The 57,671-nt window shown below is 35.5% G+C and carries 56 protein-coding genes; 50 read left to right on the forward strand and 6 right to left on the reverse strand.

Features of this window, described 5'->3' with window-relative positions:
* The first annotated feature begins 421 nt into the window (after positions 1–421).
* From RDN22_RS02465 to mreD, 14 genes are all read left to right on the forward strand, one after another.
* On the forward strand, positions 422–1,477 hold the full coding sequence (locus RDN22_RS02465; RefSeq protein ID WP_308555573.1) for a hypothetical protein: 1,056 nt from the start codon (positions 422–424) through the stop codon (positions 1,475–1,477).
* 66 nt (positions 1,478–1,543) lie between these two features.
* Complete coding sequence (locus RDN22_RS02470; RefSeq protein ID WP_308555575.1) at positions 1,544–1,954, forward strand: GtrA family protein; 411 nt, start codon at positions 1,544–1,546, stop codon at positions 1,952–1,954.
* Positions 1,955–2,075: 121 nt separating this feature from the next.
* A complete protein-coding gene (locus RDN22_RS02475) occupies positions 2,076–2,897 on the forward strand; it encodes a helix-turn-helix transcriptional regulator (protein WP_308555577.1) in 822 nt (273 codons plus the stop codon).
* Positions 2,898–2,983: 86 nt separating this feature from the next.
* On the forward strand, positions 2,984–3,730 hold the full coding sequence (locus tag RDN22_RS02480) for a helix-turn-helix transcriptional regulator (protein ID WP_308555579.1): 747 nt from the start codon (positions 2,984–2,986) through the stop codon (positions 3,728–3,730).
* A gap of 12 nt (positions 3,731–3,742) precedes the next feature.
* Positions 3,743–4,144, forward strand: coding sequence for a helix-turn-helix transcriptional regulator (locus tag RDN22_RS02485; RefSeq protein ID WP_308555581.1), 402 nt, complete (start codon positions 3,743–3,745; stop codon positions 4,142–4,144).
* Positions 4,141–6,825 (forward strand): SEC10/PgrA surface exclusion domain-containing protein, encoded by a 2,685-nt coding sequence (locus RDN22_RS02490; protein ID WP_308555582.1) that lies wholly within the window; start codon positions 4,141–4,143, stop codon positions 6,823–6,825. Before RDN22_RS02485 ends, RDN22_RS02490 begins: the two co-directional genes overlap by 4 nt.
* A 33-nt stretch (positions 6,826–6,858) precedes the next feature.
* A complete protein-coding gene (locus RDN22_RS02495; protein WP_308555584.1) occupies positions 6,859–8,388 on the forward strand; it encodes an SLAP domain-containing protein in 1,530 nt (509 codons plus the stop codon).
* Between the two features lie 300 nt (positions 8,389–8,688).
* The gene (locus RDN22_RS02500; protein WP_308555586.1) at positions 8,689–11,328 is read left to right on the forward strand and encodes a valine--tRNA ligase; all 2,640 of its coding nucleotides are present in this window, start codon (positions 8,689–8,691) and stop codon (positions 11,326–11,328) included.
* Positions 11,329–12,600 (forward strand): folylpolyglutamate synthase/dihydrofolate synthase family protein, encoded by a 1,272-nt coding sequence (locus tag RDN22_RS02505; RefSeq protein ID WP_308555588.1) that lies wholly within the window; start codon positions 11,329–11,331, stop codon positions 12,598–12,600.
* Positions 12,590–13,267, forward strand: coding sequence for an HAD family phosphatase (locus RDN22_RS02510; RefSeq protein WP_308555589.1), 678 nt, complete (start codon positions 12,590–12,592; stop codon positions 13,265–13,267). The genes RDN22_RS02505 and RDN22_RS02510 overlap by 11 nt, the downstream gene beginning before the upstream one ends.
* 37 nt (positions 13,268–13,304) lie before the next feature.
* Positions 13,305–13,928 carry a JAB domain-containing protein gene (locus tag RDN22_RS02515; protein WP_308555591.1) on the forward strand — a complete coding sequence of 208 codons (624 nt, stop codon included), beginning with the start codon at positions 13,305–13,307 and terminating at the stop codon, positions 13,926–13,928.
* Between the two features lie 95 nt (positions 13,929–14,023).
* Complete coding sequence (locus RDN22_RS02520; RefSeq protein WP_308555593.1) at positions 14,024–15,028, forward strand: rod shape-determining protein; 1,005 nt, start codon at positions 14,024–14,026, stop codon at positions 15,026–15,028.
* A gap of 45 nt (positions 15,029–15,073) precedes the next feature.
* Positions 15,074–15,925, forward strand: a complete 852-nt coding sequence (gene mreC / locus RDN22_RS02525) for a rod shape-determining protein MreC (protein ID WP_308555594.1) — start codon at positions 15,074–15,076, stop codon at positions 15,923–15,925.
* A complete protein-coding gene (gene mreD / locus RDN22_RS02530; RefSeq protein WP_308555596.1) occupies positions 15,925–16,464 on the forward strand; it encodes a rod shape-determining protein MreD in 540 nt (179 codons plus the stop codon). The genes mreC and mreD overlap by 1 nt, the downstream gene beginning before the upstream one ends.
* A 35-nt stretch (positions 16,465–16,499) precedes the next feature.
* Here the strand turns inward: mreD and RDN22_RS02535 are convergent, their stop codons facing one another.
* On the reverse strand, positions 16,500–16,631 hold the full coding sequence (locus tag RDN22_RS02535) for a DUF4044 domain-containing protein (RefSeq protein ID WP_308555598.1): 132 nt from the start codon (positions 16,629–16,631) through the stop codon (positions 16,500–16,502).
* Between the two features lie 92 nt (positions 16,632–16,723).
* Between RDN22_RS02535 and RDN22_RS02540 the strand changes: the two genes are divergently transcribed.
* From RDN22_RS02540 to RDN22_RS02670, 27 genes are all read left to right on the forward strand, one after another.
* Positions 16,724–17,053 carry a DUF3397 domain-containing protein gene (locus RDN22_RS02540; protein ID WP_308555600.1) on the forward strand — a complete coding sequence of 110 codons (330 nt, stop codon included), beginning with the start codon at positions 16,724–16,726 and terminating at the stop codon, positions 17,051–17,053.
* Between the two features lie 169 nt (positions 17,054–17,222).
* Positions 17,223–17,654: a division/cell wall cluster transcriptional repressor MraZ gene (gene mraZ / locus RDN22_RS02545; protein ID WP_308555602.1), complete on the forward strand. Its 432-nt coding sequence runs from the start codon at positions 17,223–17,225 to the stop codon at positions 17,652–17,654.
* Between the two features lie 4 nt (positions 17,655–17,658).
* Entirely contained in the window at positions 17,659–18,606 is a 948-nt protein-coding gene (gene rsmH / locus RDN22_RS02550; protein WP_308555680.1) for a 16S rRNA (cytosine(1402)-N(4))-methyltransferase RsmH, read from the forward strand.
* A 13-nt stretch (positions 18,607–18,619) separates the two neighbouring features.
* Positions 18,620–18,982, forward strand: a complete 363-nt coding sequence (ftsL, locus tag RDN22_RS02555) for a cell division protein FtsL (protein WP_308555604.1) — start codon at positions 18,620–18,622, stop codon at positions 18,980–18,982.
* Positions 18,982–21,147 (forward strand): penicillin-binding protein, encoded by a 2,166-nt coding sequence (locus RDN22_RS02560; protein ID WP_308555606.1) that lies wholly within the window; start codon positions 18,982–18,984, stop codon positions 21,145–21,147. The genes ftsL and RDN22_RS02560 overlap by 1 nt, the downstream gene beginning before the upstream one ends.
* A 7-nt stretch (positions 21,148–21,154) precedes the next feature.
* A complete protein-coding gene (mraY, locus tag RDN22_RS02565; RefSeq protein ID WP_308555608.1) occupies positions 21,155–22,123 on the forward strand; it encodes a phospho-N-acetylmuramoyl-pentapeptide-transferase in 969 nt (322 codons plus the stop codon).
* A gap of 3 nt (positions 22,124–22,126) precedes the next feature.
* The gene (gene murD, locus RDN22_RS02570) at positions 22,127–23,506 is read left to right on the forward strand and encodes a UDP-N-acetylmuramoyl-L-alanine--D-glutamate ligase (RefSeq protein ID WP_308555610.1); all 1,380 of its coding nucleotides are present in this window, start codon (positions 22,127–22,129) and stop codon (positions 23,504–23,506) included.
* Positions 23,507–23,508: 2 nt separating this feature from the next.
* On the forward strand, positions 23,509–24,615 hold the full coding sequence (gene murG, locus RDN22_RS02575; RefSeq protein WP_308555611.1) for an undecaprenyldiphospho-muramoylpentapeptide beta-N-acetylglucosaminyltransferase: 1,107 nt from the start codon (positions 23,509–23,511) through the stop codon (positions 24,613–24,615).
* A 16-nt stretch (positions 24,616–24,631) separates the two neighbouring features.
* Positions 24,632–25,489, forward strand: coding sequence for an FtsQ-type POTRA domain-containing protein (locus tag RDN22_RS02580; RefSeq protein ID WP_308555613.1), 858 nt, complete (start codon positions 24,632–24,634; stop codon positions 25,487–25,489).
* Positions 25,490–25,551: 62 nt separating this feature from the next.
* Positions 25,552–26,907, forward strand: coding sequence for a cell division protein FtsA (ftsA, locus tag RDN22_RS02585; RefSeq protein ID WP_308555614.1), 1,356 nt, complete (start codon positions 25,552–25,554; stop codon positions 26,905–26,907).
* 14 nt (positions 26,908–26,921) lie between these two features.
* Complete coding sequence (ftsZ, locus tag RDN22_RS02590; RefSeq protein ID WP_308555616.1) at positions 26,922–28,271, forward strand: cell division protein FtsZ; 1,350 nt, start codon at positions 26,922–26,924, stop codon at positions 28,269–28,271.
* A gap of 18 nt (positions 28,272–28,289) precedes the next feature.
* On the forward strand, positions 28,290–28,730 hold the full coding sequence (locus RDN22_RS02595) for a cell division protein SepF (protein WP_308555618.1): 441 nt from the start codon (positions 28,290–28,292) through the stop codon (positions 28,728–28,730).
* Positions 28,730–29,032 carry a YggT family protein gene (locus RDN22_RS02600; protein WP_308555620.1) on the forward strand — a complete coding sequence of 101 codons (303 nt, stop codon included), beginning with the start codon at positions 28,730–28,732 and terminating at the stop codon, positions 29,030–29,032. The genes RDN22_RS02595 and RDN22_RS02600 overlap by 1 nt, the downstream gene beginning before the upstream one ends.
* Positions 29,032–29,832, forward strand: a complete 801-nt coding sequence (locus tag RDN22_RS02605) for a YlmH/Sll1252 family protein (protein ID WP_308555622.1) — start codon at positions 29,032–29,034, stop codon at positions 29,830–29,832. Before RDN22_RS02600 ends, RDN22_RS02605 begins: the two co-directional genes overlap by 1 nt.
* Positions 29,833–29,837: 5 nt before the next feature.
* Positions 29,838–30,641, forward strand: a complete 804-nt coding sequence (locus RDN22_RS02610; protein WP_374043086.1) for a DivIVA domain-containing protein — start codon at positions 29,838–29,840, stop codon at positions 30,639–30,641.
* Positions 30,642–30,866: 225 nt separating this feature from the next.
* Positions 30,867–33,653: an isoleucine--tRNA ligase gene (gene ileS / locus RDN22_RS02615; protein WP_308555626.1), complete on the forward strand. Its 2,787-nt coding sequence runs from the start codon at positions 30,867–30,869 to the stop codon at positions 33,651–33,653.
* Positions 33,653–33,856 carry a cold-shock protein gene (locus tag RDN22_RS02620; protein ID WP_013437635.1) on the forward strand — a complete coding sequence of 68 codons (204 nt, stop codon included), beginning with the start codon at positions 33,653–33,655 and terminating at the stop codon, positions 33,854–33,856. Before ileS ends, RDN22_RS02620 begins: the two co-directional genes overlap by 1 nt.
* A gap of 18 nt (positions 33,857–33,874) precedes the next feature.
* Positions 33,875–34,444 (forward strand): NUDIX hydrolase, encoded by a 570-nt coding sequence (locus RDN22_RS02625; protein ID WP_308555629.1) that lies wholly within the window; start codon positions 33,875–33,877, stop codon positions 34,442–34,444.
* 2 nt (positions 34,445–34,446) lie between these two features.
* Complete coding sequence (locus RDN22_RS02630; RefSeq protein WP_308555631.1) at positions 34,447–34,758, forward strand: hypothetical protein; 312 nt, start codon at positions 34,447–34,449, stop codon at positions 34,756–34,758.
* Between the two features lie 19 nt (positions 34,759–34,777).
* Positions 34,778–35,473 (forward strand): 5'-methylthioadenosine/adenosylhomocysteine nucleosidase, encoded by a 696-nt coding sequence (locus RDN22_RS02635; protein ID WP_308555633.1) that lies wholly within the window; start codon positions 34,778–34,780, stop codon positions 35,471–35,473.
* 3 nt (positions 35,474–35,476) lie between these two features.
* A complete protein-coding gene (locus RDN22_RS02640) occupies positions 35,477–36,634 on the forward strand; it encodes a cysteine desulfurase family protein (RefSeq protein WP_308555634.1) in 1,158 nt (385 codons plus the stop codon).
* A gap of 47 nt (positions 36,635–36,681) precedes the next feature.
* On the forward strand, positions 36,682–37,023 hold the full coding sequence (locus RDN22_RS02645) for a DUF1831 domain-containing protein (protein ID WP_308555636.1): 342 nt from the start codon (positions 36,682–36,684) through the stop codon (positions 37,021–37,023).
* A 7-nt stretch (positions 37,024–37,030) separates the two neighbouring features.
* Positions 37,031–38,158 (forward strand): tRNA 2-thiouridine(34) synthase MnmA, encoded by a 1,128-nt coding sequence (gene mnmA, locus RDN22_RS02650; RefSeq protein ID WP_308555638.1) that lies wholly within the window; start codon positions 37,031–37,033, stop codon positions 38,156–38,158.
* A 95-nt stretch (positions 38,159–38,253) separates the two neighbouring features.
* Complete coding sequence (locus tag RDN22_RS02655) at positions 38,254–38,913, forward strand: histidine phosphatase family protein (RefSeq protein ID WP_308555640.1); 660 nt, start codon at positions 38,254–38,256, stop codon at positions 38,911–38,913.
* A complete protein-coding gene (locus tag RDN22_RS02660; protein ID WP_308555642.1) occupies positions 38,913–39,557 on the forward strand; it encodes a tetratricopeptide repeat protein in 645 nt (214 codons plus the stop codon). Before RDN22_RS02655 ends, RDN22_RS02660 begins: the two co-directional genes overlap by 1 nt.
* Entirely contained in the window at positions 39,557–41,902 is a 2,346-nt protein-coding gene (locus tag RDN22_RS02665; RefSeq protein WP_308555644.1) for an ATP-dependent RecD-like DNA helicase, read from the forward strand. The genes RDN22_RS02660 and RDN22_RS02665 overlap by 1 nt, the downstream gene beginning before the upstream one ends.
* 102 nt (positions 41,903–42,004) lie before the next feature.
* Positions 42,005–43,648: a nuclease-related domain-containing protein gene (locus RDN22_RS02670; RefSeq protein ID WP_308555646.1), complete on the forward strand. Its 1,644-nt coding sequence runs from the start codon at positions 42,005–42,007 to the stop codon at positions 43,646–43,648.
* Between the two features lie 28 nt (positions 43,649–43,676).
* Here RDN22_RS02670 and RDN22_RS02675 read toward each other — a convergent pair whose 3' ends face one another.
* The 4 genes from RDN22_RS02675 to def form a co-directional block, all read right to left on the reverse strand.
* A complete protein-coding gene (locus RDN22_RS02675) occupies positions 43,677–44,624 on the reverse strand; it encodes a diacylglycerol kinase family lipid kinase (RefSeq protein ID WP_308555648.1) in 948 nt (315 codons plus the stop codon).
* Positions 44,625–44,677: 53 nt separating this feature from the next.
* Complete coding sequence (rnjA, locus tag RDN22_RS02680) at positions 44,678–46,357, reverse strand: ribonuclease J1 (RefSeq protein WP_308555650.1); 1,680 nt, start codon at positions 46,355–46,357, stop codon at positions 44,678–44,680.
* 6 nt (positions 46,358–46,363) lie between these two features.
* Positions 46,364–46,585 (reverse strand): DNA-dependent RNA polymerase subunit epsilon, encoded by a 222-nt coding sequence (locus RDN22_RS02685; RefSeq protein WP_025005032.1) that lies wholly within the window; start codon positions 46,583–46,585, stop codon positions 46,364–46,366.
* A 343-nt stretch (positions 46,586–46,928) separates the two neighbouring features.
* Positions 46,929–47,483 carry a peptide deformylase gene (gene def, locus RDN22_RS02690; RefSeq protein ID WP_308555654.1) on the reverse strand — a complete coding sequence of 185 codons (555 nt, stop codon included), beginning with the start codon at positions 47,481–47,483 and terminating at the stop codon, positions 46,929–46,931.
* Positions 47,484–47,734: 251 nt separating this feature from the next.
* Between def and typA the strand changes: the two genes are divergently transcribed.
* The 9 genes from typA (at position 47,735) to holA (ending at position 57,249) form a co-directional block, all read left to right on the forward strand.
* A complete protein-coding gene (gene typA, locus RDN22_RS02695; protein ID WP_308555656.1) occupies positions 47,735–49,579 on the forward strand; it encodes a translational GTPase TypA in 1,845 nt (614 codons plus the stop codon).
* A 100-nt stretch (positions 49,580–49,679) separates the two neighbouring features.
* Entirely contained in the window at positions 49,680–50,864 is a 1,185-nt protein-coding gene (locus tag RDN22_RS02700; protein WP_308555658.1) for a putative peptidoglycan glycosyltransferase FtsW, read from the forward strand.
* Positions 50,861–51,205: a YlbG family protein gene (locus tag RDN22_RS02705; protein ID WP_308555660.1), complete on the forward strand. Its 345-nt coding sequence runs from the start codon at positions 50,861–50,863 to the stop codon at positions 51,203–51,205. Before RDN22_RS02700 ends, RDN22_RS02705 begins: the two co-directional genes overlap by 4 nt.
* On the forward strand, positions 51,202–51,753 hold the full coding sequence (rsmD, locus tag RDN22_RS02710; RefSeq protein ID WP_308555662.1) for a 16S rRNA (guanine(966)-N(2))-methyltransferase RsmD: 552 nt from the start codon (positions 51,202–51,204) through the stop codon (positions 51,751–51,753). The genes RDN22_RS02705 and rsmD overlap by 4 nt, the downstream gene beginning before the upstream one ends.
* The gene (gene coaD / locus RDN22_RS02715) at positions 51,753–52,247 is read left to right on the forward strand and encodes a pantetheine-phosphate adenylyltransferase (RefSeq protein ID WP_308555664.1); all 495 of its coding nucleotides are present in this window, start codon (positions 51,753–51,755) and stop codon (positions 52,245–52,247) included. The genes rsmD and coaD overlap by 1 nt, the downstream gene beginning before the upstream one ends.
* Complete coding sequence (locus tag RDN22_RS02720; RefSeq protein ID WP_308555666.1) at positions 52,231–53,268, forward strand: SepM family pheromone-processing serine protease; 1,038 nt, start codon at positions 52,231–52,233, stop codon at positions 53,266–53,268. Before coaD ends, RDN22_RS02720 begins: the two co-directional genes overlap by 17 nt.
* A 63-nt stretch (positions 53,269–53,331) precedes the next feature.
* Positions 53,332–54,012 carry a helix-hairpin-helix domain-containing protein gene (locus tag RDN22_RS02725; protein WP_308555668.1) on the forward strand — a complete coding sequence of 227 codons (681 nt, stop codon included), beginning with the start codon at positions 53,332–53,334 and terminating at the stop codon, positions 54,010–54,012.
* Positions 53,981–56,266 carry a DNA internalization-related competence protein ComEC/Rec2 gene (locus RDN22_RS02730; RefSeq protein WP_308555670.1) on the forward strand — a complete coding sequence of 762 codons (2,286 nt, stop codon included), beginning with the start codon at positions 53,981–53,983 and terminating at the stop codon, positions 56,264–56,266. The genes RDN22_RS02725 and RDN22_RS02730 overlap by 32 nt, the downstream gene beginning before the upstream one ends.
* Positions 56,263–57,249, forward strand: coding sequence for a DNA polymerase III subunit delta (gene holA / locus RDN22_RS02735; protein ID WP_308555672.1), 987 nt, complete (start codon positions 56,263–56,265; stop codon positions 57,247–57,249). Before RDN22_RS02730 ends, holA begins: the two co-directional genes overlap by 4 nt.
* Before the next feature lie 62 nt (positions 57,250–57,311).
* On the opposite strand, the gene rpsT is transcribed toward holA, so the two are convergent.
* Positions 57,312–57,569: a 30S ribosomal protein S20 gene (rpsT, locus tag RDN22_RS02740; protein ID WP_308555674.1), complete on the reverse strand. Its 258-nt coding sequence runs from the start codon at positions 57,567–57,569 to the stop codon at positions 57,312–57,314.
* Positions 57,570–57,671 lie beyond the last annotated feature (102 nt).

Consider the following 57,671-nt stretch of genomic DNA (forward strand, 5'->3'; position numbering starts at 1 on the left):
TCAATCCTTAATAGCTTAATATCAATAAAGTGTCCAATTTTCTTGGGTCACTACAATCAAACGTATTTTTTATGCTTTCAAATTACTATATCTTTTCACTTGTATAAGCTTCGTATGAAAGATCAAATTCACCTTAGTTTAAATGAATCCAAAAGTACATAATATTGAGGTATTTGCACAAAATATTTTTGATTAATGATTCACAGTTTGAAGAACCTTAGATAGAAATGTGCAATTAGGAAAATTTCCTTTTCTTAAATCGACTAATACAGTAGCTTAATAATGTAATTTCTTAAGTGAACAAATTTTAATCAGGATATCGCTAAAAAATATGGTATTGATTTATCTTTAAGAACTGTTAAAATTCATAGGGATTAAATAATTAAAATAGTTGACTTAATTAATAGAAAGAAAAATAGATATGAAATTAGTTACTAAACAATCATTAGCACTTCTTTTTGCAGCAACTGCGTTAGGATTAAGTGCTTGTAGTAATTCCAATCAAAATAGCGGTAAGCCAAGCAATAATAAAAATGCTAATTCAAAAATAATCAAGCATAAATCAAGTTCAAGCTCAAATACTAAGCCTGGAACCTTATCAGCAGATCAAATAGGACCTAAAGAAAATGTAAGTATTATTACTATTTATGCAGCTAGAAAATATGGTAATGGCTGGCAAAAAGTTTTAGATAATGCCAAAGATTCATCATTGAATGCAAGCTTGGAAAGTAGATCTTCTGCTTCAGGCGACTATCGCGGTCAAGGTTATATTTATCAAGTTAGCGCTGGAAAGAGTAGTTCTGACACCTGCTACACCATTAGCGGCGATGGCTCTAGTCAAATCATTTATTTATATCAAGGTGATAAATATTTAGGTTCATCTACAGTCGGCGAAATTGTTGATTATTTGAATAAGTTGAATTGCGATGACGAAGTAAAGTCATTAATGAACAATGTTCAAATCGGTACGCAATCTAATGATGATCAAGATTCAGATGGTGATGATTCTGGTTCTGGACGCAAAAAGTCTAATGTTCCAGGGGATGAAGGAGTGTTTACTACTCCAACTGATATTCGCGGTACTTGGTATGGTACTGAAATAAAGGAGCTTACTATTGGTGCACACACTATTAGTGGCAATGGTAGTGGAACTACTCAATTGCATAAACAAGATCCAAACTTTAGCGATAAAGATAAGCTAAGTAGTGCAAGTGCCAGACATGCTAAGGACTTTGGAGCTGCAAATATGCGTAATTTAGATGGTTTTAATTTTATGGTGGTAGCTGGTTGGACACAAATCGATGGCTCTCGTGGTATGTATGCTGCTCACACTGAAAATGGTCAACCAGTTCTTCTAATCGTTTCATCAGGTGGCGGTTTACAAGAAATTTTATGGAAGACACCTCAATTAGCACACAAATATGCTCACACCAAATTTAGCGATTTAAAGAAATTAGGCGGAATTATGAGCGAATAAAATTGCTGTTTAAATGATTAATGGCTGATTTATTTCAGCCATTTTTTATGCGAAAATAATCTAAGTATGAAAAAGATAAATGAATTAATACATAGTCCTGGTTTCATTCAATTAGTAAAGTACGTTTTAATTGGTATTTTAGGGTTAGTTGTAGATTTTGGAATTTATATGATTTTGACGCATTTTAATATGAACGTTGAAGTGGCAAATATGATTTCTTCAACTTGTGGGATTATCAATAATTTCTTGTGGAATTCTTACACTAACTTTAAAGTTCATGATCGAATGCTTTTGCGTTTTATTTCTTACTTTTTAGTTGGACAAATTACGACAGTATTCACTACAGTTTCACTGTTTATTTTTACGACTAAATTAGGGATGCCACATTTGATAGTAAAGGCAGTAGCTACCTTTGTTGCAACGCTGATTCAATTTGTAATTAATAAGGTGATTACTTTTAGGAAAGCAAGCCACTAAGAATTGATATATTTGAGCATTCTAGATGAATTATCTGGAGTGCTTTTTTTCGTATGCTTATAAAATTTCTGCAAATATCAATTATAATAGTCTTAATCATTAAATATAGATAGGACAAATTATGACAATAGGACAAGCATTAAAATCACTTCGTTTACATGCAGGACTAACTCAAGAAGAAATGGCCGCAGGAATTATGTCAGTATCTTTTTATTCAAAGGTGGAACGTGACATTCATGAAATTGATACGAATACATTAATTAAACTTCTTGCTGTTCATCGTTTTGATGCAATATCGTTTTTCACACAAGTAGTTAATCAAGATAAAAATATAGGTAATCCATATTATTCAATTGAATCTGAAATCACTTTTGCAAGAAATACTAAGGACTTAAAGAAGCTGGATGAAATTAACAAAAGAATAAAAGAAGAGGATTCAATTCCAAATTGGTTACGATTCAGGGTGGAATTAGCTTATGCTTGGGTCACACATTCAAATAAATACATCTCACCAGAATTAAAGAAAAAAGTTAGAAATGGTGAAATTCTTCCAACAGATAATTGGGACCGAAGATCATACTATTTCTTGAGCCAAGCTGTCATTTTTATGGATATTAAAGAAGCATACGAGCAAGTAAATTTGGCTTATGCTGCTTTTAAAAAGCATCCAGCAACTGATCCATTTTCTTTACAATTTGTTTCCTGGATTGCAGTTAATTTTCTTAACTGTTGCTATCACCAAAAGGCTGATGTTAAATATACAAAAAGTTCGATTGAATTTTTACGTTCACTGCCAATCACTCCAGAAATTGGATTTAGTGCTGTTTTAGGCACGTATTATGAAGCTTTGTTTAATCATGATCAAAAAGTTGTTGATGCTGTCATTCTGGTCCTGAAAAAGAGCAAATTTTATGGTTTGATTGAAGATACTGTAGGAAAATAATAATTTAACTTTCGATATGGAAAGTTTCAAGCATTAATTGTTCGTTAATCTTATCATTGCTATATAAGATGAATGATGAGGTAAATATGACGATTGGTGAACAATTAAAAGCAACAAGAAAAATGCTAGGATTGACCCAAATGCAAATGTGCCAAAATGTAATATCTGAATCTTTTTATTCAAAAGTAGAACGAGATAAAAGTAGAATTGATACAGATGATTTAATACAGATTTTAAATAATCATAAGGTATCACTGTATGACTTTTTTGCACCATTTGATAAACATAGCATTAATAGAAAAATGGTTAATGCTGAAATTATTTATGCATTTAATAGACGAGATATAAAAGAACTAAAAAGTATTCAAGCTAAAATTCTTAATGATGAAAAATTAACTTTAAGAATTAAATTGATGATTGCGTTACTTCAAAATAAAATTGCACAATTACCTGATCAATTACGGCAGGAAATACGATTTAATACTTTACAGATAGGTAATTGGAATAAAGAAGCTTTATGGGAATTATCAATAATCATAGACTTATATGATTTTGATGAATTGACTATTTTATTGGATTCAATTTTTACTCAATATTCTGAAATTGATACTAATGATCAAGAAGTGGTTGCTTTATTAGCAACTATATTTGTTAATTATTTAGTTAAGTGTCAAAAAGTTATTAATTATATAGAAAATTTAAAATCTAATCCAGATATAGCATTAGTCAAAATTGTGGGGAAATATTATCAGGCATTAATTGATCAAGATAAAATTAATGCAAATAAAATTCGTGGTTTATTAGTAAACAGTGGTTATATAAGGTACTTATAATAATGTGAGATTATGGAAATTGGAAAAAAGTTGAAAGAAATAAGACTTTTTCAAGGAAAAAGTCAAAAAGAAATGATTGCTGGCAATTTTGATCGCTCTTTTTATTCTAGAATTGAAAATGGTCAAAATGACATTGCTGCAGAGTATTTGATTAAAATTTTGCAAAAAAACAATATTTCTGTTGTCGATTTTTTTAGTGATTTTGGAGATGCTGAACCTAAAAATAGAATTTATCAAGCTAAAATTGAAGAAGCATATGTAGCTAAGAATATTAATGAACTAAAAGAAATAAAGAATGATCCTAATTTTACTAATCAAGTAGTTAAAAAAATGATCGAATTATTGATTGCAAAATTAGAATGTAAATCATATAAATATGCAAAATTAAGGGATTATTTTAAAAAATACATTTGACAAGTGTTTTAAAAGATAAACAAGATGCTAATGAAGCTGCAAAGCAAAATGTAGATAATGCTTTAAACGCTTTGAAGGGTGTAGGTGTTAAAGAAGCTCAAAGTGCACTTGAGAATGCAACACAAAAGCAAAGTAATGTTGAAACTGAGATAAATAATACAAACAAGAGTATTCAAAATCTACAAGAAAATATTAATCAAATTCAAACTAAAATATCTCAAGCTCAAACTTTAAAATCCAATGCTGAGGCTGCTCAAAGTAAAGCACAGCAAAATGCACAGTCTGCAGCTTCTACATTGAAAAAAGCTAATTCTGATTTTGAAGCACAGAAATCTGAAATTGATAAATTAAATAATCAATTAAATGATTTAAAAGATCAAACTAAGAATACTATTGATTTAGTAGATGCTAATAAATTTAAAAAAGCTTTTTCTGATTATGAATTATTCCACTGGGAAAATATAACTGTCGGAAAAAATGGTGGTTTTACTGATGATGATATTGAATATCTTAAAGCTGCAAGATCCAAGAATAAATATCAAAGTATTGAAGCTGATAAGAATAAAAAAGTAGATATTAATAATTTAACTGATGAACAATTAAATGACTTGTCATTATTTACTGCTAATATCTTAAATAAAGTAAGAATGCAGTTAGGCTTAAGTTCCGATAATACGCAAGTTACTGCAGGCAGCGTTGACATGGCTAAACTAGTTGCTAAAGAATATACAACCGATTATAAAGCAGATAAGTGGCATCCAAGTGACAATTGGCATGATGATGCAGCACTTCAAAGAGTAGTAAGTAAAACACATACAGCTTTAACTGAAGAAATGGAAGCTAGCAACTTGCCTGAACCTGTAACTATGGATGATCTGAAGTGTGGAATCTATAATAATTTAATTGATATGATTCTAACTAATGGAAATGGTATTGATAGTGCAGGAGCAAAAGCAACTTATGAATTGGCACATGCTCAAGGACTGTTAGGCTTAGGATTTCCAAGTCTAGAAGAGATGAAATCCGAAATAAAAGAAATTAAGGCTGATATGGCTGCAGGCCATACTTCCGGTAGTAGCATTGATGGAAAAATGTATTATAATCAAGATTATATAGATAAAGCTAACAGCTTAATCAATGAAATTGAAAAGAATCATCAATATATTATAAATACAGATGATATGGATCCAATGCATTATGTAGGTGTTTCTTTCACAGTTCATGGTACAAAATACGGTAAGGTGAATACAATGATTCACTTTATAAATTCAGTATCATTTGATACTAGGGAAAATTCTCATTTTGTCAAAAGTAAGGCTATTCAGTCATATGACTCTCAACTTCATACAGTTAATGAAAATATTAAAACTGAAAATAGTAAATTAACGCCATTAACAGAAAAAGTTGAAGCTGCAACTAAAGAAAACAAATCTAAAATTTTGAATTTAAATGCTGCAAATGCTGCATTAGGCTCAGCCAACGTTACATTGAATAATTTGAATTCAAACTTAAAAGATGAAAACTTAAAGTTATCAGCGGCTAAACAAAAAGTTGCTAATTTGAGTAGGGCTTTAAAGGAAGCAACAAACGAATTAAATGCGGCAAAGGAAACGTATAATAATTTAACTGCTTCTCAAAGCCAAAAAGTTAAAAACTACAATAACGCAGTTGAAATTCAAAAAGCTACTAAAGCTGATTTGGCTCAAGCTCAATCAAATCTTAATAATGCCAATGCAGTATTAGCTGCAGCCCAAACCCAACTTAAAAACTTGCAAAATATTGCTAATGAAAAAGCAGTAGCTGTAGCAACTGCCCAAACTGCTTATGAGACAGCTAAGAAACGTGTTGAAGCTTTGAAGAATGCACCACAAGTTTTAGCCGATGCAACTGCTACGGTAGCTAAAGCTCAAGCAGCCTACGATGCAGTAAAGAAAGCTGCCGATGAAGCTGCAACACAACTTAAAGCTTTAGCTCCAGCTAAAACAACTGCTGATGCTAAAGTTGCTGCAGCCCAATCTGAATATGATAGTGCACTTGCTAACTTGAAGGCTGCCCAAGATAAACTTGCTAATGCCAAGGCTGCTCTTGAACAAATTAAGCAATCTGAAGATATGATGAACCAATTTGTTCCAAATATTATTTCAGATAATACTTCAAGTTCTGAGAATTCTTCAGTAGGTTCAAATAGCACATCAGGTTCCGAGAATTCTTCAGTAGTTTCAAATATTACGTCAGATAACAATTCAGGTTCTGAAAATACTTCAGTAAGTGCTTCAGAATATAAGTCAGTTAAGTTAACTCATAATGCTTATATTTACACTAAGGCTCTTAAGACTGTAAAGAACAGTAATAAGAAGAATATTGTTCTTAAGAAAGGTAGCTACCTTAAGGCTTTGAATAATGGCAAGGTTTATGTCATTAAAGGCAAGAAGTATTATCAAATTGGTAAGAACAAGTTCGTTAAAGTTGCTAATACTTTAGCTAAGAAGTCTAAGAGTTATGTAGCAGTTGTTAAAGGCCGTAAGAACCATAAGGTAAGAGTATATTTAGGTAATGGTAAATTTGCCAAGAAATATGTTTACGGACAAAGATATATAAGTTTGCCGAAAAGAAGATTATTAAAGGCAAGACTTATTACAGAATTTCTGGTAAGAAACTTTGGATTCCTGCAAGTAAATTAGACTTAAAGAAATAATAGTAGGAGTATAAAAAAGATGAAGAGAACGAAGGTCGTAAGTTTAGCTGCAGCTGCATTATTGGCTGTTGTACCAGCAACTGTTGTTGCAGTAAAAAATGCACCAACTAAGATTGTCTTAGCTGCTGAAAACGAAGATGTGAAAGATGGCAGTACTGCAGAAAAGGCTAAGGTTATTATTTATAAAAATGATGATTTACATACTAAGATTAGTATTCATCCAGATAATATAGATTCAAAGGATCCTGATAGTGATCAAATCACAGATGAGGACGTTGTTAATTATTATGAAAAGAGTAGTCAGCTTTATATAAATGGAACGAACTATGATCCCAAAAAGGATCAATTTCGGGGAAATCTAGAAGATGATTTATATACTCCAAAGGATCCTGATTATCAACATAATAATGCAATATTAAAATATAATGGTGACTATCAAGGTGTAGGCGAGGGCTATGGTACTATAACAACTGCAAACATAAAGGATCCTGATGTAGATATCCCCACAAAATTAAAAGTTGGAGATGAAATATCAGTATCTATTGATTTACCATATTTGGAACGCAACACTTGGTATACTTGGACTACTACTAAAGATGTAGATAAGTTGATAAGGGATGCTAATGAAAAGCTTAAATCTGAGGGCGGCTTGCCACAAGAATATCTAGATAATATAAAATATACGAAAAATGGTGATACTTGGACTGTTGCTGAAAAAACAAATGATTATGGGGACTTCCCATCTGTCTTTAGTTCTGGTTCAACTTCTAATGATTACGAAGGAGTAATTAAGTTACCAAGTGATTATATCTTGCCTGATGGTAATTTCATAATTTCTGATGATAAGGATGCATTTAGAATTGATCATGATGGAATTAAAGGCGAACGTGTAGAAGTACCAGATACTGATGATAATTTAAATGTTGATGATAAGGGAAATGTTAACGATCCAACGATTAATAATAATACCTCATCATCAGATAATTCTGTTGTTGACAATGATGTCTCAAAAACAGATAACACTGTAAATACAACCACTACTGTTCCTGCTCAACCTAATGTTGATGTGAAGAAAGATGTAGATCATAAAGATATTAATGATAATAATACAAATACTAATAAAAAAATTATTTCAAAAGCACCAGAAGCAATGTATTACTCACACAATGCTTACTTCTATGATAAAAATGGTAAAGTTTTGAAAAAATTTGGAAACTATTGGTATGCATCTAAGTATCATAAGTTAGCTCCTTTGGATAATGGAAAGATTTATACAATTAAAGGTAAACCATTCTACCGTGTTGGAAAGAATAAATATGTTAAAGTCGCTAATGCGGCAAAGTTACCTCGTAAGATAAATCTTAAAGGTTCTAGAAAAGGAACAACTCTTTACTTCTATACAAGTAAAGGTAAATTTGCTCATAAATTTACTACTAGTAAGAAGAATATTAAATTCAATAGTAGTAAATTTATTGAAGGATTCTTGTATTACAAAGTTGCAGGTAAGAAACTTTGGGTTCGTGCAAAGGATATCAATTTAGCTAAATAATTTTTGAAATCGAATACTTACTTCAATAATTACAAGACTCATGCTATAATCATAACCAAAGCAATGATCAAGAGTAATCAACTTTATTTACAGAGAAAAGCCGTTATAGCTGAGAGGCCAGAAGTTGATTTGTAGCTTGATTAGCTGACTAACTGAACCTAAGTAGGCTAGTCCGGACACTTCAGCGCCGTTATCGCTTATTGAGAGAAGCATATTTATATGCTTAAATCATAGGTGGTACCGCGGTTAGTAAATCGTCCTAGACAATATTGTCTAGGACTTTTTTATTGGAGGAATTTTATGACAGATTTAGCACCTAAATACAACCCTAATGAGGTTGAAAAAGGCAGATATCAAGAATGGCTTGATGAAGATTTATTCAAGCCATCAGGTGACAAGAAAGCTCACCCATATTCAATTGTTATCCCACCACCAAATGTAACTGGTAAGCTTCACTTGGGTCACGCATGGGACACTGCAATTCAAGATACTTTGATTCGTTTTAAGCGAATGGAAGGTTACGACACTTTGTACTTGCCTGGTATGGACCACGCTGGTATTGCTACCCAAGCTAAGGTTGAAGCTAAGCTTCGTAAGCAAGGCAAAGACCGTCACCAAATGGGTCGTGAAGCATTTGTTAAGCAAGTATGGGACTGGAAAGATGAATACGCTAATATCATCAAGAGTCAATGGTCAAAATTAGGCCTTTCACTTGATTACTCACGTGAAAGATTCACTCTTGATAAGGGTCTTTCAAAAGCCGTTAAGAAAGTTTTCGTTCAACTTTACAACGAAGGTCTTATTTACCGCGGTGAATACATCATCAACTGGGATCCAAAGCTAGAAACTGCTCTTAGTGATATTGAAGTTATTCACAAAGATGACAAGGGTGCTTTTTACCACATTAACTATCCATTTGCAGATGGCTCAGGCTCTGTAGAAATTGCAACTACTCGTCCTGAAACTATGTTTGGTGATACTGCTGTTGCCGTTGCACCAGGAGATCCAAGATACAAGGATATCGTTGGTAAGGAATTGATCTTGCCACTTGTTGGTCGTCATATTCCAATTATCGAAGACCAACACGTTGATCCAGAATTTGGTACTGGTCTTGTAAAGATCACTCCAGCTCACGACCCTAACGACTTCCAAGTAGGTAACCGTCACAACTTAAAGCGTATCAACGTAATGAACGATGACGGTACTATGAACGAAGAAGCTGGTAAGTACGCTGGCATGGATCGTTTCGAATGTCGTGAAGCTTTAGTTAAGGATCTTAAAGAAGAAGGTTACTTAATTAAGGTTGAACCAATCGTTCACTCAGTTGGTCACTCAGAACGTTCAGGTGTTCAAGTTGAACCAAGATTATCTAAGCAATGGTTCGTTAAGATGAAGCCACTTGCTGAAAAGGTTTTGGAAAACCAAAAGACTGAAGGCAAAGTTAACTTCGTACCAGAAAGATTTGAACAAACCTTAAACCACTGGATGGAAAACGTTCACGACTGGGTAATTTCTCGTCAATTATGGTGGGGCCACAGAATTCCAGCTTGGTACAACAAGAAGACTGGTGAAACTTATGTAGGTGAGGAAGCACCTAAGGATATTGAAAACTGGACCCAAGATCCAGATGTACTTGATACTTGGTTCTCAAGTGCTCTTTGGCCATTCTCAACTATGGGTTGGCCAGATACTGATAGTCCTGACTTTAAGCGTTACTTCCCAACTAATGCATTAGTTACCGGTTACGACATTATCTTCTTCTGGGTATCAAGAATGATCTTCCAAAGTCTTCACTTTACCCATGAACGTCCATTTAAGGATGTTGTTTTACACGGTCTTATTCGTGACGAACAAGGTAGAAAGATGTCTAAGTCATTGGGTAACGGTATTGACCCAATGGACGTAATTGATAAATACGGTGCCGATGCTCTTAGATGGTTCCTTTTGAATGGTACTGCTCCTGGTCAAGATACTCGTTTCAGCTACACTAAGATGGACGCAGCTTGGAACTTCATTAACAAGATTTGGAACGCTAGTCGTTTCGTAATTATGAACTTGCCAGAAGATGCAAAGCCTGCTCATATGCCAGATACTTCAAAGTTTGACTTGTCAGACAAGTGGATCTTTGATCGTTTGAACCACACTGTTGATGAAGTAACTCGTTTATTTGACGAATACCAATTTGGTGAAGCCGGAAGAGAAGCTTACAACTTTATCTGGAACGACTTCTGTGACTGGTACATCGAAATTTCTAAGGTTGCTTTAAATGGTGACGACGAAGAATTAAAGGCAAGAAAGCAAGAAAACTTAATTTGGATCCTTGATCAAATCTTGCGTTTGATGCACCCAATTATGCCATTTGTAACTGAAAAGTTATGGCTTTCAATGCCTCATGAAGGTAAGTCAATCATGACTGCTTCATACCCAGTAACTCACAAGGAATTTGAAAACAAGTCTGCTGATCAAGACATGGACTTCTTGATTGAAGTAATCAAGGCTGTTCGTAACATCCGTATGGAAGTTAACGCACCAATGTCTTCAGAAATCGACATCATGATTAAACTTGATGATCTTAACAACAAGCACATCCTGGATGAAAACGTAGATTACGTTGAAAACTTCTTACATCCAAAGAAGCTTGAAGTATCTGCAGATATTGAAGCTCCAAAGCTTGCTAAGACTGCCGTTATTCCAGGAGCACAAATCTTTGTTCCATTAACTGAACTTGTTAATATCGATGACGAATTAGCTAAGATGGAAAAGGAAGAAAAGCGTCTTGAAGATGAAGTAGCACGTTCTGAAAAGAAACTTGCTAACAAGGGCTTTGTTGATCACGCTCCAGAAGCAGTTGTTAACAAAGAAAAAGAAAAGAAGGCTGACTACGAAAGTCAATTAAGTGGCGTTCGTGAAAGAATTCAAGATTTGAAAGAGAGCAAATAATTGAAGTTTACTGATGCACAAGAAGTAATTTCCTTTTTGTATTCTTTGCCACATCTGCACCCTAAGAATAATTTGTCTTTTATTAAAAGAATTTTGGTCAAACTCGGAAATCCGCAAGATCAAGTAAAAACTGTTCATATTACGGGTACAAATGGTAAAGGCTCAACTTCATATTATTTAGCAACTCTACTTAAAAAGGCTGGTCAGAAGACTGGCCTTTTTGTATCACCTTATGTTTATCGCTTTAATGAACGAATTCAGCTGAATAACAAAGATATCAGCGATCAAGATTTGGTGAAGGCAGCTAATAAGGTGCAAGCAGCCTATGAAAAAATTCAAAAAGAAGATAATGAATTTTCACTAGTTACATTTGAATATGAAGTAGCCATTGCGTTTGTTTATTTTGCAGACCAAAAATGTGATTATGCCGTAATTGAAGTTGGCATTGGTGGTGAACATGATAAAACCAATGTGATTACGCCAGAAGCTAGCATAATTACTACTGTTGGATTAGACCATGAACAGATTATTAGCCCTACAATTCAGGATATTACTCGCGAAAAAAGTGGTGTAATTAAGCATAATAGACCGGTAGTTTTAGGTAATGTGCCTCAAGAAGTTGTGCCTATTTTGAAGCGAAAAGCTCAAAAGGAGCAGGCGCCCCTTTATCAATTGGGACAAGATTTTAAAGTAGATGTGCAAGAGCAAATTCTTTATACAGATACAAAGCACAAGTTAACTTTTAAATTGCGTCCTCAAGTTGAAGTTTTTGATATTGCAATTGCTGTTAAAACTTTTTATTTGCTTAAATTATCTCTAACAGATCGAAAAATTGAGCAGACAATTGATCAAATTGTAATTCCTGGTCGTTACCAAGTTTTACAAGATAAGCCATTAATTGTTTTAGATGGTGCTCATAATATTCAGGCGATGACTAATTTGCTTAAAACAATTCATCAATTAGCCGAGAAAAAGCATGGCCGTGTTCATGCTCTAGTAACGATGATGAAAGACAAAGATTTAGAGCAAGTATTTGCATTATTTAAGCCTGAAGATGAAGTTTTGCTTACAACTTTAGATTATCCGCGTGTAGCTAAACAAAATGATTTTCCAATTGATGTGCAAAGAAGATATAATTATGAACGGGACTATCAAGTAGGCTTTACCAATTTAGAGAATAAAATAGCAGATAACGATATTTTATTAGTTACTGGTTCATTTTATTTGGTAAGTGCAATTTTAAATTGGAAAGGAAAACAAAATGCACGTTAAAGAAATAGATGATGACATTCAAGGCATTGTTTTTGACATGGATGGTCTCTTAGTTAATTCCGAAAAATTGTATTGGGATGCAAATATCCAAGCGGCAGAAGAAGAAAATCTTGGCACGCCACGTGATGCATATTTGAAATTAACTGGAGCCACAGTCAAAGAAATGCAAGATTTTTATCATAAGTATTTCAAGACTGAAGCTGACCGTGATCGATTTATTAAACGGACTGACGATTTAGTCTGGCAATGGACCGATGAAGGAAAATTAAAATTGCAGCCTGGCGTGCAAGAGGCTTTAGATGAATTTCAAAAGCGCGGATTGCATATGGCAATTGCTTCAAGCAATTATGAAGACGTGTTGCAACATGTGCTCTGGGCAACTGGGATTAGAAATTATTTTGATTTCCATATAAGTTATCTAGATGTGCAAAAAGGTCATATCAGGCCTAAGCCAGCACCAGATATTTATTTAGCAGTAGCTAAAAAGATGCAGCTGCCTAAAGAAAATATTTTGGTATTTGAAGATTCATCCACTGGTGTTCAATCAGCAGCTAGTGCAGGCTTAAAATGCGTGATGGTGCCCGATTTAATTCCACCAACGGAAAAGGATCGAACTAACGCTACAATGATTTGCAAAAACTTTTTTGAATTTCTCAAGAAAATTTAGCTCTTTTTTGCGTAATAAGTAATGAGGAGGAATTTTCATGAAAAGAAGAAATTCAAGTCATTGCTTTGTAAAAACAGACCTAGAGTTATTAATGCAGCTATTTGAACAGCTTGAGGATAAGGAAATAACCGATTTTAAAGAATTAGGAAACTTTTTTGCTAAAAATCAGCTGACTAATTTTGATGATTTGATACGGTTTATTACTGGTCCTGACTGCATAGATGAAATTGCAATTACTGCTGAAGAAGTTTTGGACCGTTTGCGTCTAGCTTCGCCTAAACGCAAAGCAGTCTTAACTTCAAGCGTAGAAGTGGGTAATTATTTAGCTGATAAATTAGTGGGTCATAAACAAGAAGAGCTTTGGGTATTATATATTGATAATGCAAGTCATATCATTGCCGAGAAAAAATTATTTCAAGGTACATTGAACAAATCAGTAGCACATCCGCGAGAAATTTTTCGTTGGGCTGTAATCTATGGCTGTTCAGGGATTTTTATTGCTCATAATCATCCTAGTGGCAAATTAATGCCATCTTCTAGTGATTTTGAATTGACAGAAAACTTATGCCAAGTAGCTAAGATGATGAAAATTGACTTTTTAGATCATTTTATTGTGGGTCAAGGTCATTATTTGAGCATGCGTGAAGAAAAATTAGTTTAAACTTCTTTAAAATTCGCGCGAAAATCACCTTTAAAGTGATAGTATGCTATAATTATTCAAGATTTAGAGACCGCAATAATTAAGGAGAGATTTTTGTGTTTGGATTAGGTACAAAAAATATTGGTATTGATTTAGGTACAGCCAATACACTCGTTTACATGGAAGGTAAAGGAATCGTATTAAGAGAACCTTCTGTAGTAGCAAAGAATACGCAAACAGGTGAAGTTATCGCTGTAGGTTCAGAGGCTAAAGAAATGATCGGTAGGACTCCAGGTACTATTGTAGCAATTCGTCCTATGAGAGATGGTGTTATTGCTGATTATGATACTACAGCGGCTATGCTTAAGTACTTTATGGAGAAGACAGTTGGCAATTCTAAGCCTTCAGTAATGATTTGTGTACCATCGGGCGTTACTGAGGTTGAAAAACGTGCTGTAATTGACGCTGCTAGAGTAGCTGGTGCACGTGAAGCTTTCGTAATTGAAGAACCATTTGCAGCAGCTATTGGTGCAGGTCTTCCAGTTATGGATCCTACAGGTTCGATGGTTGTTGATATCGGTGGTGGTACTACTGATGTAGCTACTATTTCACTTGGTGGTATCGTTTCTTCAACTTCAATTCGCCAGGCTGGCGATAAATTTAATAATGCAATTATTAATTACATTCATTCAAACTTTAACTTATTAATTGGTGAAAGAACTGCTGAAGATATTAAGATTCAAGTTGGCTCAGCTTCAGTTGAAAAGGCTAAGGAAATTGAATCAATGAACATTCGTGGTCGTGATTTGGTAACCGGTTTGCCAAAATCTATCGATGTTGAAGCAGTTGATATTGCTAAGGCTATTCAAGATGTTGTACAAGACATCATCGTAGCAATTAAAGAAACTTTGGAACAAACTTCACCAGAAATCGCTGCTGACGTTATCGATCATGGTATCGTTTTAACTGGTGGTGGCGCACTTCTTAAGAATTTACCAGAAGTTATTTCTGAAGCAACTAAGGTACCTGTATTTATTGCTCAAGATCCACTTGATTGTGTAGCAATCGGTACTGGTGAATCACTTAAGAATATTGAAGTAATGCGTAGAAGTCGCAAATAATAAAAAAGCCGGCTGTTGCCGGTTTTTCTTTGGGATCAATTCTTAATGAAAAAATTTCTGCAAAACAAAAAATTATTATCAGCATTTATTATAGTTATCGTTGTTTTAGTCGTTTTAGGCGGAAGCGTGAGTTTGCGCAAGAAACGCAATACTCCGTTATTAATCCAGAGCTTAGGCAATAATATCGTTGCCTTAGGTACAAGAATAGTTGATGTTCCTGTAGGCTGGGTTTCAGGTGGCTTAAACAGCGTACATGATATTTTAAATACTCAAGATGAGAATAATCATTTAAAGCGTGAAGTTACTAACCTTGGTCAAACCAAAGCACGGAATTCAGCTCTTGAAAAAGAAAACCGTCAATTAAAGGCTGCATTAAAATTAAAAGATACGTTAAGTGGTTATACTTTAGTTAATGCATCAGTAATTTCCAGATCACCAGATACTTGGTCAGATTTATTGACTATTGATAAAGGTAGTTCTGCAGGCATTAAAAAGAATATGGCCGTTATGTGTGGCGGTGGTGTTATTGGACGAATCGTCGAAGCAAATGCTGCTTCATCTAAAGTGGAATTAATTACTACAACAGATGAATCAGCTAACCGCTTCTCCGTACAAGCAGATGCAGTTAATGGTAAGACAGTTCACGGAATTATTACTGTTACTTCCAATAATAATTTAGCCTTTACTCAAGTAGTTGATGGTCGTAAATTAAAGGCTGGTACTAGAGTTTACACTAGTGGTATGGGTGGTAATTCACCTAAAGGCTTATTAATTGGTACGGTAACTACGACAACACGTGATTCATTTGGTTTATCTGATCAAATTAGAATTAAGCCAGCAGGCGATATTAGTGATCCTTCTGTTATCACAGTCATTGAAAGACAGGTGGCTAACTAATGTCTGTTTTTCGTAAATGGGTCTTAGCTATTGCGATGTTCGTTGCATTAATTGTTGACGGTATATGTTCTTTTTACTTTCATCAATTTATGACTTATGGCAGTTTTGGCGCAGCTAGTGTAATTTTGCCAGTTAGTATGATGCTGATTGGACTGTTTGATGATACAAACGAAAATGAAATTTGGTTGGCAATTGGTACAGGGATTGTCGCTGACATTTATTTTTACGGTATTATTGGTATTTACACAGTATTTTTACCGGTTAGCTGCTGGATTTGCCAAAAAGTAGCACGTTTTTTACCCGAAATTTTTTGGACAAGATTAATTGTAGTATTACTTGGCACCACAGTTTTTGTTGCTTATGCTTGGCTTGTATTTCAAATGGCAGGTTTAGCTGACATTTCAATGCATGCATTGTTAATGTCATTAGCGGTTAACTTAGGCTGGTCAACTTTGGTCTTTGTCTTGTTATATTGGATTTTTGGTAATTTAGCACAAGATTATCCATTCCTAATTGATTTAAATGCTTATCGAGTATAAACAAAAAGACACGGAAAATTTTTCCGTGTCTTTTTTTAAAACATTCCTGCACTTGCCATTGCGCCAACAGCTCCAGCAATAACTGCTGCTAAGGTAATGAAAGCCATTAGCCATGCCATGACAATAGTCAGCTTTTGAAATCCTGATTTTTTCTTTTTTCGTGCCATAAAAAGTCCTCCTGTTTGAACAATATTTTATGCTTATTAATAGTTTTTTTCAAATCAATTGTAGTTTAGAATAAAAGAATGGAGGAACTTTTATGCTTTATATTTTCCTAATGCCTATTATTGGTTTAGCAGTTGCTTTTTTAATTAACTTAGTGTTTCCACGTGCAAAGTTTAGAGGCTATGATGTATTGCCATTCTTTTTTATTGCGGGATGCAATTTGATTACGGCGCATATGAATCAGCCTTCTTTTTTGCCATACGGCTTTTTGATCTATTTTATTTTGGTTATTGTAGTTTCATTGAATGAAGCAATCAAGAATAAAAATATTTCTTTAGGTAAAACATTGCGTAAGTTATGGGACTATTTAGCTGCATGTACCAGTCTATGGTATGTAGGATTATTAGTTATGATGGTAATATAAAACTAAACTTATTTGTATATGCGAAGGGTGCAAAATTATAATATTTTGCACCTTTTTTATTGGGAAAAATAAAAATTATAAATAAATCTAAAAATATGTATTTTTTGCTTGAGCAGGTGGTAGAGAGTGGTGAATTGTGGTAAATTATTTAGTGGAAGGGGGCTAGACCATGTTCATGGGTGAATACCACCACAATCTGGATAGCAAAGGTCGTTTAATTATACCGGCTAAGCTGCGTGAACAGATTGGCGAAAAGATGGTGTTCACGCGAGGAATGGAAGGTTGCATTTTTGGCTATTCGATGGACGAATGGCAAAAAATTGAAGCTAAATTAGCAAAACTTCCGTTGACTAAGAGGAATGCGCGTAAATTTATGCGTTTATTCTACTCTGGTGCGATGGAATGTGAGTTTGATAAGCAGGGTCGCGTTAATCTGACAGCAACGCTTAAAGATCATGCTAAACTCATTAAAGAATGTGTCATTATAGGTGTTTCTAACCGAATTGAAATTTGGTCTAAGGAGTGTTGGGATAGCTTCGAAGAAGAAGCTAACGAAGACTATGATGACATTGCTGAAAATTTGGACGACATTGAACTATAAAAATATGAAATTCAAACACACCAGTGTACTCTTACATGAAACTATCGACAATTTAAAACCAAAGAACGGTGGTCTTTATGTAGATGCAACTTTTGGCGGTGGTGGGCATGCAAGATATTTGCTCAGCAAAATTGACACCGGTACGTTGATAGGTTTTGACCAAGATGAATACGCAATAAAATCGGCAAAGTTGAACTTTGCTAATTTATTGGAACCGGATAGTGAGCCTAGATTGAAACTTGTACATGACAATTTTACCAATCTGCAGCGGGATCTGGTTAAGCTAGGTTATTCAGATGGAATAGATGGCATATACTATGATCTAGGTGTCTCATCCCCTCAGTTCGATCAAGCTGATCGCGGTTTTTCATACCGCTATAATGCTCGACTTGATATGAGGATGGATCAAAGTCAAGATTTAGATGCTTATCAGTTAGTTAATACTTTAAGTCAAAGAGAACTAGCAGATATTTTGTACAAATATGGAGATGAAAAATTCTCCCGTCAAATAGCTCACAAAATCGTTGAAAGCCGTAAGGATAAGCCAATTGTTACAACTTTTGAACTGGTTGACATAATTAAAGAGGCAATTCCTGCATATGCACGACGGACAGGAGGGCACCCAGCAAAGAAAAGTTTTCAAGCTTTGCGGGTAGCTGTTAATCATGAATTAGATGTATTGCAGGTTTCTCTAGAAGAGGCAATTAAGGTCTTGAGACCTGGCGGTCGAATCAGTGTGATTACATTCCAGTCTCATGAAGACAAAATCGTTAAAAAGATTTTTAAAAAGTATTCGGAAGTAGAGGTACCAAGAGGAATGCCTTTTGTACCAGACGATATGAAACCAATGCTGCGTCTGGTCAACCGCAAGCCAATTACCACCTCGACTTCAGAGTTAGAGAAAAACAACCGCTCACACAGTGCAAAATTACGGGTTGCAGAGAAATTATGAAGAGGAAGATGTTATGGCTGACAGTTCAGCGAGAAGAATAGAATATGAACCAAGTAAGCAAAACGGTTCTAAAAAGCATCAACGAATTATCTTTGATCCACATAAAGTTCCTTATAATTTTTTAGAAAAAACTTTATTGATCGTCGGAAGCATGATTACACTTTGGATGATGATTTTTTTAGTTTCTTCTAGTATTTCTGCAACTTCGGCTCAACATGAGTTGACCAAGACTCAACAATCAGTTGCTAAGGAACAAAATAGGATTACCGATTTACGTCAAGAAATTGGTGAGTTAACCTCAACTACGCGTTTAAACAAGATTGCGCGTGAAAAGGGCTTAACTCTTATTAATAAAAACATTAGGACAATTCGCTAATGAAAAAAAAGAGTAATTTGAAATTACAAAAATCCAAAGCCCACAGCTACCGCTTTACAGTGGGGAGATTTCTCCAAGTAGCTGTCGCTTTGGTTTTTCTTATGTTTACGGCTAGATTTTTATATATCGGAATATCTAAGACAGTTAATGGACAAAATTTATCTCAACGAACTAAACAGCTATATAAGCGTAATCAAGTTATTATTAAAGCAGCACGAGGAACTATTTATGATCGAAATGGATTAACGATTGCAGAAGATTCACATTTATATACTGTTTATGCAATTTTGGATAAGACATCAATTAACTACAAAAATGAACCAGAATATGTTGTAAATAAGTCTGAAACAGCTGAACAGCTAGCTAAGGTTTTACCAATTTCGGCGGATAAGATTTATCAATATTTGAATCCAAAGCAAAAAGCGTTCCAGGTTCAATTTGGTCCGGCAGGTAGTGGTTTGACGATCAAACAAAGAAGGAAAATTGAGGCAATGAAATTGCCGGGAATTAAGTTTATTGCCACTTCTTCTAGACTTTATCCTAATGGTAATTTTGCTTCTCATATTATTGGATTGGCTCAGCCTGAGTACGATAAGAAAACTAATGATGAAACCTTAGTTGGTACAATGGGAATTGAGGCTTACTTTAACAAGACCTTGACTGGTACTGATGGCTATCGTATTTCACCAGTAGATGTATCTGAATATCAAATGCAAAAAGGTAATCAGGTTTATAAGCCTGTAAGAAATGGAAATAACCTCTATTTGACACTTGATTCACAACTGCAAAGCTATCTTGAATCACATATGAGCGATGTTCAAAGTAAATATAGCCCAACTTCTATTACAGCGGTTGTTGAAGACATGAAGACGGGTAAAATCCTGGCTGCTTCACAGCGTCCAACGTTTAATCCGCAAACTAAGAAGGGCTTAACTAAGTCATATCGTAACATTTTAGTTCAGGATATATATGAACCAGGATCTGTATTCAAGGTGCTTTCATTTGCAGCTGTAGTTAACAGTGGTAATTACAATCCTAATGAATATTACCGTTCAGGATCAGTAAATGTTGGCGGTTCAACTATTCACGACTGGTTAACTTCCGGTTGGGGCACCATTCCATTTTCACAAGCTTTCGAGCGTTCAAGTAACACCGGTTTTGTTAAGTTAGAACAAAAGATGGGTGCTAAAACTTGGAGAAAGTATTTGAAGAAGTTCCATATTGGTGAAAAGACTGGAATTACCCTTCCAGGAGAACAGCCAGGCTTCATCTCATTTAAGACACCAGTTGACCAAGCCGTTACTGCATTTGGTCAGGGTGTAAATGTTAATGTAATGCAGATGATGCAAGCCTATAGTTCACTAGCTAATAATGGACAAATGGTCAAACCACAATTAGTAGAAAAAATTACTGATTCTAACGGTAAGACACTTAAGGGCTATGAAATTAAAAAAGTTGGTACTCCAGTCTATGACAATAAGACTAAGAAGGTTGTATTGGCCAATATGAAGCGAGTACTTAACAAGCAATCTGGTACTGGTAATGCTTATAAAATGGGCAATGCAGATATTGGTGTTAAAACTGGTACTGCTCAAATAGCTAACCCGAAAGGTGGCGGCTATTTGAAAGGCGATAGTAACTACATCTTTTCAGTTGTTGGTGTTTACCCAGCAAGCAGTCCACGTTATTGCATTTACTTGACGCTTAAGCAGCCACGTTTAGGCGGTGGTGCTACTGCCGAAACTATCTTGGCTTCTATCTTTAAGCCAATGATGAGAAGAATTATCTCAATGTCTAAAAATGATGATACTTCAACTACTGTTGAGGTACCTAACTTTAAGGGCATGACATATAAAGAAGCTGCAGCTAAGTCAAATCAAATTGGTTTGAACATAGTTAAAGTCGGAAGCGGCAAGAAAGTTACCGATCAGGGCATCAAGAAAGGTGAGAGATTAGAATCAGGCGATAAGATATTTGTCTTAACGTCTGGTAAAGTGACCTGCCCAGATATGAGCGGCTGGAGTATCAATGATTTACATGAATTTTCAAACCTTACAGGTGTTAAATTTAGTATAAAGGGAACCGGAACTGTTGCTAGTCAAGATATGACTAAGGGGACAGAAATAAAGGCCGGAAAGAAAATAAAAGTTAAGTTAAAGGAGTAAGCATAGGATGAATATTATGCTAGCAAGCTGTATTGCTTTAGTTAGTTCGCTGATTTTAACAGTGATTTTTATACCGTTGTTGATTAAGTTCATGCGTTCACACCATGAAGGACAAGAGATTCGTGATGAAGGTCCTAAATGGCACCAGAAGAAATTTGGTACCCCAACAATGGGAGGAACAGTCTTTGTTATTGCTGCTGTTCTTTCAGTTATTTGGGTTACTGCATGGCAACATAGTTTAAATAAAGTGGTTTGGATTTTAGTTATCAGTTTATTAGGCTATGGTGTTATCGGTTTTCTAGATGATGGAATTAAAATTTATTTCAAGCGTAATTTAGGTTTGAGAGCATGGCAAAAATTGGCTCTTCAAATCATTATTGCGATTGTAATTGTTTGGATTGCTTCAAGTGATCACTTCCAATTTGGTTTGTACATTCCATTTGCCGGAGTCGTACATAGCGTTGTTTTGTTCACTATCTTTATTATTTTCTGGCTTGTTGGTTTTTCAAACGCTATTAACTTGTCAGATGGACTTGATGGATTAGCTACTGGTTTGTCAGTTGTTGCATATGGTACATACGCTTATATTGCATTTAAACAAAAGAATTTTGCTGTTTTGGCCTTTTGTATGAGTGTAATTGGTGGTTTACTTGCCTTCTTTATTTTCAACCATAAGCCAGCTAAGATCTTTATGGGGGATGCCGGTTCACTTGCCTTAGGTGGTGGACTTGCTACCATAAGTATTATGCTTAATAGACCATGGTCACTTTTGCTTGTCGGAATTGTCTTTGTTTGTGAAACTGCTAGTGTAATTTTGCAGGTAATTTCATTCCAAACAACAGGTAAGAGAATCTTTAAGATGACTCCTATTCACCACCACTTTGAAATGCTTGGCTGGTCTGAATGGAAAGTTGACATTGTATTTTGGATTGTTGGTTTAATTGGTAGTATTTTGTATTTAGCAATTTGGGGATAAAAAATGAAGGATATTAAAACTTATACTGATAAGAATATTTTAGTTTTAGGTTTAGGTAAAAGTGGTTTTGCAGTAAGTGAATTGCTTTTAAAATTAGGTGCTAAGTTAACCTTGAATGATAAGGCTGACCTTGATAAAAATGAAAAAGCACAAGAATTGAAAGCTAGAGGCGTTCGTGTAATTGGTGGACATCACCCAGTTGACTTACTTGAAAAAGAACACTTTGATTATTTGGTTAAAAACCCTGGGATTCCTTACGAAAACCCAATGGTACAAAAAGCTGAAGAATTAAATATCCCAATCATTACTGAACCAGAAATCGCATTAAGTTGTAGTGAAGCACCTTATGTTTGTGTAACTGGATCAAATGGTAAGACTACTACAGTAATGCTTACCCAAAGAATTTTGGATCATCATTTGCAAAAGTCAGGTCACCACGCATACGCTGTTGGTAACATTGGTGTGCCCATTTCAGAAGTTGTACCTAAGGCTACTAAAGACGATATTTTGGTAGTTGAAATTTCAAGTTTCCAACTTTTAGGTGTAACTGATATTGATCCTAAGGTTGCAGCAATTGTTGATATTTACAACAACGTTCACTTGGACTACCACAAGACCTTTGAAAACTACGTTAATGCTAAATTGAATGTAACTAGAACTCAAACTAGTGATGATTACTTTATTGCTAACTACGATCAAAAAGATATTTTAGCTAAGGAAAAAGAAGTATCCCCAGCTAAGATGCAAACCTTCTCAGAAACTGATCACAATGCAGATTACTTCATTGGCGATGAATATCTTGAAAGTCAAAACGAAAAGATCATGAAGATTGCTGATATCAAGTTGCCAGGTATCCATAACTTACAAAACAGTTTGGTAGCTGTTGCTATTTCTAAGATTATGGGTGCAGATAACGATGATATTGCAGCAGTCTTAAGTACTTTTGCTGGTGCTAAGCATCGTTTGCAATATGTAACAACACTTGATGGTCGCAAGGTTTATAATGATTCTAAGTCAACTAATATTGAAGCTGCTACAGTAGCTATCCCTGCCTTCAATGAACCTGAAGTATTAATTGCTGGTGGTTTGGATAGAGGTTTCACCTTCGATGACTTAGTGCCATTATTTAAAAAGCACGTTAAGGCAATCGTTCTTTACGGTGAAACTAAGTATCTTTTAGCTGATGCAGCTAGAAAAGCTGGCATTAAGGATATCGTGATCGTTAATACTCTTCAAGAAGCTGTTCCAAGAGCTTATGAATTAACTGAACCTGGTGACGTAATGTTGTTCTCACCAGCTTGTGCTTCATGGGATCAATTTAGAACTTTTGAAGAACGTGGCGATTACTTTGTTAGATTTGTTAGGGAATTAAAGACTAAATAAAAATGAGAGTTATATTTACAGGCGGCGGCACTGGTGGCCACATTTACCCAATCATGGCAATTATTGAACGTTTGAAAGAACGTGGAATTAGCAAGAACGACGAGATCTTATTTGTAGGTACGCAAAAAGGTTTGGAATCAAAGATTGTTCCTGCTGCTGGAGTTAATTTTAAAACTATTAAAATCCAGGGCTTTAACCGCAAGCATCCATTAAAGAACTTTGAAACGATCAAGTTATTCTTGCAAGCTACTAAAAGTGCTCGAAAGATTTTACAAGAATTTAAGCCAGATGTTGTTTTAGGTACTGGTGGTTACGTTAGTGGTGCCATGGTTTATGAAGCAGCTAAAATGCATATTCCAACCATGATTCATGAATCAAACTCTGTAGTTGGTTTAGCTAACAAGTTTTTGGGTCACTATGTTGACAAGATTTGTTACACCTTTGACGATGCTGCTAAAGAATTTCCTGAAAAAAAGAAATTGGTTAAAACTGGTAACCCTCGTTCACAACAAGTTTTAGGCTTGAATGAAGAAAAGATCGACATCAAGAAAGAATGGGGTCTTAACCCACAAATGCCAACAGTTTTGGTCTTTGGTGGTTCACGTGGTGCTTTAGCAATCAACCGTATCATGCTTAAATCATTAATGACTCTTAAAAAGAAGCCATATCAAATTATTTGGGCTACTGGTACTTATTACTTTGATTCTGTACAAAAGAAGTTAAAGGACATTGATATTGGTACTAATATTAAAATCGTGCCATATATTCAAAATATGCCTGGACTTTTACCCCAAATGACCTGTGTTGTTTCTAGATCAGGTGCTACCAGTATTGCAGAATTTACTGCATTGGGTGTTCCAGTAATCTTGATTCCAAGTCCAAATGTAACCCATAACCACCAAATGAAGAACGCACTTGATTTGGAAAAGGCCGGAGCTGCATTAGTTATTCCTGAAGATGATTTAAATCCAAATAATTTTGTCTCTTCAATTGATCACATTTTGCTTGATGAAAAATATGCTAATGAAATGAGCAAAGCTTCTAAAGCATTAGGTGTTCCAGATGCCTCTGATCAAGTAATTAAAGTAATGCAAGAAATTTCTCGTTAGAAAGCAGGTGAGGCAGATGGCGAAAAAGCCGGTAACTAAAATTGATCCAAGAAAAGAATTGTCTCCGTACTTGAATCATGAATTTAATCAGCAGAAAAATAGTCGCAAGGGACAAGCCAAAATCTCTGCCTCGCTTTCTAGTCTGCAAGCTGAAAGACGTCGTTCATTAAGACGCAGGCTAGGCTTAATAATGACTGTTTCAATTTTAGCAGTTGCAGGTTTAGGCTATTATATTTCGCCCTTAGCAAATATTAGTACAGTTAAAGTAGTGGGTGCTGATGATTTGCCAATTAAGAAAATCGTCAAGGTTTCTAAGATTAAGGCGAGCGATAAGGTTTTTGACTATTTGTTTCAACAAAAAGATTTAAGTCAAAAATTATCTAAAGAATTTCCTGAAATTCAAAGTGCTCAGGCACATTTAGGTCATATTAACCAATTGATTTTACAGGTTAATGAACGACCAACCGTCGGTTATTTAAAAGATGGTGATAATTATCGCAAGATCTTGAATAATGGCAAAATTAGTAGTCAGTCTTTGACCTGGTCAAAGGTAAATCAAGACAAGCCTATTTTTGTTGGTTACAATAAGTCTGGTTCCTTAAAAGAAGATTTAAAATTGTTTAATAGTTTACCTGAAAACTTCAAAAATCAAGTAAAATTATTAAGTGGGAACACTAGACGAAATTCACAAATTATTTTTGTTATGAAAGATGGCAATGTAGTTGTGGGTAATGTTGTTACTATTAAAGATAAGATTAAATACTACGATGAAATTCGAATAAAAGCTGGCAAAAATAGTTTAATTGATTTAGAAGTAGGCGCATTTAGTAGACCTTTAACTTCAAGTGAGAAGAAGGCTTACGGCATATCGTAACTGCTTTATATGTTTATCTATGTTAAAATTTTTTCAGGGCAAATATTAATGGGGGCTTAATTTTGGAGAACTCAAATCTTTTAGTGGGACTTGACATAGGAACCACAAGTATAAAAGCCGTTGTCGCAGATGCGGGTAAAGTGATTGGTGCAGTTACTACGCCTAATTCTGGTATGAGACATGGTCAAATTGTTGATATTGATCAAACTGCTGCGGCAATTAGTAGAGCACTTAAGAGCGTAGCTGAAAAGACCAATGCTAATATTTATAGTGTTGTTGCTGGCATTCCTGTAGGGATGCTGCAACTAGAAACAGCTACAGGTTTTAGTAATGTAGGCGAACAAGGACAAGAAGTAAGTGATGGCGATGTTAAACGCGCTATCCAATCGGCCATTCATTCTGCAGTTAAGGATAATCGTGAAGCCATTACTTTTTTACCAAGTCGTTTCTTAATCGATGGTAAAACTGAAGTTGATGATCCAAGAAAGATGATTGCTCGTTCATTGGGTGTGAGTGGAATTTTGCTCACTGCTCCAACGGGTCCATTGCATAATATTAAAAAGGCAATTGAGCGAGCAGGTTATCATAATAACTTTTTCGTACCAACTCCACTAGCAATTTCAAGTATTGCTTTAAACGAAAGCGAGCGTACTTTTGGATCAGTTATTATTGACCTAGGTGGCGGTGTAAGTACTGCAACTGTTATTAAAGATGGTCAAATTAAGTATGCTAATATTGACTTGGAAGGCGGCAGCGATATCACTAATGATATCTCAACTGTTTTAAGCATTTCTAAGAGTGATGCGGAACAAATCAAGTTGGATTATGGTTATGCAGATCCTGATTTTGCCTCAAAGAATGATAAATTTGCGATTAATAGCGTTGGTGCCAATGGTCAACAAATGATCGATGAGGTATATCTTAGTGAGATTATTAATGCCCGCTTAGAACAAATCCTAACTAGATTGGGTAAAGGTCTTGCTAAACACCATGCTTTAAAGCAACCAGGTGGTATTGTAATCACTGGTGGTACTAGCCTTCTTCAAGGAATTGATACCTTGACAGCTAATGGCTTAAATGTAAAAGCTCGTATTTATCAACCTGATCAAATTGGCATGCGTAGCCCAATTTATACTGCTGCTTATGGTATTGTAAATTACTCATACAAGATGTCAGAAATTGACTATTTAGTTAATGGAGTAATTTACGGCTTTGGTGAAAGCGTATCTGCAGAACCTGTTCAAGCAAAAAGTACCAAGATTTCGAAAAGTACAGCTTCTAATAGTGAAAGTGAAGAAAAAGAAGCTTATAATAGAAACAAAATGTCCGCCGAAGATGCAACTTCTACGGATGAAAAAGATAATAATCAAGAAAAAACTAATGGCTTAAAGAGTTTCTTCAAGAAATTCTTTGATTAAAGGTGGTTAATTTAATGGATTTTACATTCGATTCAGACGACAATAAAAATGCTGTCATCAAAGTTATTGGTGTTGGCGGTGCCGGTGGCAATGCTGTTAACCGAATGATTGACGATGGTGTACAAGGCGTTTCCTTTATTGCAGCAAACACTGATGTGCAAGCTTTAAACAGCAATAAGGCTGAAAACAAGATTCAATTAGGGCCAAAACTTACACGTGGTTTAGGTGCCGGTTCACATCCAGAAGTTGGACAAAAAGCAGCTGAAGAAAGTGAACAAACAATTGAAGATGCACTAAAAGGTGCAGATATGATTTTCATTACTGCTGGTATGGGTGGTGGTACCGGTACTGGTGCTGCTCCTGTAGTAGCTAAAATTGCACGTGAGACAGGTGCTTTGACTGTTGGTGTAGTTACTCGTCCATTCAGTTTTGAAGGCCCTAAGCGTTCAAAAAACGCCGCTGAAGGTATTACTCAACTTAAGCAATACGTTGATACTTTAGTTATTATTGCTAACAACCGTTTGCTTGAAATGGTAGATAAGAAGACCCCTATGATGGATGCCTTCAAGGAAGCAGACAATGTCTTGAAGCAAGGTGTTCAAGGTATTTCAGACCTGATTACTTCAACTGACTACGTTAACTTGGACTTTGCTGATGTTAAGACTGTTATGGAAAACCAAGGTGCAGCCTTAATGGGTATTGGTCGTGCTAGTGGCGAAAACAGAACTGTTGAAGCTACTAAGTTGGCTATTTCTTCACCACTTCTTGAAGTTTCAATTGATGGTGCAAAGCAAGTTCTTCTTAACATTACTGGTGGACCTGACCTTACTTTGTTTGAAGCACAAGATGCTTCAGAAATTGTTTCTAAGGCTGCTGGTGATGATGTTAACATCATCTTCGGTACTTCAATTAATCCTAACTTAGGTGATGAAGTTGTCGTAACTGTTATTGCAACAGGTATCGATTCTGAAGCTGAAGAAGCTGCTTCAAAGCAATTACCAGGACGCAGTCACCAAATTAAGGCTCAACCTAAGAAGGAAGAACCAGAAGTTAATAAGACTGTTCAACCTGAAAATCAACCAGTTGATCGTCCACAAACAGTTCATCCTGCTTCTGAGTCAGAAGAAAAGCATGCAGCTCCAAAGCAAACTATGGTAGATCCTACTAGTGTTTGGGGCTTAAATGATAACCAAGATAATCAAAGAAGAAATGCAAAGCCTGCTGAACCAAAGAAAGATCAAGACAGCTTTGAAGCTTTTAATAATGAAGGCCAAGACAGCATTTCTCAAATTGAAACTAGTGCTCAAGATGACGATGATGACAATAGCGATATTCCATTCTTCAAGCATCGTGGCGAAAACTAGTAGCGGAGGTAGATGAAGATGGCTTTTGATAAATTAGGCAGATTCTTTGGAATTTCAAACGATGAAGAATTATCAAATGATGAAGAAGAATATGCTCCTCAAAATAACGAAAACAATACAGATGTACCTCTAAATTCTGTAAATCGCGATAATGTAGTATCAATTAAATCCGGTTTAAATTCATCTAAAAGCAAAATTGTATTGTATGAGCCTAGAGTTTATTCAGATGCTAAAGATGTTGCACAAAACTTGCTTAATAATAAAGCAGTTGTAATTAACTTTAGTAGAATGGAAGATAATTCAGCTCGTAGAATTGTTGATTTCATTACAGGAACAGTTTATGCCTTGAATGGTGAAATCCAACGTATCGGTGACAGAATCTTTTTGGCTACGCCACCTAAGTTTGTTACTGATGGAAAAATTAGTGATTTAGTGGATAAGAAAGATAACTTGAGTTAATGTTCAACGTATTACATGTAATTTATTTAATACTTACTTGGGTATTATGGCTCTACAGTCTTTTTATTGTAATAGATGCAATTATGAGCTGGTTACCAATGTTAAGAAATTCAGTTGTGGGACGCTTTTTGGATAAAGTCGTTAACCCATACTTGAATTTGTTTAGAAGAGGGCCATTAGCTAAATTAGCTTATTCAACGGGAATTGATGTTTCTCCGATAATTGCATTATTCATTTTGTATTTTGTACAAAATTATGTCTTGATTTGGATTTTTAATCTTTTATTGAGGTTATTAGGTTAATGGAACGTAGACAAGCAAGTAAGTTTTACCCACATTTTAATCAAGAAGAAAGACCAGTAATTGACTATTTTACTGGTCTTTTTAATCAATTAATTTTTAAACATGAACCAATTTTGACGGATTTTTTGGATCCGGCTAAAAGAGATATCTTAAAAACAATTGTTGGTAATGATGCTTTTATTCAAGAGTACGGCGGCTATCCTAATGCAGAGAAAAAGAGGGCATTTTTAAGTGAGGAGTGGGTCAATCTTCGACCAGAAGATTATCAGATTCAGCCTTATGAAATCAACTACCCACAAAAATTTATTCAAATTAACCATAGTGCAGTCTTAGGAACTTTAGCAAATTCAGGCATTGATACCGATACTTTTGGCGATATTATTACTGACGAAAGCGGTAAGTGGCAATTCTTTGCTAAAAAAGAATTAAATGATTTCTTTGAAGAACAAATCGATCGAGTAGGAAGAGCTCAAGTAAAATTAAAGCCGATTTCTTTTAAAGAAGTTTTGGTGCCAGAAGATGATTCTAGTGAAAAAACAGAAGTTGTAGCTTCTATGAGAATCGATGCTGTTTTATCTGGGATTAGCAAACAAAGCCGTGGTCAAATCCAAAAGATGATTAATAGCAATTTAGTCAAATTAAATTGGCATGACATAGCAGATTCTAATATAATGGTAAAAGAAAACGATGTCTTAAGTTTAAGACATTTTGGTCGAATTTTAATTGAGGATATTTCGGCTACAAGAAAAGGTAAGTATAAGGTGGTGCTCAAACTTTGGCAAACAAAGAAGCAAAATTAACTCCAATGGATATTCATAATAAGGAGTTTAAATCCAGAGGCCGTAATGGATATGACCGCTATGAAGTAGATAGTTTCTTAGATGAAATTGTTGATAATTATGGGGATGCGCTTGACCAAATCGTTGATTTAAAGAATGAAGTTGTATCTTTAAATAATAAAAATAAAGATTTACAAGCACAGGTTGATAAATATAACGATAAAAAGAGGTCAATCAATAAGTCTCTTGTTTCTGCTCAACAAAATGCAGATGAAATGAAAAAAAGAGCAGAAGCAGAGGCTAAGCGTGTTGTTGCAGAAGCTAAAAAGCAAGCTGAAACTGATACAAGTTATCAGAAGCAACAACAAGAAGTTATTTCAAGTGATTACAAACGTTTGAAAGAACAAATTGGTGAATTCCGCAATCGCATGCAAGCAATGTTGCAAGCTGAAATTGATAATTTAAACGATGAACGTTGGCAACATGCTTTGGACGAATATTTCCATACTCAACGTTTTTATCCAGGTAATGGTGCTGAACCCGTTCCTGCAGGTCCAGAAAGCCAAGAAGAAGAGTTTGCTCGTGAAGCTGCGTTAGATGATGACGACGAAGATGTTGACAATTATGATGAAGATGACGTAAACTTTTCTCAAGACCCTGATGATTTAAGTTTAGATCCGCCAGATGATCCAGATGACACTGACGATGATGATTCTGCTCCTAAGCCAATGACAGGGGACAGTCCGAGTCATGAAACAATTAATATTAAACCTGAGACTACTAATAATTTAGGCTCAAAGATTGTTTTTCCGGACAATTACAAAAAATAGATAATTAGATTGACAGTAAAACTTGATGGCAAATCAGCGAGTTAGTGATGGTGTGAGACTAACATAAGAGCCGGATAGTTGATCAGCTGCCTATTAATCTAAACGCCTTTTGCACGTTACGCAAAGTTAAGTGGAACTCTTTTAGAGTTCAATTTAGGTGGTACCACGGTTAACCTCGTCCTAATTTTGGACGAGGTTTTCTTTTTTTAGAAAGGAATTAAGTTAATGAGAATTAAGGATACGCTTAATTTAGGTAAAACTAAATTTAAGATGCGCGGTAATTTACCTGTTCGTGAAGCTCAATGGCAAAAAGAATGGGAAGAAAATGATTTATACGAACAAAGATTGAAGTTAAATGAAGGTCATCCTCGTTTTGACTTACACGATGGCCCTCCATTTGCCAACGGTAATATTCACATGGGTCACGCTTTGAACAAGATTTCAAAGGACATCATTGTTCGTTACAAGAATATGAATGGTTACTACGCACCATACGTTCCAGGTTGGGATACTCACGGCCTTCCAGTTGAACAACAATTGGCTAAAAAGGGCGTAGACCGTAAGACAATGGATCGTGCTAAATATCGTGAACTTTGTCGTCAATATGCTGAAGAACAAATTCAAAAGCAAATGACTGACTTCAAGCGTCTTGGTGTAATGGCAGATTGGGATCACCCATACATTACTTTGCAACATGACTTTGAAGCACAAGAAATTCGTGTCTTCGGTGAAATGTTTAAGAAGGGCTACATTTACAAGGGCTTAAAGCCAGTTTATTGGTCATGGTCAAGTGAATCTACTTTAGCTGAAGCTGAAGTTGAATATCATGATATCAAGTCACCAAGAATCTATGTAGCATTTCCAATTAAAGACGGTAAAGGTAAGTTGGGTTCAGATGTATCACTTGTAATTTGGACTACTACCCCTTGGACTATTCCAAGTAATGTAGGTATTACCCTTAACCCTAAGTTTGACTACTCAGTAGTTGAAGTTAATGGCAAGAAATACGTTATCGGTACTGATCGTTTACCAGCAGTAGCTGAAGATTTGGGTTGGAAAGATTACAAAGTCTTAAAGCACATGGCTGGTACAGAATTCGATCGTATGACTTACAAGCACCCACTTTACGACATAACTGGTTTAGTTATGAACGATGCTTATGTTACTGATGACGATGGTACTGGTTTAGTTCACAACGCAACTGGTTTTGGTGAAGATGACTACCGTGTTGGTCAAAAGTATGGCATCCCTGTCTTCAGTCCAATGGATGCACAAGGTCGCTTTACTAAAGATGTTCCAGACCCAGATTTAGTAGGTATGTTCTACGATGATGCTAATAAGGTTGTTGCAGATAAATTGAAGAAGGCTGGCGCACTTCTTAAGTTAAGCTTCTTTACTCACTCATACCCACACGATTGGCGTACTAAGAAGCCAGTTATCTATCGTGCAACTACACAATGGTTTGCTTCAATTGACAAGTTTAGAGATCAAATTCTTGATCAAATTGAAAAAGCAAAATTTATTCCTACATGGGGTAAGACTCGTCTTTACAACATGATTAAAGACCGTGGCGACTGGGTAATTTCACGTCAACGTGCTTGGGGTGTTCCACTTCCAATTTTCTACGCAGAAGATGGTACTCCAATCGTTACTCCAGAAACTATTAACCATATTGCTGATATCTTTGAAAAAGAAGGCTCAAACGCTTGGTACACTCATACTGCCAAGGAATTGTTGCCAGACGGCTTTACTTCAGAACATTCACCAAATGGCAAGTTTACTAAAGAAACAGATATCCTTGATGTTTGGTTTGACTCAGGTTCTTCATGGTCAGGCGTTATGGAAAAACGCGATGGCTTGCACTACCCAGCTGATCTTTACCTTGAAGGTAGTGACCAATACCGTGGTTGGTTCAACTCAAGTTTGATTACTTCAGTTGCCGTAACTGGCAAGGCTCCTTATAAAGAAGTATTGTCACAAGGTTTCGTATTGGATGATAAGGGCCACAAGATGTCTAAGTCTCTTGGTAACGTTATTTCACCAAACGACGTCATCAAGAAGATGGGTGCCGAAATCATTAGACTTTGGGTTGCTCAAGCTGATACTACTTCTGATGTTGCAGTTTCAATGGGTATTTTGCAACAATCAGCAGAAAGCTACAGAAAGATCAGAAATACTTTCCGTTACATGTTAGCTAACACTAGTGACTTTGATCCAAAGGAAAACCGTGTTGCTTACGATGATCTTCGTTCAGTTGACCAATACATGGAAGTTAAGTTAAATGACTTGGTAAAGGAATGCTTGGCTGCATATGACAAGTTTGACTTTACTTCAGTATTCAAGAAGGTCTTCAACTTTATTTCTAATGATCTTTCAGCATTCTACCTTGATTTTGCTAAGGACGTTCTTTACATTGAAAGAGAAGACAGCAATGCACGTCGCTCAATGCAAACTGTTATTTACGATGCTGCAGTTAAGTTGGCTAAGATCTTGACTCCAATTTTGCCACACACTATGGAAGAAATTTGGGGCTTCTTGAAGGAACCAGAAGACTACGTACAACTTGCTAACATGCCTAAGGTTGAAAGTTATGCAAACCACGATGAACTTCTTGAAAACTGGGCTAAGTTTATGAAGCTTCGTGATGACGTATTAAAGGCATTGGAAGATGCAAGAAATAAGAAGTTAATCGGTAAGTCATTTGAAGCAGCTGTAACTATTTATCCTGATAAGGAAACTAAGGCTATGCTTGATGATTTAGATGCTGACTTCAGACAAATTTTGATCGTATCTAAGTTAACTATTGCTGATGGCGATGCACCTGAAAATGTTGAAAAATTGAATAATGCAAGTATCGTAGTTGAACATGCTGAAGGCGAAGTTTGTCCTCGTTGTAGAATGATCAGAACCGATATTGGTGAAGATCCTAAGTTGCCAAAACTTTGTGGTCGTTGTGCCAAGATTGTAGAAGCTGATTATCCAGAAGCTGTTCAAGAAGGATTAGAAGACTAATGCGTTTAGGTACTGTTAAACAATTCGATGATGGTAGCAGCTATGGCTTTATCGAAGATGATAAAAATCACAAATCATACTTTGTCTTTTATAAGGCCATTAAAGAAGAAGGCTATAAAACTTTAAAAGTAGGCGATAGAGTTAAGTATCAATTAGCTCAAGGAAAAAATGGCCTACAATGTGTTAACGTTTATTTAGCCTAAAAGGAGACAAGAGACTTAGTGGATTTAAAAGAAACAGAAATCTCTTCACAGCAGATTTTTCAAGGACGAATTTTAGATTTATCCGTTCGTACAATCAAGCTTCCTAATGGTGAAACTGCAACAAGAGAAATAATCAAGCACCGTCCAGCATCTGGTGTAATTGCTATTAATGATGAACAAAAGATGCTTTTAGTAAAGCAATGGCGTGAAGCAATTAAGCAATTGACGCTAGAAATACCAGCAGGATTAATTGATCCTACAGATGCTAGTCCTCTTGATGCAATGAAGCGTGAATTAAATGAAGAGGGCGGCTATAAGGCAGAATATTGGGAAAAGGTAAGTGAATTTTACTCAAATCCAGGCTTCTGTGATGAAAAGATGTATCTTTTCTACTGTGATACTTTAACTAAACTTACTGATAAGCGTTCATTAGATGAAGATGAATTCTTGACTGCTGATTGGTATAGCTTAGATGAATTGAAGAATTTGCTATCTGAAGGAAAAATTGTTGATGCTAAGACTATTTACGCAATTACTGTTTGGGAAAACATGTTATTGCGTAATGCTCAAAGCGAGAATAAAGAATAACAATGACAGAAAAACGCTCTGATTATCGTAAGAGACAGAAAAAGAATTTATTCGGTAAAGTTAAATCTGCCTTTTCAGATAATGATTCAGAAGAAGTAGATGTTAATCCCGATTTTACAAAGGATAAGCCGGCAGAAATGCCGCGTCGTCCTTTGGCTGGGGATGGACAAGAATTTTATCAGCATGATGAACCGATTGATAAAGAAGCAGTACGTGAAAATAAGGCTTTAAAACTGAAAAAAAGATTGAATCGTGCTATTCTGTTAGTAATCGTGTTGATTGTTTTAGTGCTGCTTGCACTATTTCATTTATAATTTGGAAATGAGGAATAAGATGAAGATTGCGATTATCGTCCCAATGGCTGAAGAAGCTGAATTTTATCGTAATCATTTCCATTCAGAAAATAAAGAAATGTTCGGATCGACTGAATTCGAACATTTTTCTGTTAATGGCAATGATGTATATTTAGGCTTAAGTGGTATTGGCAAAGTCCAAGCAGCCATGAACCTTTCTAGTTTATTAACTAGTGTTGATATTGATGTAATATTTATGACTGGTTCAGCCGGTGCTCTTAAAGAAGATGTTCATCAAGAAGATCTTGTATTACCTAATGCTTTTGCATATTATGATGCACACAATACTGCAGCTGGTGATTATGTGGAAGGACAAATCCCTCAACAACCAGCCCAATTTGTACTTGATTCACCAGAACGTGATGCCTTTGCAAATTATTTAAATAAGCAAAATGTTGCATTTCGTGAAGGTTTAGTTGTAACAGGTGACTCATTTATCGCATCAAATGAACAAAAAGATATGATAAAGAAAAACTTCCCAGATGCTCTATGCGTTGAGATGGAAGGTGCGGCTTTTGCACAAGTTGCTCATGCCTTTAATAAGCCATTGGTTGCTATGCGTGCAATCTCTGATAATGGCGATGGTTCAGCTAATGAGGATTTCGATACTTTTGTAAAGAAGGTTGGAGCTAAGGCCGCTAAGTTAATTAGTGATTATGTAGAAAAGATGAATTAGAATATGCGTGAGATTTATTTAGATAATGCTGCAACAACTCCTATGTCTCCAAAGGTGATTGATGTTATTACTGATGAAATGAAAAATGATTTTGGTAATGCATCAAGTACTTATGAAATTGGGCGTAGAGCAAGAAACGTGATTGATAAGGCGCGTCATCAAATTGCGGAAAGCATTAATGCTAAAGACGGCGAAATCATTTTTACTTCAGGTGGTTCTGAAAGTAATAATACCGCAATTTTTGGAACGGCTTATGGACGTAAAAATATTGGTAAAAAAATCATTACCGATAAAATTGAACACCCATCAGTTTTGAATCCAATGAAACGTCTTGAGCAAGAAGGCTACGACATTGTCTATTTAGATGTTGATGAAAAGGGCCAAATTTCTTTAGATCAATTAAAGAAAGAATTAACGCCAGATACAATTCTAGTTTCAATCATGGCTGTAAATAACGAAGTAGGTACCAAGATGCCATTAAAAGAAATTGGTGAAATGGTCAAAGATAGTAATGCTTACTTCCACGTTGATAATGTACAAGGTATGGGTACAGTTGATATTGACGTCAAGGCCATGAACATTGACTTCTTATCAGTATCAGCTCATAAAATTAACGGACCAAAGTTTTTGGGCTTCTTGTATGAAAATTCTGATATCAGTATTCCTAACTTGGTTTTAGGTGGCGAACAAGAAGTTAAGCGTCGTGCAGGGACAGAAAATGTACCTGGAATTGCTGGCTTTGGCGAAGCCGTTAAGGAATTAACCGAAGTTGGTCGCGATAGTCTTCAAGAAAAATATGCTCATTTTCAAGATATTATCTTAAAAGCTTTAGACGATAATCATATTGATTATGAGATCAATGGCGGATATGGAGATGGCTATTCTCATCACGTATTGAATTTGTGGCTTAAGGGAGTTTCTACCACTTCTATGCAAACTAATCTTGATTTGAATGGTTATGCAGTTTCGGGTGGTTCTGCATGTACTGCAGGGTCACTTGAACCTTCACATGTTTTGATTGCATGTTTTGGTGAAGATTCTCCACGTATAAATGAATCAATTAGAATCTCATTTGGGCGTTATAATACAGATGAAGAAGTTAAATCTTTTGCACAAGAACTAGTAAAAATTGCTAAAAGAATTCAAGCAAAAAATAAATAGTTGCTTTCAAAAAGAAAGTATCTTATTATAAATAAGTGAGGAAAATTATGGCAAATACAGTTGTGATTAATGGTGATAAACGTAAGTTTACTTTAAGTTCTGATTTGAAGCTTTATGCTTTGATCGATGCAGGATTTGTAAAGACTCCAAAGGGTAATTTCAATTATGAACATCCCCTTTACAATGATTCACCTTATAATGCACCTACTAAGTTAAAGATGACTATCAATAAAGATTTGTCACATTTAACAATGGTCGTTACTGATCGCAGTGGTTTGCAAAAAGTTAATATTTTTAAGAATAAGCAATTAGCTGCTACTGTTGATCTTTTGAACTACATTTTAAAAGATCTTGAGGAGCGCAATATTTTGCTAGAGGTAAAGGATTGATTGAATAATGGTTGACAATAGTAAGATCAGAGTAGTTGTTGGTATGAGTGGCGGTGTTGATTCATCCGTTTCAGCACTTTTACTCAAACAACAAGGCTACGATGTTGTCGGCGTATTTATGAAGAACTGGGATGACACTGATGATTCCGGTGTTTGTACCGCTACAGAAGACTATGAAGATGTAAAAAAGGTAGCTGATAAAATTGGTATTCCTTATTATTCAATTAATTTTGAAAAGGAATATTGGCACCGCGTTTTCGAGTACTTCTTAAACGAATACAAGAAGGGTAGAACCCCTAACCCAGACGTAATGTGCAACAGTCAAATTAAGTTTAAGTCTTTCTTGGACTTTGCAATGGACTTGGATGCAGATTATATTGCAATGGGCCACTACGCTAAAACTGTTAAAGACGCAAATGGTGTAACTCACATGATGCGCCCAAAGGATGGTAACAAGGACCAAACTTATTTCTTGAGCCAATTGAATCAAGATCAAATTAAGAAGGTTATCTTCCCATTAGCTAACTTAACTAAGCCTCAAGTAAGAGAAATTGCTTTGGCAAATGATTTAGCTACAGCTAAGAAGAAGGATTCTACTGGTATTTGCTTCATCGGTGAAAGAAACTTCAGAAAGTTCTTGAGTGAATTTTTGCCAGCTAAGTCAGGTAAGATGGTTACTCCTGATGGCAAGGTTGTTGGTGAGCACGCAGGTTTGATGTACTACACTATTGGTCAGCGTCAAGGTTTGGGTCTTGGTTCAACCAAGGAATCAACTGATCCATGGTTTGTAGTTGGTAAGGATCTTAAGAAGAATGAATTAATCGTTGAGCAAGGTTACGATAGTCCACTTCTTTATGCTAGTCGTTTAAAGGCAAGCGATATGTCATTCTTTACTGGCAAGCCAGATCATGACTTCGAAATGCATTGCAGTGCTAAGTTCCGCTATCGTCAATGTGATATCGGTGTTACTGTTAAGTATCATGCTGCTGATAATACTGCAGATGTATACTTTGATGAGCCAGCACGTGCTGTAACTCCAGGCCAAGCTCTTGTTTTGTACAATGGCGAGGAATGTTTAGGCGGCGGCAACATCGATGCAGCTTACCAAGAAGATAAGAAGCTTCAATTAGTTTAAAATAAACCTTAAAAAGGATGTTCGTGTTTTCGAACATCCTTTTGTTTTGTGCTAAACTAGTACTAATTGATTATACGTATTTTAGGGAGATAAATATGCAAATTTATTTTGTTCGTCATGGTAAAACTGAATGGAATTTAGCAAGTCGCTTTCAAGGTGGGCATGGTGATTCACCACTTTTGCCTCAAAGTAAAGAAGATATTAAAAAATTAGGTCATCATTTAAAAGGTACTAAATTTAGAGGTATTTTTGCTAGTCCACTTGATCGTGCTTTTAATACCGCTCAAGGAATTGATGATGCAATGAATGCAAATTTACCAGTAGTAATTGATGAGCGTCTTCGTGAATTTAACTTAGGCGATATGGAAGGGATGAAATTTGCGGATGCAGAAAAGAAATTCCCTGAACAAATGGATAATTTCTGGCATCATCCTGATAAATATGATCCAACTGAACTTCATGGTGAAGATTATCCTCATGTTATTGCTCGTGGTAAATCCTTTGCTAAAGAAATGGCTGAAAGATTTCCTGATGATGATGACAAGATTTTGGCAGTTAGCCATGGTGCAGCCTTGTCAGCAATTATGGGTGGACTTTTAGGTTATCCTTTAAAAGATATTCGTAAAAATGGGGGATTAAGCAATACTAGTCTGACTGTTCTTGAAACTAAAGATGGCGGAAAAACTTTTAAACCAGTTGTTTGGAATGAAACTAGCTATTTAGGCAGAAAATTATCTAAGACGGATTCATTATAATGAGTACTAAAATAGAAGACCTTTACAATGAAGGCAAAGTAGATCAAGCTATTCATTTATTAATCAAAAAAATAGATGAAAAGCCGCAAAATGTAGAAAATTATCTGCAACTTTCTACCTATTTACTCGAGCAAGGTAGTGCAGATCAAGCACAAAAATTACTAGAACAAGCGCAACATTTAGTTAAAAAACCGCGTGAATTAAGTTATAACTTAGCTGTTTGCTACTATATGCAGGGTGATTTTGATAAGGCACTGAATTTATTAAATCAAATTCCTAACGATGATTTAACGCTTTATCAAAAAGCGCTAACTTATTTAAAACTGGGGCAAAGTCAAAAAGCTTTGGCATATGCTTTAACTATTAAGAAAATAGATGAGCGTGTTCAAGAACTTTTAGGCGATATTTGGTTAAGCATGGGTGAATCTAAACAAGCTGAGCAAATGTATTTGTCTATTCCAGAAAATAAAAGAACGGCAAAGATTTATTTCTTGCTTGGAGTAACTATTTTAGAAAAAGATCGTGATCAAGCTGAGAAGTATTTTGATCAAGCTAAACAAATGGATTCAAAATATTACCATCATGCAATGAGTCAATATGCCTCAATTATGAAAATGCTAAATGACAAGGAAAAGAAAAAATAATGGTCGAATTTACCGGTAAGGTTAACGGGATCGTTTTCGAGAACGACAAAGATTTATATAAAATTCTAGATGTTGAAATTATTGGCTCACTGGAAAACTATTCACGCGATGAAATCAAGGTGACCGGTAATTTTGGCGATATTCAAATTTCTGCTAGCTATCGTTTTGATGGCAAATTAGTGATGCATGAAAAGTTTGGTTTGCAGTTTAGAGCTAATAGCTATAAGCAAGTTTTGCCACATGAAGAAGGTTCATTAACTAAGTATTTAAGTTCTGATAAATTTCCAGGCATCGGGAAAAAGGCTGCCAATACTATTATTGATGAACTTGGGTTAAATGCTCTGGATATTTTAAAAGAAAAGCCAAGTAAAATAGATACACTGTCACTATCTAGAAAACAAAAAGATAGTTTGCTTTCTGGATTGAATTCAATGGATTCTTATTCAGAAATTGTTTTAAAACTGGCTCAGTATGGTATAAATAGACGAATAGCAGCTAATATTTATCAAATGTATCATGGAGATAGTCTAAAGAAACTTCAGACAGATCCTTATGCCGTCATTAATGATGTAACTGGTTTTGGCTTTAAATCAGCTGATATGTTGGGTAAGCAGTTAGAAATCCAAGATGATGATCCACGTAGAATAAATGGTGCGATTTATCAGGTACTAATTGATGCCTTAAGCAGCAAGGGCGATACATATGTTGAGTTAAAAGAACTCTTGACTGAAGCAAGCAAACTATTGCAAATCGGTGAATTTGATCCGATTGCCAATTGTGTTATTGCCTTGCAACAAAAGGGCAAAATCATTGTTGATGATAATAAAGCAGCACTCCAAAATATTTATCAAACAGAAGCTGATATAGCTCATTCGATGAAATATTTGGTTCAATCAAGACGTGACCAAGAAGATGAGCAATATAGTGAATCAGAGATGGATGAAGCTATTAAGTCGGCAGAAAAAGAGCTACAAATTAAATATGATGAAACGCAAAAGTTAGCAATAAAGAATGCGCTAAATCATCCTATTTCAATTTTGACTGGTGGACCAGGTACAGGTAAGACTACCATCATCAACGGAATTTTACTTGCTTTAAGAAAATTGGCTGAAATTCCGGCTTCTGCTTTATATAGTGAGGATCCACCATTTCTTTTAGCTGCTCCTACTGGCCGTGCAGCTAAGAGAATGAGCGAGATTACAGGTATTGGCGCTAAGACAATTCACCGGATGTTGGGACTTGGCATTGGGGATGCAAATGCTGGTGAACTTAATGAATTAAATGGTGAAATATTAATCATTGATGAAATGTCGATGGTTGATATGTTCTTATTCAAACAGCTTTTGTCTAGTATTAATCAAGTGCGTCATATCGTATTTGTTGGAGATAAAGATCAGCTTCCATCAGTTGGTGCTGGAAATGTGTTTAGTGATTTAATCAAGTCACAAGCATTTCCGACTACAATTTTGAAACAAATTCATAGGCAGGGTGATGATTCAACGATTATTTCACTTGCCCATGCTGTCAATGAAGGCATTGATGAACAAGCACTATTTAAGAAAACTAAAAATTATTCATTCATCAGTTGTCGTCCAGATTTAGTTGGGGATGCTGTTGGTCAAATTGTGGAACTAGCTTTAAAGCGTGGCTTTGCTAAAGACGATATTCAAGTATTAGGTGCGATGTATCATGGCAATGGTGGTGTAAATAATCTGAATGATATTATTCAAGAAATTATGAATCCACCTAAGGCTAAAAGTAAATCACTTGAAGCACATAATGAAACGTTCCGTATTGGCGACCGAATTTTGCAATTACAAAATAATCCTGAAAAAGATATCTATAATGGCCAAATTGGTAAGATAAGCAGTATCGATGAAGAGAATTCTAAAGAATGCATGGTTGCTAAATTTGATGATCGTGAAGTTACTTTCGGTCGAAAGGACTTAAATGATTTGACAAGAGCATATGCAATCACAATCCATAAATCTCAAGGTTCAGAATTTCCACTAGTAGTATTAAATTTAACAATGCAGAATTATGTAATGCTTAAACGTAATCTGCTTTATACTGCTATTACACGTGCAGAAAAGAATTTAGTACTGGTAGGCGATCCTAGGGCATTTGTTGCTGCATTTAAGACACCAGGCAATGATCGTAAAACAGGCTTAGCGCAAAAATTACGTAAGCAATTAGGTATCACAGATGAGAAAAAAGAACCTGTTAAGGAAAAAGAAGAAGGGCAAGCTGAGCCAAAGAAACCAGAGGATTATATTTTGACACCTGAAAAAATTTATTCTGGTGAAATTGATCCAATGATCGGTATGAAAGATATTCATTTATAATAAAAAAAGCCTTATGATTCCTAGATTCATAAGGCTTTTTGAATATACAAAGGCATGATATAATTAGTATGCTTAAACGCATGTTCTAAGGATATTAATTATATGGATATTACAATTATTACGCTTACAGTAGGTATAATTACCTATTGTTTTTTTCGGTCAATAAAAAACAAAAGTAAAATAAAAAAAGTAGAACTCAGTGATACGGATAAAGAGGAACTTAATAAATTAGAAAAAATAGCAGGGAAACAGTTGCCATATCGTTTTCCAAATAAGCGCGGCCTAACTTTTCAGATTGTTGAATTTGTACGACCTGGATATATTAAACGAAGAATCTTTGATCGTAATGGTCATTGCCTATTTTTAATTAAATATAATTTGGATCGAACAATTGCGGAATTTATTGAGTTTGGTGTTACAGATGGTCATTATTTTAGGAAGACTGTTTGGAACGAGAATGATGAAAAAAGCGAATTTTATCAAAATGGGAAACGCCGGATCGCAAATTTTTTACAGATAAAAACTAAATTGCAATACTATCGATCTATGGTGCAAGAGAAAAAAGCAGAAGTTATGCCACTTGAAAACGATATGAAGCAGTATGCTAACGAACTTGAAAACCATGCTTATTATCAAAAAGAGTGGGTAAAGCGTGATAAAATTACTGATACGGAATCTGTTCATTCGATTGAAAAGGCAGAGAAGTTAGATTTTACTAAAAAAAGAGATATAAGAAGGGCACTACAGCCACGAAATGTGTTGCGAGTTAGTGCAATTAATTCAGGATTTAAGACATATAACAAAAACGTTGAGAACTTTCAAAAAAGAATGTCTGATCTGCATTTAGGAGAAATTAAGCATTTGCATACTATGGATGTATTATCTGAACATGATTTGCGTCATGCTAGTAATCTTCTTGCCGGAATGGCTGCAGAAGAATTAGTGAATAAGAAGATTAAAGAGGTTCAATTTGGTAAAGTACTGATTCATAACTTAATTTTGCCATATCCGTATGGAAAGAAAACTAAGCTGGGTAATAATCAAATTGATCATTTGGTAATCGCATCTAGCGGTATTTTTTGTTTTGAAACTAAGGCTCGGACAAGTAAGAATAATTCTTATGATATGCTCAAAGATTATAGTGAAATAGCTGATCAAGTGGCTAAGCACAAGGAAAGTATCAAGTATGTCTTAGAAAAGAGCAACAATCCTGTCATTATTAATCTTTTAAAAAGGATTCCCAGTATAGATCAATTGATTCGCAACATCGTTGTGGTAGTTAGTCGTAACGAAAACGATGTTAAACTAGATAAGACTGAACGGTATCAAAGAGTAGGAATTGAGGTTTGTCAATTAGATGATATTCAATCTATCTTAGTTAAAGCTCAGAATAATATTGGTCTGCAACCCGAAGAAATATCCGCGATAGGCGAAGAGATGGCAAATAATAAAGCCTTAGAAGAAGAGAATACTTTTAGTGAAAATGTATTATTATTTGAAGATGACTTGAATTTAGACGAAAAAATAGTGGATGAACAGCTTTATCATGCTAACCAGGTAATTAAACATATAGAGCATATCAATAACTTATTAGCAGATTATTTAGCTGGTGCACGTGAGTGGAGACAGCTATATCAGCAATATAGTTATTGGAAAAAGTTTTATAATCAAGTTAGCAATTTTGCTGATGTGGAAACTTATCATTCTAAGCATCAGGTAGATAAAGAAATCTTGGATGAAATATAAAAACCAGAGGATTTTTTTCTCTGGTTTTTTACTTTAGCAGATTAAAGTGATCAATTTTAAATTTTACTTTAAAACTTTGTTTATTGACGTCTTCACCATCAATTTGAGCAAACTCAGGTTTTCTAGTCTCAACTTGAATTTCTTTAGCTTCAACATAATGGAATTGTGGCGCATTTACGTGTGAGCCATCTTTTAGCAATTTACTGAATAAAAAGATAAATTTACTTAAACTAGGCTTTTCAACGATGACCGTATCTAAATGATGACTATAAACGTCGGCTTTAGGTAAAATCGCAAAGCCACCACCAAAATATGGGTGATTAGTAGTGGTAACAAAATAGGCGTCACCATAACGTAAAGTTTGATCTTTAGTTTTAACAGTTACGGCAAATGTATCTTGTTTAGCTAATGCCTTGATGACATTCAAGCCATAAATGAAGTTGCCTAAATTAAGCTGATTTAACTTTTCTTTTAGTTGCTCATGGTTGCTTTGATAAACTATGAATGCGTCAAAACCGATCCCAAAATTGTTAACGAAATAACCAGTCTTTTCTTCTGGTATGTTAGAAGAAAAGTAGCCGCAGTCTACTTGTTCTGGTTCTGGATCATTAAGTAGATTATGAATTAATTCTCGAGGATCAGCTGTTAGACCTGCACCGCGAGCAAAATCGTTACCAGTACCAGCAGGCAAATAAGTAATAGGAGTCTCAGGATAGTTTGATGTTTTTATACCGTTTAATACTTCGTTAAACGAGCCATCTCCGCCTATTACAATTAAAATGTCATTTTTAGTTGGGTTAGTATTCGCATAATTTTTAGCCAAAGTAGTTAATTCTTTAGGAAAGCGGCTTTTTTGGCAGGTAAATGAAATATTTGATTCATTTAATACATGCTGCATTGCTGCATTAGCTTTTTTAGCATTGCCATTTCCAGCTGTTTCGTTGACTAATAAATGTACCCTTATTTGTTTGCTCATAATTAATTCTGTAGTTCTAAAATAAAAGACTCCCGAAGGAGCCTCGTTATTATCTATTTCTTTTCAATGATGATTGGTAAAATCATTGGACGTCTTTCAGTCTTAGAGTAGAGGAAGTCAGATAGGTTTTCGGTAATTGCTTTCTTGATTTCACTTTCCTTAGGCTTATCTGATTTTGCCATTTCATTTCTAAGAACATGGTAGACATGCTTTTGAGCCTGACTAATTAATTCAGTTGCTTCTCTCATATAAACGAATCCACGACTTAAAATGTCAGGTCCAGCAAGAACACGCTTATGCTTGTAGTCGACTGTAGCAACTGCTACAACTAATCCTTCTTCTGAAAGGATTTGACGGTCGTGAACTACAACATTGCCAACATCTGCTGTACCGGATGTATCAACATAAACATCACCGGCAGGGATGCGTCCAGCAAGTCTTGCGCCATTTGGACCAAAGCATACAACTTCACCGTTAGATAAAACGAATGTGTTTTCTGCAGGAACACCTGCTTCTTGAGCAAGTTTGGTGTGAATAACCTGCATTCTGTATTCACCGTGAACAGGAATCATATACTTAGGCTTGGTTAAACGAACCATCATCTTAAGCTCTTCTTGACCACCGTGTCCAGAAGTGTGGACGTTGTTAACACGTCCGTGAATTACATTAGCTCCGCCTTCCATTAATTTATTAATTAAGTGGTTAACGCTCAATGTATTACCTGGAATTGGGTTAGAAGAGAAGATTACTGTATCGCCAGGTTGTAAAGTGATTTGTCTGTGTGTACCATTAGCAATTCTAGATAAAGCAGCTAGTGGTTCACCTTGTGAACCGGTACATAAAATCATCACTTTATCAGGTGGCAACTTATTGATTTCTTCAGCATCAACAATTAAATCTTTAGGCACATGCAAGTAACCTAAATCAATACCATTGTCGACACCATTTTCCATGCTTCGCCCGAAGATAGCAACTTTTCTACCAGTATCGATAGCCGCTTGAATTGCAGTAGATACACGATAAAGGTTAGATGCAAAAGTAGCAAAGATGATTCTACCATGAATACCTGTAATGATATTATGGAGTGATTGTGCAACGAATCTTTCAGACTTAGTAAATTGAGTAACTTCAGCGTTAGTTGAGTCTGAAAGAAGAGCAAGCACACCTTCATTGCCTAATTTAGCCATCTTTTGAAAATCTGGAGCTGGTTGATTCATTACAGGAGTCAAGTCAAACTTGAAGTCACCTGTGAAGACAACAGCACCAAGTGGTGTGTGAACAGCAATTCCCAATGTATCAGGAATTGAGTGGGTAGTTCTAAAGAATGAAACAGAAAGTTTCTTAAACTTTAAAACAGTATCCTCGTGTTCTTCGTGTAATTCAGTCGTCTTTAAAATTCCGTGATCTTCCAATTTACCTCTGATTAAAGATAAGGCAAATGGTGTTGCATAAACTGGAATTTCAGGGATCTTTTCTAGTAAGAAAGGAATACCACCAATGTGGTCTTCGTGTCCGTGACTGACTACAAGAGCCTTGATTTTCTTACGATTCTTAATTAGGTAAGAGTAATCTGAAATTACGTAGTTGATACCTAATAAATCATCTTCGGGGAATTTAATACCACAGTCCATGATGATAATTTCATCTTGGTACTGCACACAATACATATTTTTGCCAATTTCATGCAAACCCCCGATTGCATAAACGGCTACTTCATTATTTTTAATTCGCACTCTTTATTACTTCTTGTCGAACGTTGTCAACTTAAAGTCGGCATGTTCTTTTTCGTAAGCTAAAGAATTACCTGTTAATTCTTGGATGAGTTCAATGTTGTAGGGGGTATTGTCCTCAACCGTACTTCTTGCTTCGACCATGTTGTCAGCCTCCATGTAAAGAGTTTGTGTAGTTTCTCTACGAGGATTGACAATCTTGTCTTTTTGATACAAAACTTTGTAAATCATAAATGATTCTCCTTAATTAATGTATAAACGTTCAATTTTGAGTGAAAATACTCAATAGCTAATAAAAATTTTATCATATTTATAAAAGTAAGTATATAAATATGTTTGAATCGATTTTGCATTGGAAATTTTTGTTGATTTTTTTAGTAATAATATTGACGTAAAATAACATAGGTTGTACCATGAACTTGTAGTGAATGATTAATAAACTCATTTACTCGCTATAAGAAGTCTCTTCAATCTTCTTAATTCCCAATGTATGAGCCACTGGTTTAGTCGCCCAGTGGTTTTTTTGTATTAAAAAAGCCTGCAAATGCAGGCTTTATTTTTGTTTAAATAACAATTAAGAAATTACTACTGTATCTTCTTTAAGGTCGTATGGATTTTGTCTGTTAATTCTGTCGTAGAACAAGTGACCATTTAAGTGGTCGATTTCGTGAGAAGATACGATAGCTGGATAATCCTTTAAACGAATAGTCTTTTCTTCACCATCAACAGTGTAGTAGTGAATAGTCAACTTATCTGGACGAGGTACATAACCATTAATTACTTCATCAACACTCAAGCAGCCTTCGCCTTCACTTAAACATGCTTGGCGAACTGATTCAGAAATGATTTCAGGGTTAACGTAAACTTCTTTAAAAATAATTTTGCCTTGATCATCAGGAACTAAAAGGGCAGCCATTTGTACGCTTTCGCCAACTTGAGGAGCTGCCAAACCAACACCTGCTCTAAGTTGATGTTTTTCAGCAATCTTAGGATCTTGTGAGTTGATTAAGTATTCCATCATATCGTCTGCTAATTTTTTGTAATGATCGCTAAGTGGAAATGTAAGTGGCTTAGCAACTTTGCGCAATACAGGATCGCCGTCGCGCACGATATCTTTCATTAAAATCAAAATAATTACTCCTTTATAAAAATTAGATCTAACTATATTTTTACCATAATTTAAAGGATTTTGCTTGGTTTAAGATAAAATAAATCAAAAGTTAACTGATTGTTAAGCGTTGACCCGCGTGCAGTTAGGTGGTAAAATTCACTAACGTAACTATACAGATCTAAAAAGAAGCACTTCGATAAAGCGCAGAAGCGTTACCGAAACTGTGGCCTAGTCACAGTTTTTTTATTGAAGAGTGGGGAGGAATACTTTTGTCAGAAAAAAGAAGAGACGATCTTAGAAATATCGCTATTATTGCCCACGTTGACCACGGTAAAACTACTTTGGTTAACCAATTATTGAAGCAATCCGATACTTTGCCAGAACACATGAATCTGGAAGATCGTGCTATGGACTCAAACGCCATTGAACGTGAACGTGGTATTACTATTTTGTCAAAGAACACTGCTGTTCGTTACAAGGATACTACTATTAATATCTTGGATACACCAGGACACGCTGACTTCGGTGGTGAAGTAGAACGTGTTATGCACATGGTAGACGGAGCATTACTTTTGGTTGATGCTTACGAAGGCCCAATGCCACAAACTCGTTTCGTATTGAAAAAGGCCTTAGAAGCTGGTGTAAAGCCAATTGTTGTTTTGAACAAGATTGATCGTCCAGGCGCTCGTCCTAAGAAAGTTTTGGATGACGTACTTGAACTCTTCATTGAATTAGGTGCTAACGATGAACAACTTGACTTCCCAGTTGTTTACGCATCAGCTTTGAATGGTACTTCATCATATGATCCAGATCCAAGTACTCAAAAGGAAACTATGGATCCTATCTTTGATACCATTATTAAGAATATTCCTGCTCCAATCGACAACTCAGATGAACCACTTCAATTCCAAATCACTATGCTTGATTGGGATGACTACGTTGGTCGTATTGGTGTAGGTAGAATTTACCGTGGTAAGGTTAAGGTTGGCGACAACATCACTGTTATGAAGCGTGATGGTTCAACTCAAAACTTCCGCGTTACCAAGTTATTTGGTTACTTTGGTTTGAAGCGTAACGAAATTAAGGAAGCTAAGGCCGGCGATATCGTTGCCATCAGTGGTATTAATGATATTTACGTTGGTGAAACTATTGCTTCAGCAGATCATCCAGAAGCATTACCACTTCTTAAGATCGATCCACCAACACTTCAAATGGACTTTGTTGCTAACGACTCACCATTTGCTGGTCGTGAAGGTGACCAAGTAACTCCTAAGAAACTTGAAGACCGTTTGATTCGTCAAACTCGTACTGATGTTTCTTTGAAGGTTGAACCTACTGATCAATTAAACGCTTGGACTGTTTCAGGTCGTGGTGAACTTCACCTTTCAATTTTGGTTGAAGAACTTCGTCGTGAAGGTTTCGAATTACAACTTTCACGTCCTAAGGTTATTTACCGTGAAATTGATGGTACTATGTGTGAACCATTTGAATCTGTTCAAGTTGATACTCCAGACGAATACGTTGGCTCAGTTATTGACTCCCTTTCACAAAGAAAAGGTGAAATGCAAAACATGGAATCAACTGGTAACGGCCAAACTCGTCTTGAATTCTTAGTTCCATCACGTGGTTTGATTGGTTACAACAACGAATTCATGTCACAAACTGGTGGTTACGGTATTATGAACCACACCTTTGCAGCTTACAAGCCAGTTGTTAAGAACTGGAACCCAGGCCGTCGTAACGGTGCTTTGGTATCAATTAACCAAGGTCAATCAACTACTTACTCACTTCAATCAGTTGAACAACGTGGTGAATTATTCATCGGTGCTGGTGTTGAAGTTTACGAAGGTATGATTGTTGGTCAATCAAGTCGTGAACGTGATATCGCAGTTAACGTAACTAAGGGTAAGAACTTAACTAACACCCGTGCTGCTGGTAAGGACCACGCTGCTGCAATTAAGACACCAAAGACTTTGACTCTTGAAGAAGCTATTGAATTCTTGAACGATGATGAATACTGTGAAGTAACTCCAGAATCAATTCGTTTACGTAAGAAGATCTTGAACACTTCAGAACGTCAAAAGGCTGACAAGAAGCGTAACCGTGCTAAATAATTATTTTTACATAATTACTAAAAAGTCATTGCTTAATAGAAGCAATGGCTTTTTTGTTTTATAATGAAAAAGTATTATTTCACATAAAGGGGCAACGCTCGTGCGTCGAAAATTAAATTATCTTAATTACCGAATCTTTATTCCTTACCTGATTTTGGTAGTAATTGGAATAATTTTGGTATATTCAGCTAGTTCTGATATTTTATTAGTTAATGGTTTTAAGCCAGATGTTTATGGAATAAGACAAGCGATTTATGCTGCAGTGGCATTTTTTTGCTTTGGTATTCCATTTTTTGCGGTGAAGCTAAAAGTAATTAAAAATCCTAAATTTGTAGCAGGCTTTTTAATAATTTGTATTTTGATGCTTTTTTGGCTGGTTATATTGAAGTTTGCTCATGTTAGTTCCGCAGAAGTTAATGGTGCCGTGGGTTGGATCAACTTGGGGTTCATTAATTTGCAGCCACTGGAAGTAACAAAATTAGCTTTGGTTATCTATTTGGCTTATGTTCTGGACCGAAGAGATGGGAAGTTTGTTAAAGGCAAAATTAAGGCTAATCTTTCTCATCCAGCAATATTGTCAGCATTTTTAATGTGCTTAGTTATTGTGGAACCTGACTTTGGTGGTACAGCTATTTTATTCATGATTACCTTGGTCATGTTCTCAGTATCAGGTGTGCCGGTTAGATTGGCTGTAACCTGGTTAGTTGGTATTGCTGCTTTAGTGGCAGTAGTCTTTATAATTGTGGTTGCCTGGAATCCTAAGTTTTTGCAAGAAAGCTATCAATTTCAGCGACTAATGTCATTTTTGCATCCCTTCCAACTTGAAAGAAAAGGTGGGGCCCAGCTAGTTAACTCATATTACGCAATTCACAACGGTGGATTATTTGGTGTTGGACTAGGAAATAGTATGCAAAAGCGTGGCTATTTGCCAGAACCTTATACTGACTTTATTTTGTCGATTACTGCTGAAGAAGTTGGTGTTATTCTTACCATTCTTTTAGTAGGTCTCTTATTCTACATGATGTGGGAAATCATGGAAGTTGGTATTAAAGCTGCTTCACAGTTTGAAGCTTTAATTTGTTTCGGTGTTGCTACAATTATTTTTACAGAAGCTTTATTCAATATCGGTGCTGTGTTAGGTCTATTGCCAATTACCGGTGTTACGCTGCCGTTTATTTCATATGGTGGTTCATCAATGATTGTGTTAACTGCAGCAGTTGGCTTAGTCTTAAATGTTTCCGCAAACGAAAAAATGTTACAAGAAAAGGATGAAACGATCGCATGAGTATAAATAAAGAAATCGAAGGTACGCATTTAATTAAACGCGTTGCACTGATTATTTATTTAAAATCAGTAAGTGATCAATACAAATTGCGTCGCTATGGAGATATAGTTTATTTCTCTAAAAAGATGAAATATTGCGTGCTCTATGTTAGTCGCAGAGATGCTAAAGAAATTCAAAGAGAAATTGCTAGTCTTGATTTTGTTACTTATGTAGAAATATCAGCTGAAGATCAAGTTGATTTAAATAGTGAACATATTGAAAAGCAAATAGCTGATATGGCAAAAGAAGCTGAAGAAAAATTGCAATTAGAACAAGAGAAAAATGAGGATCAGATACAATGAGAATTATTTCAGGAAAGTATGCTAAAAGAAATTTATTTACTTTAAAAAGTAATCGTACTCGGCCAACTAGCGATAAAGTAAAAGAATCCTTGTTTAATTCACTTGGCCAATTTTTTAACGGTGGCTATGTCCTTGATTTATATGCAGGTAGTGGTGCTTTAGGAATTGAAGCTGTATCAAGAGGATATGATCATGCTAGTTTGGTAGATATTAACCATGCTGCATGTTCAATTATTAAGAAAAATGTAGCTCTTACCAAAGAAGAAGACCGTTTTGAAGTCTATAACATGCGCAGCTCAGCCGCACTCAAACTTTTTGAGGAAAATGGACAAAGGTTTGATTTAGTATTTTTGGATCCACCTTATGCTAAAGAAAAAATAGCTAAAGATATGCAAAAGATGGATGAATTAGGCTTATTAAATGATGGTGCAACTATTGTTGCAGAAACTGATGATCATACTGAATTAGGCTCAATTGCAGGCTTCTCTTTAGTTAAAGAGCATCGTTTAGGCAAGACTATCGTGAGAATTTATCGAAAGGATAAATAATGACTATCGCACTTTTTCCAGGGAGCTTTGATCCGATTACTAATGGTCATGTCGAAACTGCTAAAAAAGCTGCAGAAATCTTCGACAAAGTATATGTTGTGGCGATGACGAATACATCTAAGCATTATTTATTTACTGCAGAGGAGCGGGCTGATTTTATTAGGGATGCATTGAAGGATGTATCTAATATTGAAGTCTTAGAAAAGCCGGACATGTTAACAACTGACTTAGCTCACGAATTACATGCTAAAGTTATGGTTCGCGGTGTACGCAATAGTGAAGATTTTCTTTATGAACAACAGATTGCGGGCATTAATAAAAGACTAGCTCCTGATATTAATACAGTTTTATTGTTTAGCAGTCCAGAAAATTCTTTTGTTGCTTCAAGTATGATTAAAGAATTGGCTAGATTTGACCAAGATGTACAGCAATTTTTGCCAGAAAAAGCTGCTAAAGCATTGAGAGAGAAACTAAATCATGAAGAAACAAAATAAATCAAAACGATTACGCAATTGGCTCATTGCAATTATTGCAGTAGTAGCAGTTGCGTTTTTGGCATTTTGGCCAACTGATTATTATATTGAATCACCTGGTGAGGCGGTTCCTGTAGGGCAATTTATTAAATCAAAGAATAAAAAGCCTAATAATCTCTATTTGGTAACTGTAAGTATCACAAGTAGACCAGCTTCGATTTTGCAATATTTGTGGAGCTATACCAGACCATATAATGATCGTGTACCTAGTAAGGAATTATTGGGTGGCCAAACAAATGCTCAATACAATGAATTACAGAATTGGTACATGGAAACTAGCCAGCAAAACGCTATTTATTATGCGGCTAAAAAAGCTGGTAAAAAACACAGCTTAAAATATCTTGGCGTTTATGTCATGGAAGTTCAAAAGGGCTCTAGCTTTAAAAAGAAGCTCCAAATTGGCGACACGGTTTTAGGCGCTAATGGTCATCGCTTCCATTCAACAGAAGAAATGATGTCATATTTGCGTAAGCAGAAGATAGGCAGCCGAGTAAAGATTTCTGTTTTAAGAGGCAAAGAGAAGAAACAGTTTACTGGTAAAATTGTTAAGGTTAAAGGCACTAACAAGCCAGGTATTGGCATTCAGTTAGTAGAACATGTGGAAGTCAAAACTAAGCCTAAATTATCAATTAATGCTGGTGAGATAGGCGGACCTTCTGCAGGCTTGATGTTTACGCTAGAAAGCTATGAAGTCTTTACTAAGCAGAACCTAAGCCATGGTCATAAAATTGCCGGTACAGGAACAATTGCGCCAAATGGTAAAGTCGGGATTATCGGCGGAGTTGATAAAAAAGTGGTTGCAGCTAGTCGAGAAGGAGCAGAGGTCTTCTTTGCACCAACTGATTCGACTGAAGTTAAGAAGAGTCAAACTAACTATGCAGTAGCTAAACGAACTGCTAAGAAAATTCATACTAAGATGAAGATTGTCCCAGTTGACAATTTTGATGACGCACTCAACTATTTAAAAAAGCATTATAACTAAAAAATAAAAGTCCAGAAAAAATTCTGGGCTTTTTTTGCGTAATAAATAGTAGAGGTGAATAATATGAATTTTGAAAAAATAAAGGAATTTGCAATTGAAAAGAAAGTGTATTTGATTGCAGCCGGAATTTTATTATTGGGCTTTTTTTATTTTAGAAAAGGTGATAATCAAGAAAAGAATAGTGAAATAGAGAATGCTCAGTTGATGCAAAAAAACAGTTCTTCATCAAGTGGATCGATGGAAAATATGACGAGTGGTTCAGCTTCTAGCAAATCTAAAACTGTAACCTGTGATATTTCTGGAGCAGTAAAGCATGAAGGTGTTTATACTCTGAAGAATGGTGCAAGACTGCAGGAGCTAATTGAAGCAGCAGGAGGAACAACGAGCAGAGCTCAATTGAAGGCAATTAATCGTGCGGTTTTATTAAAGGATCAAGATAAGATTCATATTCCATATAAAGGTGAAAAAGTGGAAAATGCCGCAACAGTTGGTGCTGGAAGCCAAGCAACTTCTGCCAGTGGTGAATCAAGTTCAGCGCAAAAAGAAAATGGTGAAAAAGTCAACTTAAATACGGCTAGTGCGGCTGATTTACAAAAATTGAATGGAATTGGTGAAAAGAAGGCAGAACAGATCATTGCTTATCGCGAGCAAAAAGGTTCTTTTAAAAAGATAGAAGATTTAATGCAGGTATCTGGAATAGGAGAAAAAACATTTGCAAGTCTCAAAGACCAATTGGCTATTTAAAAATGATGCTGGGCTTTATTTGATTGTAGCCTTATTGCTGGTCGCTCTATCTTTTTGGATATTTGTAAGTGATTCAATTTTTCAGAAACTCGTTTGTATTCTTTTTAGTGTCTATTTTTTATTTTTGTTGGTCAAAAAATATCGTGCAAATGGTCAAGTTATTGCTTTAGTACTTCTTTTATTTGCAAGTGCTGTGTTTTTGGATAAGAGAGTAGCTAATTTTGAATTAACTAAGCAGACTCATATCAAAATATATCCTGATCAAGTCCGTGTTAAAGATAATTTTTTATCAGGAATTGGTCATTTTAAAGATAGGGAAATTTTAATTGCCGGTAAAATTGCTGATGAGCAGAAAAAAATCTTAAAAAGCGGACAACCGATTATCATGAGTGATATCGATGGTAAATGCGAACCGATTGAACCAGCGACCAATATTGGTGAATTTAATTATCAAAATTATTACGCGGCTAAAAAGATATTTCAGCGAGTTAAATTTACTAATATGCAAATGATCAGTGTTAAACCTGATTTAATTGGAAAACTGCATCAATTACGGTACCAGTTACAAGAATATTTTAATAAGATGCCGCAGTTGTTAGGCTTTTTTGCTAGTGAACTAATTTTGGGTGAAAATAATGCACAAGAAAATCAAGAAGTTTTAACTAATTATCGTGATTTAGGGGTAATTCACTTGCTAAGCATTTCGGGTTTGCACGTTGGAATATATGTATTAATTATTAGTACTCTATGCTACAGCCTAAAAATGACGGATGAAGAAACGTTTTTATTTTGTGCGTTGATTTTGCTATTAGGAATTTTCTTAAGCAATGGGCAAGCAGGATTTGTGCGGGCGAGCTTAACTTATGCTTTAGGCAAAATTTGTAAATATAAGGGCTATCATCTTGCACCAGTTGATTTATTAGGATTAACGTGTGTCATTCATATGCTGTGTGTCCCGCGACTATTTATGGCTGCAGGAGCACTGCTAAGCTACATATTAGCTTTAGGGTTGCAATTAACCGATTCTTTTAGTGGAATAAAGCAGTCAATTTTACTTAATTTACTATTAACTCCGCTTTTACTTTTATTTTTCTATCAAGTCAATTTTTTAACAGTGCTATTCAATATGCTGGTTGTGCCATATTTTAATTGGGTTGTAATGCCACTAGCTTTTATTAACGCGTTGACTTTTGGTTTTACGCAAAAGCTGGCACCAGTTTTTGAAAGAATTTTAGAATTAGGGGAACAGCTTATAGGGAGACTTTCTAAAACTAAATTAGGCTTACTTGATTTTGGACAGATTAACTGGTGGCAATGCTTACTTTTATTGATTGTCATGGCCTATTTAATTATTGCGTTAAGAGAAAAGCCAGAATGGAATTTTAACGCTAAAAAAATTGGTGCAATTTTATGCGTTTTGTACGCTGTTTTCTTTAGCATGATCCATTTTCCATTGCGCGGCCAAGTAACGTTTATTGATGTAGGACAAGGTGACAGTATTTTAATTACTACACCGTTTCCGCGCAAAGCTTATTTAATTGATACAGGCGGCAAGCTTAATTTTAGTGGTAAAAAAATCACGCCGCAGATTAATCGAATTACGATCCCTTTTTTAAAAAGTCAGGGGATTAATACCTTGGATGGTGTTTTTGTTTCTCACCAAGATGCTGACCATGTGGGAGATTTAGGACCACTGTTAGAGCAGGTTAGGGTAAAAAAGTTGTTTATGGCACAAGGCTTGATTAAAAATCCGTCTTTTCAAAAGAGAATTGATGGCAGAATTAAGCATACTGAATTAGTAGAATTATTGGCGGGGATGCAGGTAAAAGAACCACAGATTACTTTTAATGTTGTTTATCCATATCAGCCAGGAAAAGGTAAAAATGAAGACTCATTGAGTTTATTTTTTAGGCTAGCAAATAGAAATTGGCTATTTACTGGAGACTTAGGACAAGAAGGAGAGAGTGAAATAATGCAGAAAACAGCTTTAAAAGTAGATTATTTCAAATTAGGACACCACGGCAGTAAAACGTCTTCTAAACCAGAATTTTTAAAAGCCATTCAACCTAAGATGGTCTTTATTTCAGCCGGACGAAATAATCGCTTTGGTCACCCACATCAAGAGACGCTGATGACGTTAGCCAGTCAACAAATCCCATGGGTTTCAACTCAAGACTGTGGTATGATTAGCTGGTATTATGGTGGAATGAAAGAACCAGAATTTAATTACTTTTTGAAGCGGGGTAAAAAATGACCTTACTTTCTTTATTTAAAAATACAAATAATAATAATCCGCACACTTTAATTTGGAGTGAAGATGATTTTGTTAATGATTATCTCGCTAAGTCTTATGCAAAAGAGGATCAGTTTAAAGACCTTGAACATGTAATTGTTGATTGCGAAACGGATGGCTTGGATGAGTTAATTGCTAGCTTAACTGAATCTAGTTTGTTTAGTGAACAAAAGCTAATTATGGTTAAAAATCCATTCTTTTTGACAGCTAAGGTACCTAAAAAATATCAAAAGCAAATTAATGATTTAGTGAAGATCTTTGAAAATTTGTCGGATCTAGAAGATGTAATTGTGATTGTAGCTTCATATGAAAAGCTTGATCGACGTAAAAAACTCACTAAAACTGTTTTAAAACAATTTAATGTAGTGGAGCCTAAAATTCGTTCTTATGAAGTAGGAGCCATTACTAAGGCACTCATTAAAGCGGAAGGCTACACAATTACGCAATCTGCGCTGCAGTTATTAATTGAACGTAGCGACCAAGTGATGGATACCGTTTTAAGCAATTATCAAAAATTGAAGATGGCGGCGGTCGACAACAAGATTACAGAAAAATCTGTCATGCAAAATGTTGACTTATCACTTGCACAAAATATTTTTGCTATCTTGGAATCGGCTTTGAATCACAATTATCAAGAAGCGATTGAGCGATTAGAGAATCAATTAAGAGAAGGGACTTCTCCAATTCAATTACTTGCCGTATTTGAAAATCAGTTAGAATTATTGCTAGTGGTTAAAATTTTAGCTCAAAGAGGTCGTAGTGAACCGCAAATAGTTAAAGAGCTTGGCGTGCACCCATACCGAGTAAAGTTAGCTTTAAAAAATAGATTGAAGATTGTTAAATTAGAAAAATTATTGCGGGATGCAATTGAACTAGAATTTAATTATAAAAATGGGACTTATCATGAAGATAATTTCCTGAAGTTATTCGTCTTAAATGTATAAAAATAAAAAAAGAGAGAAGATCGAAATCTTCTCTCTTTTTTGGATTAGTAATAAGTATTTAATTACTTGTTTGCTAATTTGTTTAAACGACTCTTGTCACGAGCAGCCTTGTTCTTGTGGATTAAGCCTTTTGAAGCAGCCTTGTCCAAAGCGCGAACAGCTTCTAAATGCAATTTGGAGACGTCTTCTTTACTATCAGTTTCAATAGCGTTCTTAAACTTCTTAACAGCAGTTCTTAACTTGCTTAATTCAGAAGCGTTACGTTCTCTAGCAGCGTTTTGCGTCTTAACACGTTTAATAGCTGATTTGATTTGTGGCATGAAATTCACCTCCAATGATTTAGAAATTTACTTCATACATTATACTTAAGAAGTATCTTGGATGCAAGGTAATTTATGCTTGCTTTTTGAAAAAATAATGTG

This window comes from uncultured Lactobacillus sp. (assembly GCF_902491705.1).
GTDB lineage: Bacteria > Bacillota > Bacilli > Lactobacillales > Lactobacillaceae > Lactobacillus.

Bases quoted from the DNA above. Each gene is read 5' to 3' on its own strand.
- RDN22_RS02495 (WP_308555584.1), top strand. From the start codon at position 6,859: ATGAAGAGAACGAAGGTCGTAAGTTTAGCTGCAGCTGCATTATTGGCT.
- RDN22_RS02665 (WP_308555644.1), top strand. From the start codon at position 39,557: ATGGTCGAATTTACCGGTAAGGTTAACGGGATCGTTTTCGAGAACGAC.
- RDN22_RS02670 (WP_308555646.1), top strand. From the start codon at position 42,005: ATGGATATTACAATTATTACGCTTACAGTAGGTATAATTACCTATTGT.
- RDN22_RS02475 (WP_308555577.1), top strand. From the start codon at position 2,076: ATGACAATAGGACAAGCATTAAAATCACTTCGTTTACATGCAGGACTA.
- RDN22_RS02640 (WP_308555634.1), top strand. From the start codon at position 35,477: ATGCGTGAGATTTATTTAGATAATGCTGCAACAACTCCTATGTCTCCA.
- murD (WP_308555610.1), top strand. From the start codon at position 22,127: ATGAAGGATATTAAAACTTATACTGATAAGAATATTTTAGTTTTAGGT.
- rsmH (WP_308555680.1), top strand. From the start codon at position 17,659: ATGAAATTCAAACACACCAGTGTACTCTTACATGAAACTATCGACAAT.
- RDN22_RS02510 (WP_308555589.1), top strand. From the start codon at position 12,590: ATGCACGTTAAAGAAATAGATGATGACATTCAAGGCATTGTTTTTGAC.
- ileS (WP_308555626.1), top strand. From the start codon at position 30,867: ATGAGAATTAAGGATACGCTTAATTTAGGTAAAACTAAATTTAAGATG.
- RDN22_RS02610 (WP_374043086.1), top strand. From the start codon at position 29,838: ATGGATATTCATAATAAGGAGTTTAAATCCAGAGGCCGTAATGGATAT.
- RDN22_RS02500 (WP_308555586.1), top strand. From the start codon at position 8,689: ATGACAGATTTAGCACCTAAATACAACCCTAATGAGGTTGAAAAAGGC.
- RDN22_RS02645 (WP_308555636.1), top strand. From the start codon at position 36,682: ATGGCAAATACAGTTGTGATTAATGGTGATAAACGTAAGTTTACTTTA.
- mreC (WP_308555594.1), top strand. From the start codon at position 15,074: ATGAAAAAATTTCTGCAAAACAAAAAATTATTATCAGCATTTATTATA.
- ftsZ (WP_308555616.1), top strand. From the start codon at position 26,922: ATGGATTTTACATTCGATTCAGACGACAATAAAAATGCTGTCATCAAA.
- RDN22_RS02580 (WP_308555613.1), top strand. From the start codon at position 24,632: ATGGCGAAAAAGCCGGTAACTAAAATTGATCCAAGAAAAGAATTGTCT.
- RDN22_RS02470 (WP_308555575.1), top strand. From the start codon at position 1,544: ATGAAAAAGATAAATGAATTAATACATAGTCCTGGTTTCATTCAATTA.
- mnmA (WP_308555638.1), top strand. From the start codon at position 37,031: ATGGTTGACAATAGTAAGATCAGAGTAGTTGTTGGTATGAGTGGCGGT.
- coaD (WP_308555664.1), top strand. From the start codon at position 51,753: ATGACTATCGCACTTTTTCCAGGGAGCTTTGATCCGATTACTAATGGT.
- mreD (WP_308555596.1), top strand. From the start codon at position 15,925: ATGTCTGTTTTTCGTAAATGGGTCTTAGCTATTGCGATGTTCGTTGCA.
- RDN22_RS02620 (WP_013437635.1), top strand. From the start codon at position 33,653: ATGCGTTTAGGTACTGTTAAACAATTCGATGATGGTAGCAGCTATGGC.
- RDN22_RS02725 (WP_308555668.1), top strand. From the start codon at position 53,332: ATGAATTTTGAAAAAATAAAGGAATTTGCAATTGAAAAGAAAGTGTAT.
- RDN22_RS02465 (WP_308555573.1), top strand. From the start codon at position 422: ATGAAATTAGTTACTAAACAATCATTAGCACTTCTTTTTGCAGCAACT.
- RDN22_RS02720 (WP_308555666.1), top strand. From the start codon at position 52,231: ATGAAGAAACAAAATAAATCAAAACGATTACGCAATTGGCTCATTGCA.
- ftsL (WP_308555604.1), top strand. From the start codon at position 18,620: ATGGCTGACAGTTCAGCGAGAAGAATAGAATATGAACCAAGTAAGCAA.
- holA (WP_308555672.1), top strand. From the start codon at position 56,263: ATGACCTTACTTTCTTTATTTAAAAATACAAATAATAATAATCCGCAC.
- RDN22_RS02660 (WP_308555642.1), top strand. From the start codon at position 38,913: ATGAGTACTAAAATAGAAGACCTTTACAATGAAGGCAAAGTAGATCAA.
- rsmD (WP_308555662.1), top strand. From the start codon at position 51,202: ATGAGAATTATTTCAGGAAAGTATGCTAAAAGAAATTTATTTACTTTA.
- RDN22_RS02480 (WP_308555579.1), top strand. From the start codon at position 2,984: ATGACGATTGGTGAACAATTAAAAGCAACAAGAAAAATGCTAGGATTG.
- RDN22_RS02675 (WP_308555648.1), bottom strand. From the start codon at position 44,624: ATGAGCAAACAAATAAGGGTACATTTATTAGTCAACGAAACAGCTGGA.
- rpsT (WP_308555674.1), bottom strand. From the start codon at position 57,569: ATGCCACAAATCAAATCAGCTATTAAACGTGTTAAGACGCAAAACGCT.
- RDN22_RS02605 (WP_308555622.1), top strand. From the start codon at position 29,032: ATGGAACGTAGACAAGCAAGTAAGTTTTACCCACATTTTAATCAAGAA.
- RDN22_RS02705 (WP_308555660.1), top strand. From the start codon at position 50,861: ATGAGTATAAATAAAGAAATCGAAGGTACGCATTTAATTAAACGCGTT.
- RDN22_RS02485 (WP_308555581.1), top strand. From the start codon at position 3,743: ATGGAAATTGGAAAAAAGTTGAAAGAAATAAGACTTTTTCAAGGAAAA.
- mraZ (WP_308555602.1), top strand. From the start codon at position 17,223: ATGTTCATGGGTGAATACCACCACAATCTGGATAGCAAAGGTCGTTTA.
- RDN22_RS02630 (WP_308555631.1), top strand. From the start codon at position 34,447: ATGACAGAAAAACGCTCTGATTATCGTAAGAGACAGAAAAAGAATTTA.
- RDN22_RS02655 (WP_308555640.1), top strand. From the start codon at position 38,254: ATGCAAATTTATTTTGTTCGTCATGGTAAAACTGAATGGAATTTAGCA.
- RDN22_RS02685 (WP_025005032.1), bottom strand. From the start codon at position 46,585: ATGATTTACAAAGTTTTGTATCAAAAAGACAAGATTGTCAATCCTCGT.
- mraY (WP_308555608.1), top strand. From the start codon at position 21,155: ATGAATATTATGCTAGCAAGCTGTATTGCTTTAGTTAGTTCGCTGATT.
- RDN22_RS02535 (WP_308555598.1), bottom strand. From the start codon at position 16,631: ATGGCACGAAAAAAGAAAAAATCAGGATTTCAAAAGCTGACTATTGTC.
- murG (WP_308555611.1), top strand. From the start codon at position 23,509: ATGAGAGTTATATTTACAGGCGGCGGCACTGGTGGCCACATTTACCCA.
- RDN22_RS02540 (WP_308555600.1), top strand. From the start codon at position 16,724: ATGCTTTATATTTTCCTAATGCCTATTATTGGTTTAGCAGTTGCTTTT.
- RDN22_RS02560 (WP_308555606.1), top strand. From the start codon at position 18,982: ATGAAAAAAAAGAGTAATTTGAAATTACAAAAATCCAAAGCCCACAGC.
- RDN22_RS02635 (WP_308555633.1), top strand. From the start codon at position 34,778: ATGAAGATTGCGATTATCGTCCCAATGGCTGAAGAAGCTGAATTTTAT.
- RDN22_RS02595 (WP_308555618.1), top strand. From the start codon at position 28,290: ATGGCTTTTGATAAATTAGGCAGATTCTTTGGAATTTCAAACGATGAA.
- RDN22_RS02515 (WP_308555591.1), top strand. From the start codon at position 13,305: ATGAAAAGAAGAAATTCAAGTCATTGCTTTGTAAAAACAGACCTAGAG.
- RDN22_RS02600 (WP_308555620.1), top strand. From the start codon at position 28,730: ATGTTCAACGTATTACATGTAATTTATTTAATACTTACTTGGGTATTA.